Origin of the sequence: Actinomadura sp. NPDC048394 (assembly GCF_040651755.1) — a bacterium.
Classification (GTDB): Bacteria; Actinomycetota; Actinomycetes; order Streptosporangiales; family Streptosporangiaceae; genus Spirillospora; species Spirillospora montaniterrae.
The window spans coordinates 1-55883 of sequence record NZ_JBEZJL010000046.1; the positions used below are offsets into that span (position 1 = coordinate 1).

General features: G+C 73.7%; 54 protein-coding genes and 1 pseudogene (1 of these 55 running past the window's edge). 28 read left to right on the top strand and 27 right to left on the bottom strand.

The features are described 5' to 3' along the window. The first annotated feature begins 437 nt into the window (after positions 1 to 437). Complete coding sequence (locus tag AB0C78_RS30135) at positions 438 to 1094, top strand: maleylpyruvate isomerase N-terminal domain-containing protein (RefSeq protein ID WP_360754281.1); 657 nt, start codon at positions 438 to 440, stop codon at positions 1092 to 1094. A 13-nt stretch (positions 1095 to 1107) separates the two neighbouring features. Here the strand turns inward: AB0C78_RS30135 and AB0C78_RS30140 are convergent, their stop codons facing one another. The 3 genes from AB0C78_RS30140 to AB0C78_RS30150 form a co-directional block, all read right to left on the bottom strand. Continuing rightward, the gene (locus AB0C78_RS30140) at positions 1108 to 1764 is read right to left on the bottom strand and encodes an NAD(P)-binding domain-containing protein (RefSeq protein ID WP_360754284.1); all 657 of its coding nucleotides are present in this window, start codon (positions 1762 to 1764) and stop codon (positions 1108 to 1110) included. 68 nt (positions 1765 to 1832) lie between these two features. Next, entirely contained in the window at positions 1833 to 2177 is a 345-nt protein-coding gene (locus AB0C78_RS30145) for a helix-turn-helix domain-containing protein (protein ID WP_360754287.1), read from the bottom strand. A 10-nt stretch (positions 2178 to 2187) separates the two neighbouring features. Next, positions 2188 to 3096: a LysR family transcriptional regulator gene (locus AB0C78_RS30150; protein ID WP_360754290.1), complete on the bottom strand. Its 909-nt coding sequence runs from the start codon at positions 3094 to 3096 to the stop codon at positions 2188 to 2190. Positions 3097 to 3167: 71 nt separating this feature from the next. Here AB0C78_RS30150 and AB0C78_RS30155 point away from each other — a divergent pair, with 71 nt between their 5' ends. Next, positions 3168 to 4187, top strand: a complete 1020-nt coding sequence (locus AB0C78_RS30155) for a putative sulfate exporter family transporter (protein WP_360754293.1) — start codon at positions 3168 to 3170, stop codon at positions 4185 to 4187. A 10-nt stretch (positions 4188 to 4197) separates the two neighbouring features. On the opposite strand, the gene AB0C78_RS30160 is transcribed toward AB0C78_RS30155, so the two are convergent. The 7 genes from AB0C78_RS30160 to AB0C78_RS30190 form a co-directional block, all read right to left on the bottom strand. Beyond that, positions 4198 to 5283, bottom strand: a complete 1086-nt coding sequence (locus AB0C78_RS30160) for a DUF5937 family protein (RefSeq protein WP_360754296.1) — start codon at positions 5281 to 5283, stop codon at positions 4198 to 4200. Between the two features lie 10 nt (positions 5284 to 5293). Beyond that, positions 5294 to 7228, bottom strand: coding sequence for a CocE/NonD family hydrolase (locus AB0C78_RS30165; protein ID WP_360754299.1), 1935 nt, complete (start codon positions 7226 to 7228; stop codon positions 5294 to 5296). After that, positions 7225 to 8130, bottom strand: coding sequence for a transporter substrate-binding domain-containing protein (locus tag AB0C78_RS30170; protein ID WP_360754302.1), 906 nt, complete (start codon positions 8128 to 8130; stop codon positions 7225 to 7227). Before AB0C78_RS30170 ends, AB0C78_RS30165 begins: the two co-directional genes overlap by 4 nt. 28 nt (positions 8131 to 8158) lie before the next feature. Beyond that, complete coding sequence (locus AB0C78_RS30175; RefSeq protein ID WP_360754305.1) at positions 8159 to 8908, bottom strand: amino acid ABC transporter ATP-binding protein; 750 nt, start codon at positions 8906 to 8908, stop codon at positions 8159 to 8161. Then, complete coding sequence (locus tag AB0C78_RS30180) at positions 8905 to 9723, bottom strand: amino acid ABC transporter permease (protein ID WP_360754308.1); 819 nt, start codon at positions 9721 to 9723, stop codon at positions 8905 to 8907. Before AB0C78_RS30180 ends, AB0C78_RS30175 begins: the two co-directional genes overlap by 4 nt. Positions 9724 to 10033: 310 nt before the next feature. After that, positions 10034 to 11239 (bottom strand): serine hydrolase domain-containing protein, encoded by a 1206-nt coding sequence (locus AB0C78_RS30185; RefSeq protein ID WP_360754311.1) that lies wholly within the window; start codon positions 11237 to 11239, stop codon positions 10034 to 10036. Positions 11240 to 11374: 135 nt separating this feature from the next. Beyond that, on the bottom strand, positions 11375 to 13258 hold the full coding sequence (locus AB0C78_RS30190; RefSeq protein ID WP_360754314.1) for an ABC transporter ATP-binding protein: 1884 nt from the start codon (positions 13256 to 13258) through the stop codon (positions 11375 to 11377). Positions 13259 to 13418: 160 nt separating this feature from the next. On the opposite strand from AB0C78_RS30190, the gene AB0C78_RS30195 reads away from it, so the two are divergent. Next, positions 13419 to 14594, top strand: coding sequence for an aminotransferase class V-fold PLP-dependent enzyme (locus AB0C78_RS30195; RefSeq protein ID WP_360754317.1), 1176 nt, complete (start codon positions 13419 to 13421; stop codon positions 14592 to 14594). A gap of 16 nt (positions 14595 to 14610) precedes the next feature. Here AB0C78_RS30195 and AB0C78_RS30200 read toward each other — a convergent pair whose 3' ends face one another. From AB0C78_RS30200 to AB0C78_RS30210, 3 genes are all read right to left on the bottom strand, one after another. Next, entirely contained in the window at positions 14611 to 15030 is a 420-nt protein-coding gene (locus AB0C78_RS30200; RefSeq protein ID WP_151541065.1) for a CBS domain-containing protein, read from the bottom strand. 91 nt (positions 15031 to 15121) lie between these two features. After that, the gene (locus AB0C78_RS30205; protein ID WP_360754320.1) at positions 15122 to 16135 is read right to left on the bottom strand and encodes an LCP family protein; all 1014 of its coding nucleotides are present in this window, start codon (positions 16133 to 16135) and stop codon (positions 15122 to 15124) included. 2 nt (positions 16136 to 16137) lie between these two features. Continuing rightward, on the bottom strand, positions 16138 to 16719 hold the full coding sequence (locus AB0C78_RS30210; RefSeq protein ID WP_360754323.1) for an RNA polymerase sigma factor: 582 nt from the start codon (positions 16717 to 16719) through the stop codon (positions 16138 to 16140). 257 nt (positions 16720 to 16976) lie between these two features. Between AB0C78_RS30210 and AB0C78_RS30215 the strand changes: the two genes are divergently transcribed. After that, entirely contained in the window at positions 16977 to 19154 is a 2178-nt protein-coding gene (locus AB0C78_RS30215) for a hypothetical protein (RefSeq protein ID WP_360754326.1), read from the top strand. On the opposite strand, the gene AB0C78_RS30220 is transcribed toward AB0C78_RS30215, so the two are convergent. The 8 genes from AB0C78_RS30220 to AB0C78_RS30255 all read right to left on the bottom strand — a co-directional run bounded on the left by AB0C78_RS30220 (position 19151) and on the right by AB0C78_RS30255 (position 26883). Next, positions 19151 to 20578 carry an aminotransferase class V-fold PLP-dependent enzyme gene (locus AB0C78_RS30220; protein WP_360754328.1) on the bottom strand — a complete coding sequence of 476 codons (1428 nt, stop codon included), beginning with the start codon at positions 20576 to 20578 and terminating at the stop codon, positions 19151 to 19153. The two genes, AB0C78_RS30215 and AB0C78_RS30220, sit on opposite strands and share 4 nt — an antisense overlap. Beyond that, positions 20568 to 21935, bottom strand: a complete 1368-nt coding sequence (locus tag AB0C78_RS30225; RefSeq protein WP_360754331.1) for an MFS transporter — start codon at positions 21933 to 21935, stop codon at positions 20568 to 20570. Before AB0C78_RS30225 ends, AB0C78_RS30220 begins: the two co-directional genes overlap by 11 nt. Then, positions 21932 to 22537: a TetR/AcrR family transcriptional regulator gene (locus AB0C78_RS30230; protein ID WP_360754333.1), complete on the bottom strand. Its 606-nt coding sequence runs from the start codon at positions 22535 to 22537 to the stop codon at positions 21932 to 21934. The genes AB0C78_RS30225 and AB0C78_RS30230 overlap by 4 nt, the downstream gene beginning before the upstream one ends. Positions 22538 to 22627: 90 nt before the next feature. After that, positions 22628 to 23977 carry a helix-turn-helix domain-containing protein gene (locus AB0C78_RS30235; RefSeq protein WP_360754335.1) on the bottom strand — a complete coding sequence of 450 codons (1350 nt, stop codon included), beginning with the start codon at positions 23975 to 23977 and terminating at the stop codon, positions 22628 to 22630. 127 nt (positions 23978 to 24104) lie between these two features. Beyond that, on the bottom strand, positions 24105 to 24734 hold the full coding sequence (locus AB0C78_RS30240) for a LysE family translocator (protein ID WP_360754338.1): 630 nt from the start codon (positions 24732 to 24734) through the stop codon (positions 24105 to 24107). 77 nt (positions 24735 to 24811) lie between these two features. After that, the gene (locus AB0C78_RS30245; RefSeq protein ID WP_151541074.1) at positions 24812 to 25423 is read right to left on the bottom strand and encodes a TetR/AcrR family transcriptional regulator; all 612 of its coding nucleotides are present in this window, start codon (positions 25421 to 25423) and stop codon (positions 24812 to 24814) included. Between the two features lie 211 nt (positions 25424 to 25634). Continuing rightward, complete coding sequence (locus AB0C78_RS30250; protein ID WP_360754341.1) at positions 25635 to 26414, bottom strand: alpha/beta hydrolase; 780 nt, start codon at positions 26412 to 26414, stop codon at positions 25635 to 25637. Between the two features lie 7 nt (positions 26415 to 26421). Continuing rightward, positions 26422 to 26883 carry a cupin domain-containing protein gene (locus tag AB0C78_RS30255; RefSeq protein ID WP_360754344.1) on the bottom strand — a complete coding sequence of 154 codons (462 nt, stop codon included), beginning with the start codon at positions 26881 to 26883 and terminating at the stop codon, positions 26422 to 26424. A gap of 110 nt (positions 26884 to 26993) precedes the next feature. Between AB0C78_RS30255 and AB0C78_RS30260 the strand changes: the two genes are divergently transcribed. From AB0C78_RS30260 to AB0C78_RS30270, 3 genes are read left to right on the top strand one after another with little or no spacing between them, the layout of a single operon-like run. After that, a complete protein-coding gene (locus tag AB0C78_RS30260; protein WP_360754347.1) occupies positions 26994 to 27587 on the top strand; it encodes a TetR/AcrR family transcriptional regulator in 594 nt (197 codons plus the stop codon). Between the two features lie 36 nt (positions 27588 to 27623). Continuing rightward, on the top strand, positions 27624 to 28697 hold the full coding sequence (locus AB0C78_RS30265; protein WP_360754350.1) for a hypothetical protein: 1074 nt from the start codon (positions 27624 to 27626) through the stop codon (positions 28695 to 28697). Between the two features lie 57 nt (positions 28698 to 28754). Continuing rightward, positions 28755 to 29189, top strand: a complete 435-nt coding sequence (locus AB0C78_RS30270) for a hypothetical protein (protein ID WP_360754353.1) — start codon at positions 28755 to 28757, stop codon at positions 29187 to 29189. Between the two features lie 53 nt (positions 29190 to 29242). On the opposite strand, the gene AB0C78_RS30275 is transcribed toward AB0C78_RS30270, so the two are convergent. From AB0C78_RS30275 to AB0C78_RS30285, 3 genes are all read right to left on the bottom strand, one after another. Then, positions 29243 to 29428, bottom strand: coding sequence for a DUF397 domain-containing protein (locus AB0C78_RS30275; protein WP_360754356.1), 186 nt, complete (start codon positions 29426 to 29428; stop codon positions 29243 to 29245). 143 nt (positions 29429 to 29571) lie between these two features. Further along, positions 29572 to 29772 carry a DUF397 domain-containing protein gene (locus tag AB0C78_RS30280; RefSeq protein WP_360754358.1) on the bottom strand — a complete coding sequence of 67 codons (201 nt, stop codon included), beginning with the start codon at positions 29770 to 29772 and terminating at the stop codon, positions 29572 to 29574. Next, positions 29763 to 30572, bottom strand: coding sequence for a helix-turn-helix transcriptional regulator (locus tag AB0C78_RS30285; protein ID WP_360754360.1), 810 nt, complete (start codon positions 30570 to 30572; stop codon positions 29763 to 29765). Before AB0C78_RS30285 ends, AB0C78_RS30280 begins: the two co-directional genes overlap by 10 nt. A gap of 155 nt (positions 30573 to 30727) precedes the next feature. Here AB0C78_RS30285 and AB0C78_RS30290 point away from each other — a divergent pair, with 155 nt between their 5' ends. Further along, on the top strand, positions 30728 to 31150 hold the full coding sequence (locus AB0C78_RS30290; protein ID WP_360754363.1) for a hypothetical protein: 423 nt from the start codon (positions 30728 to 30730) through the stop codon (positions 31148 to 31150). 20 nt (positions 31151 to 31170) lie between these two features. Further along, complete coding sequence (locus tag AB0C78_RS30295; RefSeq protein WP_360754366.1) at positions 31171 to 31752, top strand: DUF2752 domain-containing protein; 582 nt, start codon at positions 31171 to 31173, stop codon at positions 31750 to 31752. A 131-nt stretch (positions 31753 to 31883) separates the two neighbouring features. Here the strand turns inward: AB0C78_RS30295 and galE are convergent, their stop codons facing one another. After that, positions 31884 to 32897, bottom strand: coding sequence for a UDP-glucose 4-epimerase GalE (gene galE / locus AB0C78_RS30300; protein WP_151541081.1), 1014 nt, complete (start codon positions 32895 to 32897; stop codon positions 31884 to 31886). Between the two features lie 293 nt (positions 32898 to 33190). On the opposite strand from galE, the gene AB0C78_RS30305 reads away from it, so the two are divergent. The 9 genes from AB0C78_RS30305 to AB0C78_RS30345 all read left to right on the top strand — a co-directional run bounded on the left by AB0C78_RS30305 (position 33191) and on the right by AB0C78_RS30345 (position 43523). Next, a complete protein-coding gene (locus AB0C78_RS30305) occupies positions 33191 to 33850 on the top strand; it encodes a response regulator transcription factor (protein ID WP_151541082.1) in 660 nt (219 codons plus the stop codon). Positions 33851 to 33973: 123 nt separating this feature from the next. Next, positions 33974 to 35413 (top strand): hypothetical protein, encoded by a 1440-nt coding sequence (locus AB0C78_RS30310; protein ID WP_360754369.1) that lies wholly within the window; start codon positions 33974 to 33976, stop codon positions 35411 to 35413. A 3-nt stretch (positions 35414 to 35416) separates the two neighbouring features. Then, the gene (locus AB0C78_RS30315; RefSeq protein WP_360754371.1) at positions 35417 to 36574 is read left to right on the top strand and encodes a DegT/DnrJ/EryC1/StrS aminotransferase family protein; all 1158 of its coding nucleotides are present in this window, start codon (positions 35417 to 35419) and stop codon (positions 36572 to 36574) included. 2 nt (positions 36575 to 36576) lie between these two features. After that, positions 36577 to 37773, top strand: coding sequence for an SDR family NAD(P)-dependent oxidoreductase (locus tag AB0C78_RS30320; RefSeq protein ID WP_360754373.1), 1197 nt, complete (start codon positions 36577 to 36579; stop codon positions 37771 to 37773). A gap of 8 nt (positions 37774 to 37781) precedes the next feature. Continuing rightward, positions 37782 to 39017 carry a glycosyltransferase gene (locus tag AB0C78_RS30325; protein ID WP_360754375.1) on the top strand — a complete coding sequence of 412 codons (1236 nt, stop codon included), beginning with the start codon at positions 37782 to 37784 and terminating at the stop codon, positions 39015 to 39017. Continuing rightward, entirely contained in the window at positions 39014 to 40408 is a 1395-nt protein-coding gene (locus AB0C78_RS30330; RefSeq protein WP_360754378.1) for an O-antigen ligase family protein, read from the top strand. The genes AB0C78_RS30325 and AB0C78_RS30330 overlap by 4 nt, the downstream gene beginning before the upstream one ends. Further along, positions 40405 to 41781, top strand: coding sequence for an oligosaccharide flippase family protein (locus AB0C78_RS30335; protein ID WP_360754380.1), 1377 nt, complete (start codon positions 40405 to 40407; stop codon positions 41779 to 41781). The genes AB0C78_RS30330 and AB0C78_RS30335 overlap by 4 nt, the downstream gene beginning before the upstream one ends. Before the next feature lie 2 nt (positions 41782 to 41783). Beyond that, a complete protein-coding gene (locus tag AB0C78_RS30340) occupies positions 41784 to 42557 on the top strand; it encodes a sugar transferase (RefSeq protein ID WP_360754382.1) in 774 nt (257 codons plus the stop codon). Positions 42558 to 42596: 39 nt separating this feature from the next. After that, the gene (locus tag AB0C78_RS30345) at positions 42597 to 43523 is read left to right on the top strand and encodes a hypothetical protein (RefSeq protein ID WP_360754384.1); all 927 of its coding nucleotides are present in this window, start codon (positions 42597 to 42599) and stop codon (positions 43521 to 43523) included. A 27-nt stretch (positions 43524 to 43550) separates the two neighbouring features. Here AB0C78_RS30345 and AB0C78_RS30350 read toward each other — a convergent pair whose 3' ends face one another. Both AB0C78_RS30350 and AB0C78_RS30355 read right to left on the bottom strand, forming a co-directional pair. After that, a complete protein-coding gene (locus AB0C78_RS30350; protein WP_360754386.1) occupies positions 43551 to 43760 on the bottom strand; it encodes a hypothetical protein in 210 nt (69 codons plus the stop codon). A gap of 116 nt (positions 43761 to 43876) precedes the next feature. Continuing rightward, on the bottom strand, positions 43877 to 45052 hold the full coding sequence (locus tag AB0C78_RS30355) for a Rieske 2Fe-2S domain-containing protein (protein ID WP_360754388.1): 1176 nt from the start codon (positions 45050 to 45052) through the stop codon (positions 43877 to 43879). A gap of 651 nt (positions 45053 to 45703) precedes the next feature. Between AB0C78_RS30355 and AB0C78_RS30360 the strand changes: the two genes are divergently transcribed. The 10 genes and pseudogenes from AB0C78_RS30360 to AB0C78_RS30405 all read left to right on the top strand — a co-directional run. Next, the gene (locus AB0C78_RS30360; protein WP_360754391.1) at positions 45704 to 46567 is read left to right on the top strand and encodes an ATP-binding protein; all 864 of its coding nucleotides are present in this window, start codon (positions 45704 to 45706) and stop codon (positions 46565 to 46567) included. Next, the gene (locus AB0C78_RS30365; RefSeq protein ID WP_151541094.1) at positions 46564 to 47211 is read left to right on the top strand and encodes a response regulator transcription factor; all 648 of its coding nucleotides are present in this window, start codon (positions 46564 to 46566) and stop codon (positions 47209 to 47211) included. Before AB0C78_RS30360 ends, AB0C78_RS30365 begins: the two co-directional genes overlap by 4 nt. A gap of 574 nt (positions 47212 to 47785) precedes the next feature. Further along, positions 47786 to 48259, top strand: a pseudogene (locus tag AB0C78_RS30370) (cytochrome P450); the annotation flags it as partial. Between the two features lie 244 nt (positions 48260 to 48503). Then, complete coding sequence (locus AB0C78_RS30375) at positions 48504 to 49646, top strand: alpha/beta hydrolase-fold protein (protein WP_360754393.1); 1143 nt, start codon at positions 48504 to 48506, stop codon at positions 49644 to 49646. Continuing rightward, complete coding sequence (locus AB0C78_RS30380) at positions 49646 to 50902, top strand: hypothetical protein (RefSeq protein ID WP_360754396.1); 1257 nt, start codon at positions 49646 to 49648, stop codon at positions 50900 to 50902. Before AB0C78_RS30375 ends, AB0C78_RS30380 begins: the two co-directional genes overlap by 1 nt. Positions 50903 to 51050: 148 nt before the next feature. Further along, a complete protein-coding gene (locus AB0C78_RS30385; protein WP_360754399.1) occupies positions 51051 to 52427 on the top strand; it encodes a sensor histidine kinase in 1377 nt (458 codons plus the stop codon). Then, a complete protein-coding gene (locus AB0C78_RS30390) occupies positions 52424 to 53089 on the top strand; it encodes a response regulator transcription factor (protein WP_151541099.1) in 666 nt (221 codons plus the stop codon). The genes AB0C78_RS30385 and AB0C78_RS30390 overlap by 4 nt, the downstream gene beginning before the upstream one ends. A gap of 139 nt (positions 53090 to 53228) precedes the next feature. Then, positions 53229 to 53852 carry a response regulator gene (locus AB0C78_RS30395; protein ID WP_360754402.1) on the top strand — a complete coding sequence of 208 codons (624 nt, stop codon included), beginning with the start codon at positions 53229 to 53231 and terminating at the stop codon, positions 53850 to 53852. A gap of 358 nt (positions 53853 to 54210) precedes the next feature. Continuing rightward, on the top strand, positions 54211 to 54813 hold the full coding sequence (locus AB0C78_RS30400; RefSeq protein ID WP_360754405.1) for a DUF6230 family protein: 603 nt from the start codon (positions 54211 to 54213) through the stop codon (positions 54811 to 54813). A 5-nt stretch (positions 54814 to 54818) separates the two neighbouring features. Next, on the top strand, positions 54819 to 55883 hold the 5' portion of the coding sequence (locus AB0C78_RS30405) for a DUF6114 domain-containing protein (protein WP_360754407.1). Its footprint extends 147 nt past the window's final position; 1065 of the gene's 1212 nt are visible here — the first part of the coding sequence; its start codon is at positions 54819 to 54821; its stop codon lies beyond the right edge, outside the window.

Sequence of the window (55883 nt, forward strand, 5' to 3'; positions counted from 1 at the left end):
GTCCATCGCGAAGCGACGCCGAAGGCGCCCTTGACTTTGGAGGGGCGGCCCCGTACGCAAGCGCCACCCCACCACCCGAACACCCCTCTTGTGATTCTCCCGGACACCACTCTTGGAGAACCCCGAACACTCCCGGGTGACGATCCCCCGAACACCCCCGGACGACGAACACCCGACACCACCCCCCGGATGACGAACACCCGGCCACCCCTCCACGCCGCCCCTCCACGCCAGCCCTCCACGCCAGCCCTCCACGCCAGCCCTCCACGCCAGCCCTCCACGCCAGCCCTCCACGCCAGCCCCCAAGGGACACCCAAGGGACACCACTAAAACTCCGGAATACCGCCCGACGCCCTGCGAGCGCTCGCGGAGCCATCGTCTCCGTCCTCTCGTTAAGGGGTTGGTCGGGGGTGGGGGGCGCGGCTAGCGTGCGGAGGGTGGATCTCTTCGAACGGTCGTGGGCGGCGTTGCTCGCCGCGGTCGCCGGTCTTTCCGACGAGGACTTCGAGCGGCCGTCCGGTTGCGCCGGGTGGCTCGTACGGGACCTCGCGTGCCACCTCGTCATCGACGCGCAGGACGTCCTGATCACCCTGGTGACGCCCGCCGCGACGGAGCCGACGGCGGACGCGGTGACCTACTGGGACGTCGCGGACGCGCCGCCGACCGGCGACGATCCGCTCGACGCGCTGATTCCGCGGCTCGCCGCGGCGTACGGGGAGCCGCGGTGGCTGAAGTTCCATCTCGACGACGTCGGGTCCGCGGCGGGGCGTGCGGCGGGGCTCGCGGATCGGGCGGCGCGGGTGAGCACGCAGGGCAAGGTGCTGACGGTGGCGGACTTCCTTTCGGCTTACGTCCTCGAATGGACGATGCATCACCTCGATCTGGTCGCGCATCTGCCGTCCGTCGCGGGGCCTTCGGTGGAGGCGCTCGCGGCGACGCGGGCGTTGCTGGAGGGGATCGCCGGGGCGGCTTTCCCCGCTTCGTTCTCCGACACGGACGCGCTGCTGGTCGGTACGGGTCGGCGGGCTGCGTCCGGTGCGGAGAAGGAGGCGCTGGGCGAGCTGGCCGCGAAGGTGCCGCTCATCCTCGGCTGAAGGAAACCGCGGCTCAGCGCGAGGTGAACGCTTCGGCGGTGCGGCCGGGGCTGGCGAAGGCGAAGACGGAGTGCGGGTCGTAGCCGGAGAACAGCAGCCGGATGACCACGATGGCCATGGCCTCCAGGTTGCGGGCCTGCCGGAGGTCGCCGGCGTCGAGGGGTTCGGCGCCGAGGTCGGTGATGAGGGTGCGGGCGGCGGGCTTGGCCTCCTCGTCGCCGGCGAACGGGACGGCGAGGGGGCGGCCGTCGAAGGCGGGCGGGGTCATCGCCCAGACGGACGCGTGGGCCTGGTTGAACGCCTTGACGACGTGGGCTCCGGGGGCGAGGCGGGCGATCTCCTCGGCCATGGACGTACCGTCCTGGTAGGTGACCTGGGAGAAGTCGCTGACGTCGACGGCGTTGCCGCAGTCGATCACGGGCTTGCCGGCGAGGGCGCCGCCGGCGGCGGCGAGGGTCTCCTCCAGGCCCTCGCGGCGGACGGCGACGAGGACGGCGTCACCGAACTCGGCGGCGTCGCGGAGGGTTCCGGCGCGGGCGCCGATGCGCTTGGCGAGCGCCTCGGCCTTCTCGGGCGTGCGGCCGCCGATCAGGACGTCGTGTCCGGCGCGGATCCAGCCGGCGGCGAGGGACTCGGTCATCATTCCCGCTCCGAGCACACCGATCTTCATGAGGGCCTCCCATGGACCTGTCGGGTTCTGCGAAGGAATGTAGGAGCCCGTGGGGAACCGGTCGGTTCCTAGGCGGGGCGGGCGGCGAGGAGCGCGTCGGTGTTCTCCTCCGCCCAGCGGGACAGGGCGCAGACGGGGACGAGGAGGCTGCGGCCGAGGGCGGTGAGGCGGTACTCGGTGCCGGGCGGGGCGGTGCGCAGCTCGCGGCGCTCGACGAGGCCGTTGTCGGCGAGGCGGCGCAGCGTCTGGGTGAGCATCTTGTTGCTGATCCCGCCGATCTTCGCGCGGAGCTCGCCGTACCGGGCGGGGCCGCGGCCGAGGGCGGTGATCACGACGACGGACCAGGTGTCGGAGATCAGCGCGAGGGTGGTGCGGGCGGGACAGTCGGCGAGGAACACGTCGTAGGCGACCACGTCCGGCAGATTACGCCTCTCCGGCGGGACGGCGGGCCCGGGCGAGGAGCGCGGCGGCGGGGCCGGTGGGGTCGGCGCCGGTGCGCCAGACGGCGCGCAGGGACCGTTCCACCGTCATGCCGGCGATCTCGATCCCGGTGAGGGTGCCGGCGGCGAGGTCGGCTGCGACGACGAGCTCGCTGATCAGGGCGGGTCCGGCGCCGGCGACGACCGCGTTGCGGACGGCGGTGCTCGACCCGAGTTCGAGCAGCGGCGGGACGGGTTCCAGACCGTGCGCGGCGAACGCCTGCGCGGCGGCCTGCCGGGTGCCGGAGCCGGCCTCCCGGGTGATCAGCGGGGTGGCGGCGACCTCGGCCGGGTCGACGGGGCGGCGGCGCCGCGTCCAGCGGTGGCCGGGCGGGGCGACGAGGACGAGCCGGTCCCCGGCGACGGCGCGGGAGCGGAGCCCGGACGGTCGGCCGGGCGACTCGATGAAGCCGAGGTCGATCTCGCCGTGCCGGGCGAGTTCGCAGACCCGGGAGGAGTTGGTGACCTGGAGGCCGACGTGCAGGCCGGGGTCGGCGCGGCGGAGGTCGCCGATCCAGGCGGGCAGCAGGTACTCGGCGACGGTGAGGCTGGCCGCGACGGACAGCTGCGCGGTGCGGGCGCGGTGCAGGGCGGCGGCGCCGTCGGTGAGGGCGGTGAGGTCGTCGAGGACGCGGCGGGCCCATCCGGTGACGAGGGTCCCGTCGGCGGTGAGGGCGGAGCCGCGGCGGGTGCGGTCGAGGAGGCGCAGCCCGAGCCGGCGCTCCAGCCGGGACAGCCGCTTGCTGGCCGAGGGCTGGCTGATGCCGAGCTCGGCGGCCGCGGCGGTGAGGCTGCCCTGGTCGGCGACGTGCACGAGCAGCTGGAGCGATTCCAGGTCCGGGGGTTGTGCCATGCCCTCAGGTTATGACGTGAGGCCGAATCGCCCGCTTCCGGCGCGGCCGGGGGTGCCGGAGGGTCGGACGCATGAGCACAACGGTGGAGGCGGTGCGGCCGGAGCGGGTGCGGTCGTGGACGAGGCGGACGGGGCCGGGGGTCGCGGTGGCGGCGGCGGGCGCGGCGGCGGCGATGGTGATCAACGGGTGGGTGCCGGCGCTGAGCGCGCTGACGGTGGCGGTGCTGCTCGGCGTGCTGGTCGGCGGGGCGCTGCCGGAGACCACGGCGTGCGGGTTGCAGTGGGCGACGCGCAAGTTCCTGCGGGTCGGTGTGGTGCTGCTGGGCCTGCAGCTCAGCGTGGGCGAGGTGCTGCGGCTCGGCCCGGGGATGCTGGCGGTGGTGCTGGTCACGGTCCTGGCGGGGTTCGCCGGGACGCTGCTGCTCGGCCGGCTGGTCGGGGTGCCGAAGGGGCTGGCGCTGATGGTGGCGACCGGGTTCTCGATCTGCGGGGCGTCGGCGATCGTGGCGATGGACAGCGTCGCGCGCAGCCGCAAGGAGGACGTCGCGACCGGCGTGACGCTCGTGACGATCTACGGCAGCGCGGCGATCGCGGTCGTCCCGTTCCTCGGGACGCACGTGTTCGGGCTGAGCCGCGAGTCGCTCGGCATGTGGGCGGGGCTGAGCGTCCACGAGGTCGCGCAGGTGGTGGCGGCGGCGTCGCCGGCCGGTACCGCGGCGGTCGGGACGGCGGTGGTCGTGAAGCTGACCCGAGTGGTGCTGCTCGCGCCGATGGTCGCGGGGATGGGCGTGGTCGAGCGGCGCGGCGGCGTCCACGCGGAGGGGAAGCGGCCGCCGGTCGTACCGCTGTTCGTCGTCGGGTTCCTGGTGATGCTGGCGCTGCGCAGCACCGGCATGGTCCCGGGGCCGGTGCTGGCGGGCGCCAAGGACGTCTCGACGGTGCTGCTGGCCGCCGCGATGTTCGGCCTGGGGTCGGCGGTGCGCGTCAAGGAGCTGGTGCGGACGGGACGGCGCGGGCTCGTCCTCGGCGCGCTGTCGACCCTGCTGGTCGGAACGGTCGCGCTGACCGCCCTCACCCTGATCCCGCGCTGAACCGAGGGCCTCAGCGCATGACGGTGGTCAGCACGTCGGAGCCGAGCGACAGCAGGAGCTGCGCGTGCAGCCGGTGGTAGATCATGCGGCCTTCGCGGCGGGACGTGATGAGCCCGACCTCGCGCAGCCGCCGCAGGTGCCGGGACACCTGCGGCTCGGAGATGCCGGTCCGCTGCGCCAGCTCGGAGGTGGTGATCGGCTCGCCGAGCAGGTGCCGGCACATCTCGAACCGGCCCGGCTCGGAGATCGCGGCGAGCCGGTCGCGGATGAGGGACTGGCGGGCGGACGGGCGCTGCTCCCAGTCCCCGGCGATGAAGTGGACGACGAGCGGCAGCCCGTCGTCCCCGGTCTTGAGGATGAGGTGCGGCCAGCCGTGCAGGGTCGGGACGAGGAAGCAGCCCCGCTCGGCGACCTTGCCCGTCGCCGACTGGAGCTTGTCGTAGTGGACGCGGGCGGGCCGCTCGGTGACGGTGGCGGTCGGGCTGACCGAGGTGAGCACGGTCAGCGCGGACTCCTTGCGCAGCTGCTCCCGGACGGGCGCGGCGGTGTCCTTCAGGCGCGGCCCGATGCGGCGCCATTCGGCGTCGAAGAACGCGGCGGCGCAGCGTTCGAGGGTGTCGGCGAGGTGCTCGCGGAAGCCGTCCGGGTCCTCGACCAGGGCGCGGGCGAGCTCGCCGCGGGAGAACGAGCGGCGCTCGCTGGCCTTGACGAACGCGCGCCGCACGTCCGCGTCCCGCAGCTTGTCCGCGCCCGGGAACGTCAGCCCCCGGATCGCGAACGCCGCGAGCCGGGTGAACTCGTCCGCGTCGAGGCGGGCGAGGCCGTCCAGCTCGGCGGACAGTTCGAGGTCGAGGGGCTTGCGCATCGGCAGGAACAGCCGGCAGCGGTACCGGGCCCACAGCGGCGCGAACCGGTTCAGCTCCTGGACGAGCGGCTCCGGCAGCGCCTCACGGGTGCGCGCGAGCCACGCCCGCGACTCGGGATGGTGCTCGGGTTCGGCGAGGGTGTGCAGGCATGCCATCAGCTCCGCCAACGGCGACGTCCCCACCGCGAAGTGCGATGCCTGCGCCCCGTCCACGTCGAGCGTGACGACCATGGCCCGAATCCTAACCGCGGCCGGGGCCGCGCCCGGACCCGTCGTCCAGGACGTGCACCGACAACCACGACGGGTGCTCCGGCGACAGGTGCACCTCGTTGACGGCCACGACGCGCCGCCGCGCCGCCGCTTCCGGGCCGCCGGTGTTGGGGTTGACGTCGAAGCGCGGGAAGTTGCTCGACGACACGTCCAGCCGGATGCGGTGGCCCTTGGCGAACAGGTTCGCGGTGTCGGGCGCGGTCACGGTGATCTCGTAGACGGTGCCGGGCCGCATCGGCTCCGGGTTCGCGAACGAGTTCCGGTACCGGCAGCGCAGGATCCCGTCGGTGAGGTTCATCGCGTAGCCGTTGGGATAGTCGGCGTTCGGCGGGTGGACGTCGATGAGCCGGACGGTGAAGTCGGTGTCCGGCGCGCTCGACGCCACCGACAGCCGCACCCGGACCGGACCGGCGATCGCGACGTCCCGCTCCAGCGGCTCGGTCTCGAAGACCAGCACGTCGGGACGGGACGCCAGCGGCAGGTACGGCGGTTCGCAGCCGAACGTGCCGTCGGTCGGGCACTGGTCGAACGCGCCGCCGTGCATGACGGGCTCGCCGGAGGTGATCTGCCCGCCGATCGTCGGGACGGGGTTCGCCGGGTCGAAGTCGTATTCGAGCCGGTCGTCGGCGCCGTCCTGCGGCGGGCTCGCGGTGAGGGAGCCGTCCTGCCGCAGGTAGAGCCGGACGGGGGTCGCCTCCTGCGGCGGCCAGGTGGCGGCGGTGCGCCACTCGCCGCCGTGGTCCAGCCGTCCCTCCGCGTTGCGGCGGCCGCTGCCGCCGCCCATGAGGAAGTACTGGACGCGCGGGAAGTCCTCCCCGGCGCCGTCTCCCGGCGCGTCGCCGCCGCCGAGGTGGCGGGCGAACCAGCGGGCGCGGAACTCCCAGTAGTCGGGGGCGAGGTTGCCGTCCAGGACGGCGCGGGGCCCGAAGTCCACGTCACCGGAGTACCGGACGCTGCGCGCCCCGTGCGTCCACGGCCCGACGACCAGGTACGCCGGGCTCGACTTCGCCTCGGTCAGCGCGCGGAAGTTCTCCACCGCGGTCAGGACGTACGGGTCGTACCAGCTGACCATGTGCAGGCTCGGCACGTCCGGGAACCGGTCGTAGGAGCCGCGCCCGAACAGCCCGAGCCGCTGCCAGAACTCGCCGAACGCGCCGTGCTCCCACTGTTCGAGCAGGTACTCCTCGTACTCGGGGACGGCGCGCAGCGGGGACGCGCCGCGCCGCCACGGCATCGCGCGGAACCAGGCGGGCAGGTCCTGCGACTGCAGCGACGCCCGGACGACGGGGTCGCGGTGCGCGGCGGGGCTGTTCAGCGCGTGCCGGTACGCCCACGTCGCCTGCTTCAGCTCGAACGCGCCGCCCATCCGGATGCCCGCCTCGTATGCGCTGGCGAACCCGCCGGAGTCGACGAACATCGCGGCGAGGTGGCGCGGCGACAGCGCCGCCAGCGCGGTCTGCACGTGCGCGGAGTACGAGACGCCGGTGGTGGCGACGCGGCCGTCGCACCAGGGCTGCGCGCCGATCCACTCGACGGTGTCGTAGCCGTCCTCGGCCTCGCCGAGGTACTTGACGAACTGGCCCTCGGAGTCGCCCCTGCCCCGGCAGTCCTGGCGGACGACGTTGTACCCGCGGCCGACGAAGATCGCCGCGGACCGGTCCGGGAACACCGGCTCGCCGTGCCGGTCCAGACCGTCGGACTCGCGCCGCGCCCGCCGCCCGTACGGCGTGCGTTCCAGCAGGACGGGCCGCGCCGTCAGCTCGCGGCCGGCGCTGTACAGGTCCGCCACCAGGACGGCGCCGTCGCGCATGGCGGTGCGCACGACGCGCCGCCACACCGAGCCGCCGTCCGGCAGCGCGATCTCCTCCGCCTCCTCGGCGACGGCCCCCGATTCCATCACCGTCATGAAGAGGAGCCGCCCTGCGTGCCCTCGGCGCCCTGCCCGTTCCCGCCGGCCTGCCCGTTCCCGCCGTCCTGGCCGACCTGCGAGCCGAGCGCGGGCCAGATCTTCACCAGCTCGGGACGCGGCGCTTCCACGAACCACTTCTTGTAGATCTTCAGGAAGGTGCCGTCCTGCACCATCGCGCCGAGCTGCCCGTCGACGGCCTGCTGGAACTTGGTGTTCTTCTTCTGGACGGCCATCGCGGTGGCGTGGTCGACGGGCGCCGACACCGCGGGCTTGAGCGCGCTGTACTTCTTCAGGTAGGCGTCGGCGTCCGGGCCGCCGACGACGAACGCGTCCAGGTTCCCGGACAGCAGCTGCGACACCGCGGAGTTCTGGTTCTGGAACTGGACCTGCTTCGCGCCCGGCATCTTCGACTTCACGAACTCCTGCTGGACGGCGCCGGTGATGTCGCCGACCCGCTTGCCGGAGAAGTCCGTCAGCTTGGTCGCGGTGGAGTTCTTGCGGGTCAGGACGGTCGTGGTGCTCCAGTACACGCCCTTGGTGAACGACACCTGCTTCTGCCGCTCCGCCGTGACGCCGAGCCCGCTCGCCGCCAGGTCGTACTGGCCGGACGACAGGCCCTGCAGCGCCGCCGGGACCGCGCTCGCCTTGTACTCCACCTTCAGCTTCAGCCGCTTGGCGACCTCGTCGGTGAGGTCGACGATGAAGCCCTGCGGCTTGCCGCCCTTGTCGGCGGTCGCGAACGGCGGCTGGTCGGTGGAGACCGCCGCGAGGACGGTGCCGGCCTCCTCCAGCCCGTACGGGTTGTCCTTGCCGGAGCCGCCACCGCAGCCGGCGAGCGTCAGGGCCGCCGCGGCGACCGCGCCGCCCGCCGCGAAGCGGACGCCGAAAGCCTTGTTCATGTGCTTGTCCTGCCTTTTCGTGGGGGTGTCAGAGGACCTTGGAGAGGAACTCGCGGAACCGCGGGCTGGACGGGGCGTCGAGCACCGCGCGGGCCTCGCCCTCCTCGGCGATCAGCCCGTCGTCCATGAACATCACGCGGTCGGCGGCCTCGCGGGCGAACCCGATCTCGTGCGTGACGACGACCATGGTCATCCCGGTGCCGGCCAGCTCCCGCATCACCGCGAGGACGTCGCCGACCAGCTCCGGGTCGAGCGCGGAGGTCGCCTCGTCGAAGAGCATCACCTCGGGGCTCATCGCGAGGCTCCGGGCGATCGCGACGCGCTGCTGCTGCCCGCCGGACAGGTTCCCCGGCCGCTGCCGGGCCAGATGCCCGAGCCCGAGCCGGGCGAGCTGAGCGTGCCCGATCTCCTCCGCCTCCGCCTTGCCCATCCCGCGGACGTGCCGCAGCGCGAGCGTGACGTTGTCCAGCACGTTCAGGTGCCCGAACAGGTTGAAGTGCTGGAAGACCATGCCGATCTTCGCGCGGGCGGCGTCGACGTCGACCTTCGGGTCGGTGAGCGTCGTCCCGGACACGACCACGCTGCCGGACGTGGGCTGCTCCAGCAGGTTCAGGCACTTCAGCATCGTCGACTTGCCGGACCCGGACCGTCCGAGCACGCACAGCACCTCGCTCGGCGCCACGTCGAAGCTCACCCCGCGCAGGATCTCGGTGTCGCCGTAGGACTTGCGCAGGTCCCGGACGCTGATCGCCGTCTGCGTCTGCGTCGCCGTCGTCATGCCCGCTCCTTCACCGCGGTGCCCGCGGTCAGCTCGCCCGTGGTCGTTACGCCCGCGGCGCCCGCGGCGCCGGTCCCGTCCTCCTGCGTGAGGGCCGCCGCCGGCCGCCGCGCGCCGCGCCCGCCGCCCTCCCGCATCCGCCGGTCCAGCCAGTTGACGAGGTACGTCAGCGGGATCGTGATCACGAGGTAGCAGAGCCCGGCCGCGACCAGCGCCGACGCGTTGTAGCTCGCGGCCTGCCGCTCCTGCGCGATGAAGTACAGCTCCCGCTGCCCGACGCCGAGGCCGAGCAGGTAGACCAGCGAGCTCTCCTTGATGTCGACGATGAACTGCCCGGCGAGGGCGGGCAGCACGTTCCGGATCCCCTGCGGGACCACGACCAGCCGCATCGTCTTCAGGTACGACATCCCGAGGCTGCGGCCCGCCTGCAGCTGCCCGGGCGGCACCGCCTGGATCCCGGACCGGAAGATCTCCGCGCAGTACGCCGCGGAGATCAGCCCGACCGCGATCACCGCGTAGCCGAGCGGGTTGCGGCCGAACGGCCGGACCCCCGCCGCGGGCAGCCCGAGCCCGATCAGGCTGACCGTCACGATCGCCGGCAGCCCCCGGAAGACGTCCACGTAGAGCCGGGCGGGCAGCCGCACCAGCCGCCGGCGCGACAGCAGCAGCACCGCCAGCAGCACGCCGACGACCAGGCCGAACAGGATGGCCAGCACCGCGATCAGCAGCGTGTTGCGCAGCCCCTCGGTCAGCAGCGTCGGGAGTGCGCCACGGATCTCCGACCAGTCGAAGAACGTATGCAGGAAGTCGCTCACACTCGCTCCGATCTCACGGCGTCCACCGGCGGCCCGGCGCACCGGCCGGCCGCCCGGCGGCCCTCGGCCGACCCCGCGTCCACCGCGGACGGGCGTCGCCGGTGCGCTCACACTAGGCGCAGGGTAGGCGACTGAACAGGATCGTTGCGCCAACGCGTTAATCATTGGCCGCACCCTCACATCGGCCGCGCGGACGCTCCGGCCGGCGGCGCGGCCGGGGGCACGGGTGGGGCACGGCCTGGGAAGAACGAAGGGACCGGCCGTGACCTGGGCGGGGTCACGGACGGTCCCTGGGACGGGCCGGCGCGGTCTAGTCGTCGATGGCGGCGTAGGCGGTGGTCCAGAAGTCCTGGAAGTGGTGCGGCGGCTCCGGGGAGGTCATGGCGCGCTGGGTGAAGACCATCCCGATCATGTCCTCGCCGGGGTCGGCGTAGGCGGACGTGCCGAGCCCGCCCGTCCAGCCGAACCGGCCCGGCCGGACGAACAGGTCGTCGCGGCGGCCGTCGACGGCGAGGCCGAAGCCCCAGCCGCCGGAGCCGAGGAACATGCCGTTGCCCGCCTTCTGCTCCGGGGTCAGCCGGTCGGTCGTCATCAGCTCGACGGACGGCCGGGACAGCAGCCGCCCGCCCGGGTAGCGGCCGCCGTCCAGCAGCATCCGCAGGAACGCGCAGTAGTCGTCGACGGTGGAGAGCAGGCCCGGGCCGCCGCTGCCGCCGGGGAAGACCGGCGGGCGGTCGTAGGCGCCCTCGCGGGGGTCGGGGCGGCAGACGAGCGCGCCGGTGCCGGGGTCGGTGGTGTAGGACGCGGCGATCCTGCCGGTGTCGGCGGCCGGCACGGTGTAGCCGGTGTCGCGCATCCCGAGCGGCTCGAAGATCCGCTCGCGGAAGAAGTCCTCCAGCGGGCGGCCGGCGGCGCGGGCGATCAGCACGCCGGCCACGTCCGCGCCGGTGTTGTAGAGCCAGCCGGCGCCCGGCTGGTGCGCGAGCGGCAGCGCGCCGAGCCGCTTCAGCCACTCGTCGGGGCCGCAGGGCGGGCCGTCCGGGCCGTTGTCGACGCCGGTGTCGAGCATCGCCCGCGTGATCGGCGGCAGGCCCTCCGGGAGGAACGAGACGCCGTAGCCGAGCGTGAACGTGAGCGCGTCGCGCAGGGTGATCGGACGCTCCGCGGGGACGGTGTCGTCGAGCGGGCCGTCGAGGCGGCGCAGGACGCGGCGGTCGGCGAGCTCGGGCAGCAGGTGGTGCAGCGGGTCGTCGAGGCGGAGCCGGCACTCCTCGACCAGGATCATCGCGGCGGCGGCGGTGACCGCCTTGGTGAGCGACGCGATCCGGAAGAGGGTGTCGCGCCGCATCGGGGCGTCGCCGCCCGCTTCGAGGGCGCCCGCCTCGATCACGTGCGTGTGCCCGCGCCGGTGGACGAGCGCGACGAATCCGGGCAGCTCGCCGCAGTCGACGAAACCGGTCATCACCCGGCGCATCCGGTCCAGCCCCGTCGCGGAGAACCCGCCGTTGTCGCTCATCGTCGCTCCTCGCGTCGGCTCTTGCAGGTGGATCGGCTCTTGCGGTTATGACCGTCCTGCGGCCCTGAACTCATCGGCACGGAACCCATCGGCCCGGAACCCATCGGCACGGAACCCATCGGCGCGGGGCCGGGTTCAGGCGACGGGTTCCAGGGGCGGGCGGGTGTCGAACTGGGTCTCGTACAGGTCGGCGTAGCGGCCGCCGGCGGCGAGGAGCTCGTCGTGGGTGCCGCGCTCGACGATCCGGCCCTCCTCCACCACCAGGATCAGGTCGGCGGCGCGGACGGTGGACAGCCGGTGCGCGATCACCACGGCGGTGCGCCCGTCGAAGGCCTCGGCGAGGGCCTCCTGAACGGCGGCCTCGGACGTGGAGTCCAGGTGCGCGGTGGCCTCGTCGAGGATGACGACGCGCTGGCGGGCCAGCAGCAGCCGGGCGATGGTGAGCCGCTGCCGCTCGCCGCCCGACAGCCGGTAGCCGCGCTCGCCGACGATCGTGTCGAGGCCGTCCGGCAGGCCCTCGATCAGCGCGTCGAGGCGGGCGCGGCGCAGCACGTCCCACAGCTCGTCCTCGGTCGCCTCGGGGCGGGCCAGCAGCAGGTTGGCGCGGATCGACTCGTGGAACAGGTGGCCGTCCTGGGTGACCATGCCGAGCGTCGCGCGGATCGAGGCGAACGACAGGTCGCGGACGTCGACGCCGCCGAGCCGGACGGTGCCGGAGTCGGCGTCGTACAGCCGCGGCAGCAGCTGCGCGATCGTGGACTTGCCGGCGCCGGACGAGCCGACGAGCGCGACCACCTGCCCGGGTTCGGCGCGGAACGACACGTCGTGCAGGACGTCGACGCCGCCGCGGGTGTCGAGCGTCGCGACCTCCTCCAGCGAGGCGAGGGAGACCTTGTCGGCGGCGGGGTAGGCGAAGGTGACGCCGTCGAACTCGACCGCGACGGGGCCGTCCGGGACCTCGCGCGGCTCGGGCTTCTCGGCGACGAGCGGGCGCAGGTCGAGCACCTCGAAGACGCGCTCGAAGCTGACCAGCGCGCTCATCACCTCGACGCGGGCGCTGGCGAGCGCGGTCAGCGGCGCGTACAGCCGGGTGAGCAGCAGCGCGAGGGCGACGACGGCGCCGGCGTCGAGGTGGCCGCGCAGCGACAGCCAGCCGCCGAGGCCGTAGACGAGGGCGAGGGCCAGGGCGGACACCATCGTCAGCGCGGTGATGAACACGTGCTGCACCATCGCGGTGCGGACGCCGATGTCGCGGACGCGGCGGGCGCGCGCGGCGAACTCGGCGGACTCGCTGTCGGGCCGGCCGAACAGCTTGACCAGGGTGGCGCCGGGCGCGGAGAACCGCTCGGTCATCTGGGTGCTCATCGCGGCGTCGTGCCGGGCGGCCTCGCGCTCCAGCCCGGCGAGGCGGGTGCCCATCCGGCGGGCGGGCAGCACGAAGACCGGCAGCAGCACCAGCGCGAGCAGCGTGACCTGCCAGGAGATGCCGACCATGACGGCGAACGTCAGCAGCAGCGTCACGAGGTTGCTGACCACGCCGGACAGCGTGTCGCTGAACGCGCGCTGCGCGCCGATCACGTCGTTGTTGAGCCGGCTGACGAGCGCGCCGGTGCGGGTGCGGGTGAAGAACGCGACCGGCATCCGCTGGACGTGGTCGAACACGGCGGTGCGCAGGTCGAGGATGAGGCCCTCGCCGATGCGGGCCGACAGCCACCGGTTGGCGAGGCCGAGCCCGCCCTCGGCGACCGCCAGCACCGCGATCAGCACCGCCAGCCCGACCACGGTGGACGTCGCGGACCGGTCGACGATCGCGTTCACCACCCGTCCGGCGAGCACGGGCGTCGCGACGGCGAGCACCGCCATCACCACGCTGAGCAGCAGGAACGCGTACAGGGGCCGGCGGTGGGGGCGGGCGAAGGCGGCGATCCGGCGCAGCGTCGCCTTCGAGAACGGCCGGCGGTCGTCCTGCGCGTTCATGGCGTGGTGCAGCGACATCCACGCGGTGACTTCCATGTCCATGTCGGGCGGTCCTCAGTCGTCGTCGGCTCGGGAGCCCCATCCTGGAACCTCAACGAATGTTGAGGTCAAGTCGTCGGCGAGGCCATCGTCGCGCGCGGGTACGACAATCCGGCGTTGATCACCGATAATCCGGAGTGATCGACGACAGAGGGGGGCGACCGTGGGGACCGGCACCGGTATCGACGTGGAGAAGGCCCGGGCGGACACGCCGGGCTGCGCGCGGGTGGCGCACCTGAACAACGCGGGCGCGGCGCTGCCGCCCGCACCCGTGATCGAGGCGGTCGCGGAGCACTTCGCGCTGGAGACGACGATCGGCGGCTACGAGGCGGCGGAGCAGAACGCGGACGCCGTCGAGCACTTCTACGGCGCGGTCGCAGGGCTGATCGGCGCGCGCGCGGACGAGATCGCCTACGTGGAGAACGCGACGCGTGCCTGGGACATGGCCTTCTACGCGATCCCGTTCGCCGAAGGCGACCGCATCCTCACCACCACCAGCGAGTACTCCAGCAACGCGATCGCCTACCAGCAGGTCGCCGCTGCCAAGGGCGCCCGGGTCGAGGTGATCCCCGACGACGCGAACGGCACGCTCGCCCTGGACGCGCTCGAGACCGAACTGGCCAAGGGCGGCGTCCGGCTCGTCTCGCTCAACCACATCCCGACCTACAACGGGCTCGTCAACCCGGTCGCGGAGGTCGGGCGGCTCTGCCGCGAGCACGGCGTCCTCTACCTGCTGGACGCGTGCCAGTCCGTCGGGCACCTCGCCCTGGACGTCGCCGAGATCGGCTGCGACATGCTGTCCGCGACGGGCCGCAAGTACCTGCGCGGGCCGCGCGGCACCGGGTTCCTGTACGTGCGGCGGGAGATCGTCCGGACGCTGGAACCGCCGTTCCTCGACCTGACCGCCGCCGAATGGAAGGCGCCGAACGGCTTCGAGATCCGGGACGACGCGCGCCGCTTCGAGACCTGGGAGCGGTACGTCGCCGGGCAGATCGGGCTCGCCGCCGCCGCCGACTACGCGTCCGCGCTCGGCGTCGCCGCCATCGAGGAGCGCGTCACCGGCCTCGCGGCGTCACTGCGCCGGATGCTGGCCGGCCGGCCCGGCGTCACCGTCCTCGACCGCGGGGAGCACCCGTCCGGCATCGTCACGTTCACCGTGGACGGCCATACCGCCGAGGCGATCAAGGCGGCGGCGCGGGCCCGCGACGTCAACGTCAGCGTGGCGGAGCCGAGGACCCACGGGTACGACCCGCACGGCCTCGACGCGGCCGTGCGGGCCTCCGTGCACTACTACAACACCGAAGAGGACCTGGAGCGCCTGCTCGCGGCCCTCCCCTAGCGCCGGCGCGCCGCCGTCAGGTGTTGGGGCGGGCGGCGCTGATGTCGGCGAGGGCCGACGCGGAGTCCCTCTCGATCGCCAGGTCGCCGATGGAGACGATGCCGACGGGGCGCCCGTCCTCCAGGACGGGCAGCCGCCGCACGGACCGCTCCCGCATGATCTGCGCGGCCTTGTCGAGCGAGTCGTCCGGCCCGACCGTCGCGGTGACGCTGCTGGCGAGCCCGCCGATCGTGGCCTGGGCCGGGTCGCCGCCCGCGGCGAGCCCGCGCACCACCAGGTCGCGGTCGGTGACGACGCCCAGCAGGTCGTCGCCCTCGGCGACCAGCACCGTGCCGATGTCCTCGTCGCGCATCGCCCGCGCCACCGTGACGATGTCGAGCTCCGGGGACACCGACGTCGGCGAACCGGTCATGATGTCGCGGATCTTCGTGGCCATTGCACACACCCCTCGTGGTCGTCCTGCCGGGAGTTGCGGCCCTACCCGGCAGGACGGCCCCCACTCATCGAGGCCCCGGCGCGGCCGGGGATCACCTCCTGAACGGCGCGAACACCGCCCGCGCCCGCGCCTCGTCGAAGACGAGGCGGTTCGGATCCTCCGGCGCCGGGCGCACCGGCACCGTCACGAACCGGACGGCCCCCGGATCCAGCTTCCGCAGGCTCCCGGCGAAGGCCTCCAGCTCCCCCGGCCCCATCCGCGGGTACGTCCGCACCGCACCCGTCACCGCGGTCAGGAACCGCGCCAACCGCACCGGGTCGGCCAGCACCCCGCTCTTCGCCTTGCGGGCCACGGCGGCCATGAACTGCTGCTGCCGCTTGATCCGGTCCAGGTCCGAGCCGTCGCCCAGCCCGTGCCGGGCCCGCACGAACGCCAGCGCCCCCTCCCCGTTCACGGTCTGCCGCCCCGCCCGCAGCAGCGGCCGCCCCTGCGGATCGAGGATCGTCTTCGGGACGGTGACGGGCACGCCGCCCAGCGCGTCGACGATGCCCTTGAACCCGCGGAAGTCCACCTCCACCGCCGTGTCGACGGGCACGAGCGTCGCCTTCTCGACGGCCTTGAGCAGGCACGGCACCCCGCCGACGCCGTACGCCCCGTTGATCAGCCCCCGGTACGCCGGGATCGTCTTGCCCTTGGCGGACTTGCACGCCGGGACGTCCACCAGCGAATCGCGCGGGATGCTCACCGCCTCGGCGCGCGCGCGGTCGGCCGGTAGGTGCACCAGCACGATCGTGTCCGACCTCGCCGGGCCGCCGCCCCTCGCGTCCGACCCCACCAGCAGGACGTTCATCGCCTTCGCGGCGGCCGGGGTCTTCGCCGCCACCGGCGGCGCGCCGCGCCCGTGCAGCAGGAACGCCGGCACCAGGATCGCCGCCGCCGTCACCACCGCGACCACGCCGAGCAGCGTCCAGCGCCCCCCGGGCGGCCGGAACCCCCGGCGGGCCCGCGCCGCGTCCAGCAGCCGTCCCCGCTGCCGCGCCAGCGTCGCCGGCGGCTCATCGCTCAGCTCGCGGCCGAGGTCGCGGAGCAGTTCCAGATCGTCCACGGTCACTCCTCCTCGTCCATCGGGTTGGTGTCGCCGAGCGCCGCGCGCACCTTGCGCCGCGCCCGGTTCAGGCGGGACCGGACCGTGCCGACCGGTATCCCGAGGGCCCGCGCGACCTCCTCGTACGCCAGGTCGCCCCACGCCACGAGCAGCAGGACGTCCAGGTCCCGGCGCGGCAGCCCGGCCAGCGCCTCGGCCAGGGCGGGACGCGACGCCCACGCCGTCACCCCGGCCGCGACCCGCTCCGCCGGGCCCTCGGCCGGACCGTCCACCGGGCTGCGGCGCAGCGCCCGGTACCGCGCCGCCTCCGACCGGTGGTGGCGGGCGACGAGCTTCGTCGCGATCCCGAACAGCCACGGCCGCGCGTCGCGCTGCGCCAGGTCGTAGCGGTGCCGCTTGCTGAAGGCGGCGAGGAACGTCTCACCGACGACGTCCTCGGCCGCCTCCGGCCCCAGCCGGCGCGACACGTACCGGTAGAGCATGGCGGAGTAACGGTCGAACAACGCGGCGAACGCCTCGGGCTCGTCGAACGACCGCCCGATCAGATCGGCATCGCAGTCCGGAACCGTAGAGGGTGCGGTCATCGCGGACACCATGGCATGCGGACCCGGCCTTCTTGTGGGGGACAGTGTCAGCGGTGTATCTCCGCAACCGCGGCCCCGGGTTCACGGGGGTTTCGGGGCGTGCGGCGGGGGCGCGCCATGCCGCTGCAGATCACTGATGCATAACAGAGCGAACCTCGCCGCTAAAGTGGACATCTTTCAATGTGCACGGGGGATCCACGCCGAAGGACCACCCTCGTCCGCATGCGTGATCACCGAGCCTATGAGGGGGCAGGCCCGTGAACGACGTCCCGAAGGAACCGGAGCCGGCCGACCGCCCGGAGGACGCCGAACACGAGCCCGGCCGGACCGCCACCGCCGAGTTCCGCATCCCCGCGCCCGCCCCGGCCAAGAACGCCTCGCTGACCAGGCCCGACATCCGGCGCCCGGCCGAACCCGCGGAGGACGACGCCGAGCCGGCGGACGAGGAGGAGCCGGACGCGCCCGCCCTGGAGGAGGACGAGGGTCCCGGGGAGGCGTCCGATCAAGGCGCGCCGTCTGAGGCCGAGAGTACGGACGAAGAAGAAAGTCCCGAAGAGGCGCCGGAAATCGCGGACGCGGAAGAAGAGCCGGAAACGGAAGCCGCGAAGGGTGCCCCGGAGGAGCGCGCCGAGGCGGCCGGGGCCGGGCATGTGCCGGGGCCGTCTCCTGCTCCGGCGGACGGCGCCGAGGCCGCGCGGGACACCGTCGACGAGCCGGAGGCGCTGCCGGAAGCTTTGCCGGAGGACGAGCCGGACGGCAGCGCGGCATCCGAGGAGGACGAGCCGGAAAGCGCCGTCGCGTCCGGTGAGGCGTCGGACGCGGAGGACGAGCGGCCCGGCGAGCCGCAGAGCACCGCGGAGGCGCCCGCGCCCGAGCCGTGGACGGGGCCGCCGGCCGCGGTGACGCGGGTCGAGCGGCTGCCCGTCTCCTGGGAGGCGCCCGCGCCGGGAAGCAACGCCGAGCAGGGGCCGGCGGCGCCGGCGCGGCCGGGCGGGCAGGAGTGGTGGGAGACGCCGCACCAGGCGCCCGCATCGGGGGCGTGGGAGGCGCGGCGGCAGGCGCCTGCGGGCGAGTTCAGGCCCGAGTCCGTCCGCTGGGACGCGCCGCCGCAGAGCGCGCCGCCGCAGAGCGCGGGGCAGCAGGGCGCGGGGGTGCCGGTGCGGCCCGGGCAGAGCGGCCCTTGGGAGGTCGCGGCGCCGCAGGCGCCCGCGCCGCCGCAGCCGATCGCCGAGGCGGAGAGGCGGCCGAAGCGGCGGCGCCTGGCCATCGTGCTCGTCGCGGCGCTGGTGCTGATCGTGGGCGTGGCGGCCGGGCAGCTGATCCGGCCCGTCCCGGATCCGACGGTGAAGCTGAGCCTGGCGTCCAGCCACGTGTTCCAGGGCGCGGCGCCTTCGCTGCCGTGGCCGGCGGTGGGCCAGTCGACGGTGTACGTGGACGGGCTGGGGACGATGGGGTCGTCCGGCGGGTCCGCGCCGACGCCGACGGCGAGCGTCGCGAAGGTGATGACGGCGTACGTGTACCTGCGCGACCATCCGCTGAAGTCGGGCGAGGCGGGGCCGGTGCTGGCGGTGTCGCCGCAGGGCGTGGCGGAGATCCCGGCGCGCAAGAAGCGCGGGGAGTCGCTGCTCGGCATCACGGCGGGGCAGCGGCTGACCGAGCGCAAGGCACTGGAGGCGCTGCTGATCATCTCGGCGAACGACCTGGCGCACGAGCTGGCGCGCTGGGACTCGGGCGGCGACCAGCCGTTCGTCGCGAAGATGAACGCGGCGGCGCGGGAGCTCGGGATGACGAGCACCCGCTACACCGATCCGAGCGGCTACGACTCGGGGACGGTCAGCACCGCGGCGGACCAGGTGAAGCTGCTGCGGGCGGCGATGAAGGTGCCGGCGTTCACCGAGATCGTGAACCGGCGGGCGTACGTGCCGGACGACGGGAGCCCGGCGCGGCCGGGCGGGAACGTCCTGGTCGGGCAGTACGGGGTGGTCGGCGGGAAGACCGGCTACACCGACGCGGCCGGCGGGAACTTCGTGTTCGCGGCGCGCAAGAGGGTCGGCGGCGTGCCGACGCTGATCCTGGGCGCGGTGATGGCGCAGAAGTCGCCGAGTGCGCAGGGCGCCGTGGAGGCGGCCGGGCAGCTGATCCAGGCGGTGGAGGGCGCGATGACGGCGGCGACCCTGGCGCCGAAGGGCGCCAGGGTCGGGACGGTCGACGACGGGCTCGGCGGGACGACGCCGCTGCGCGCCGCGTCCCCGGTGACGGTCGTGGGGTGGCCGGGCCTGCGGGTTCCGGTCGGGATCCAGGGCGACCCGCCGCACCAGGGCGGTGCCGGTGAGCGGGTCGGCGAGGTGACGGCGGGTGCCGCGACGGTGCCGCTGGTGCTCGGCGCGGAGCTGGACGAGCCGTCGTACCTGAAGCGGCTGATCCGGGTGAACTAGCCGGCGTAGAGGGCGGACAGGAACCGGAGGAGGAGGGCCTCGCGGGTGGCCGGGGGCAGCCCGTTGAGGACGGTGTTGACGACGGCCATCTCGGGGCCGCCGCCGTCGAGGTCGACGCCGACGGCGGCGAGGAGGCCGGTGAATCCGGCGTCGTCGAGGGAGTCGAGGTCGAGCCCGGCGAGGGCGTCGAGGAGGTCGGCCGGCACGTCGGGCGGTCCGGCGGCGCGGGCGGCCTTGGCGGCGTCGGCGAGCGCGGACAGCAGCGCGTCGACGTCGCTGACGCCGGTGAGGGTGAAGTGCAGGTTCGGCGGGATGCCCTGGTAGGCGAGCTGCGGCTGGAAGAACCAGCCGCGGGCGCGGGCCTCGTCGGCGATGGTGAAGACGTCGAGGGCGGGGTCGTCGGACGCGACGGCGACGAGGGGGACGGCCGGGTCGCCGAGCACGCGGAGGCCGGGGATCCCGGCGACGCCCGCGATGAACCGTTCGGCGGTGTCCATGGCGGTGGCGGCGAGGTCGCGGTAGCCCTGCGCGCCGACGGCGTTGAGGGTGGCCCAGGCGGCGCCGAGCGGGCCGGCGCTCTTGCTGCTCTGGACGCCGGCGTTGATGACGGTGTACCCGGGCCATTCGGCGGACGCGAAGTACGCGGCGCGGCGGACGGACTCGTCGGCGAACAGCACGACGGACGCGCCCTTGGGCGCGTACCCGTACTTGTGCAGGTCGCAGGAGATGGATGTGACGCCGGGGACGGACAGGTCGAACGGCGGGACGGGGCGTCCGAGGTCGCGGAGCCACGGCAGCACCCAGCCGCCGACGCAGGCGTCGACGTGGCAGAGCACCCCGGCGGACGCGGCGATGGCGGCGATCTCCTCGACCGGATCCATGACGCCCTGCGGGTAGGACGGCGCGGACGCGACGACGAGGACGGTGTCGGGCGTGATCGCGGCGGCGACGGCGGCCGGGTCGGCGCGGAAGGCGGCGTCCACCGGGATGTGGTCGACGTCGAGGCCGAGGTAGTGCGCGGCCTTGTGGAACGCGGGGTGCGCGGTGGCCGGCAGGACGATCCGGGGGCGTCCGGCGACGGGCCGGGCGTCGCGGGCGCCCTTCACCGCGAGCATGATCGATTCGGTGCCGCCGCTGGTGAAGATGCCGGTGCCGCCGCCGAGCCTGTCCGCGACGGCGGCGACGATGCGGCGCTCCAGCGCGACGATGCTGGGGAACGCGGTCGGGTCGAGGCAGTTGACCTCGAGCATCTCCTGGAAGGCGGTGGCGGCGAGGTCGTGCACGGCCGCGCGTCCGGTGTCGTAGACGTAGGCGGTGACGTGGCCGCCGCGCACGGGCAGGTCGGCGTCGCGGAGCCGGGCGAGCTCGGCGAGCAGGTCGGCGGCCGGGCGGCCGTGCTCGGGCAGGGCGGTCTCAGACGGCATGGGGCTGCGCTTCCTCGGTGGTTCGGTGGGCGGCGGCGAGCCGGCGGTAGGCCAGCAGGAGCGGGACGGCCAGCAGGAACAGCAGGGCCGGGACGATCGTGAACCCGAAGGTCAGCCCGGTGAGGGCGGAGCCGGTCTGGTGGACGGGCTCGTCCAGGTCGGACGACCGGAACGACGACACCGACAGCACCAGCGCGAACACGCCGGGGCCGAGGGCGAGGGCGCCGGTCTCGGCGGCCGTCCACAGCCCGGTGAACGCGCCGGCCTGGGCCTGCCCGGTGCGTCCCTTGTCGGCGTGGACGGTCTCGGGCAGCAGCGACAGCGGGAACAGCTGGACGGCGGCGTAGCAGACGCCGGTCAGCGCGGCGAGGAGCAGCACGCCGGGCCGGGAGCCGGCGGAGATCGCCGGGTAGGACGCGAAGCCGGTGGCGGCGAACATCGCGAGCGCCGTGACGTAGCAGGGGACGATCCCGTACCGGACGGACATCTTCCGCCACAGCGGGACGGCGAACGCGCTCGGCCCGACCATGCAGACGAACATCGCGGAGGTGAGGCCGTAGTCGTCGAGCCGGTAGGTCGCGACGTAGGGGGCGCCCGCCAGCATGATGGCGACGGCGAGGGTGTGCGCGACGTAGCCGCCGAGCAGCGCGAAGAACGGGCGGTTGCCGCGGGCGGCGCGCAGCGCGGCGGCCAGGCCGAGGGGGCGCGGGCCGGGGGTGGACGGGATCCACCGGTTGGCCAGCGCGCTGGTGATCAGCGCGGCGCCCATGACGGCCCCGATGACGGCGCCCATCAGCGCGTATCCGCCACGTCCTCCGCCGGCGGAGTCCGACAGGGCGGGCGCGAGGCCGCCGGCGACGAGGATGCCGAGGGTCAGGCAGACGACCCGCCACGCCATCGCCCGGCCGCGTTCGGACGGCTCGTCGGAGATCTCGGCGGGCAGCGCCACGTACGGCACCTGGAAGCAGGCGAAGGCACTCGCCGCCAGCAGGAACGCGACCGCCGCCCAGCCGGCGCCGAAGCCCGGCGAGTCGACCGGGACGGCGAACATGGCGGCGAACAGGAACGGCAGCGTCGCGCCGCCGATCAGCAGCAGCCGGGTGCGGCGGCCGGTCCGGACGGCCTCGCGGTCGCTGGCGGCGCCGACGATCGGGTTGAGCACCACGTCCCACGCCTTCGGGACGACCAGCACGGCGCCGGCGATCGCGGCGGAGACGCCGAGGACGTCGGTCAGGTAGTACAGGAGCAGTAGGCCGGGCACCGCGGAGAACACGCCGGTGCCGACGGATCCGACGCCGTAGCCGAGGAGCCGCCGCCGCGGTAGCGCCGCGCTCGCGGTCGCGGTGCGCGCCGTCACAGCGCGGCCCGGGCGTCGAGGTTCAGTCCGGCGAGGACGAGCCGGTGCAGGTTGGCGCGGAAGCGGGCGAGCGCCGCCGGGTCCTCCATGCGGTGCCGCCGGCCGTCGCCGCGCAGGACGCCGCCCTGGGCGAACCCGTGGGTGCACCAGATGACGCTCCAGGTGACGTACTCGACGTCGGCGTCGTCGCCCACGATCCCGCCGACCTCGCGGACGACCGCCTCCATCAGCGGTTCGACGTAGCGGGCCTCCAGGTCCGCGATGTCGGAGGCGTCCGACAGCCAGCGGTGCATCCACAGGGCGGGGATCTCGGGGTGGGCGGCGCAGAAGTCGACGTAGCGGTCGACGAGGGCGAGGATCCCGGCGGCGTCGGGGGTGAGGTCGGCGAGGGCGGTCTCGAGGGCGGCGCGTTCGGCCCGGTGGGCGCGTTCCATCACGGCGAGGTAGAGGTCGCGCTTGCCGCCGGTGTGGTAGGCGACGGTGGCGATGTTGAGGCCGGCCGCGTCGGCGATCTGGCGGGTGGAGGTGCCGTCATAGCCGAGTTCGGCGAACAGCCGGGTCGCGACGTCGAGGATGCGCTCCCGGCCGGAGTCGCTGGTCATGGGCAGCAACCGTAGGGTCCCGCCCGGCGCTTGGTCAATCGCTTGATGGAAAAGGCCGCCGGCGGTGCCGGAACGCGCGACCGCTCGCCGCTATTCGGCGGTGGCGGTGTCCTGCCCGCGGCGGCGCGGGCCGTCCAGCGGGATGACGTCCGCGCCCGGCCGGTCCTCCGGCGGGCCGGTGAGCCAGACGGTCAGCACCATCTCCATCTCCAGCCGCGTCTCCGGGTCGTACAGCCGCTCCCCGAACAGCTCCTCGAGCTGGTGCAGCCGGTACCGGACGGTCTGCGGGTGGACGTGCAGCCGGGTCGCGACCTCGGTGGCGTTGAACCCGTTCTGCAGGCACGACAGCAGCGTCCGCATGAGCCGCTCGCGGTGCCGCGGCCGGACGGTCTTCAGCGGCGCGAGCCGCAGGTCGGCGACGGCGCGCACCAGCTCCTCGTCCTTGAACACCACCAGCGCCGGCATGTGGTCGGCGCAGCGGATCAGCCGGTCGGACGCGAGGATGCCGCGGCGCGCGAGCGGCAGCGCCTCGCGGGCCCAGCGCAGCGACTTCGCGGCGTCCTCGGTGCGGACGGTCGGGCCGAGCGCGGCGACCCAGTTGCGCAGCGCCGACTCCAGCATCCGGCCGCGGCCGGGGCCCTCCGGGTCCGGGACGAGCAGGCACGGCTCGCGCCGGTTGACGTCGGCGAGGACGTCGGGCGGCAGCGACGGGTGCGAGAACGGCTGCTGCCCCCGCTCGTACAGGACGACCGCGGCGACCGTCCGGGGGACGCGCCACTGGGCGAGGCGGGCGAGGTCGGCGACGGCCTGCGGCGCGGCGGGCGGCTCGGCGAGCAGCATGTCCAGCAGCCGGCGGCGGCGGTGCTCCAGCTCGCCGGCCTCCTGCTCGCGGGCCTTGGTGTACCCCTCGGTGGCGGCGCGGGCGATCTCGTCGAGGAACGCGAAGATCGCCTCGGCGATGCTGGCGAGGGTGCGGCGGGAGATGTTGTACCGCTCGGACTCCGACGCGAGCCGCCGCCAGGCGACGCGTGCGCCGAGCCGCAGCGAGGTCTGCAGGATGTCGAGGTTGCGGCCCTCGCGGGCCTCCGCCCAGCCGATCTCCCGGTAGACGGCGGCGACGGCCTCCCAGGAGCTCTCCGGGTCCATGATCAGGTCGACGAACTGCCGCAGCGCGCCCTCGACGGCGAGCCGGACGAGCCGGGCGTACTCCTCGTCCTGCGGGCGCGAGTACTCCGGGATCCCGGCGAGGATCTCCTCGATCATCTCCTCGGCGAGGGCCTCCAGGTGCGGCCGGAACATCTCCGACAGCTCGCTCGGCACCCCCGCCCACGGCTTCAGCGGCGAGCGGTCGCCGCCGCCCGCGGCGGGCTCCCCGCCCGTCCCCCCGGGCCCTCCGGACGCCCCCGCCCCGCCGGCGAAAGCCTTCAGGCTCGTCGTCACCTTCGCACCTCCCGCCCCCGATGGGTCGTTCCGGAAGTTACCGAGCCGGCGGGTGGCGGGCTGCACGATCGGGGACGCATTGCGGTCGGCCGCTTATAAGGCGACTGACAAAGCGTTCATCGGAAACCTATGCACGCCGGGCGCCCGGCCCGGCGAGGACGGCGGCGGCGCCGAGGCCGAGGTAGACGAGCCCGGTCGCGTACCGCTGCCGGCGGCGGAACCCGGGCCGGGCCCGCAGCCATCCGCCGAGGGACCCGGCGGCGACCGCGTAGACGAGGTCGGCGGACAGCCCGATCAGTGCGGTGACCAGGCCCATCACGGCGATCTGCAGCGGGACGGCGCCGGCCCGCTGGTCGACGAACTGCGGCAGGAACGCCAGGAAGAACAGCACGACCTTCGGGTTCAGCACGTTCACCAGCACGCCGTCGAGGTAGACGCGGGGCAGTGGCCGCGGGCGCAGGAGCGGCGCGTCGTGGGCGTCGCGGGCGCGGAGCGTCCGCCACGCGAGGAGGACGAGGTAGGCGGCGCCCGCGTAGCGCAGGACGCCGAACGCGGTGGCGGACGCGGCGACGAGCGCGGACAGCCCGGCCGCCGCGGCGCCGATGTGCACCAGCATGCCGGACTCGACGCCGAGCGCGGACACGACGCCCGCGCGGCGCCCCTCCCCGATGCTGCGCGCGGTGATGTACAGGTGGTTGGGCCCGGGGATCGCGACGAGCGTGAGCGCGGCGAGCAGGAACAGCGGTGGGTTCGTCACCCGTCGAACGCTACGAGCCCGATGGTCCCCGCCATAGAGCCAATGAGCCGCGCCGAATATGGACCAATATGGCCCGATCAGGCCGTCGTCGCGCCCGCCAGCGCCCCGGCCAGCACGAGCCGTCCGGACGTGCGGACCATGTCCGCGATCTCCTCCGTGGGCCGGCGCAGCGAGGCCAGGCTGACGAGGGCGGCGAGCAGGATGTGCCCGAGCACGACCTCCACGTCGTCGCGCGCGGGCACCGGCTCGCCGATCGCGGCCGACAGCCGGTCGCGGACGAACAGGAACAGCACCGTGCGCGCGTCGTCCACGCTGGAGTCGTCCGAGGTCACCGCCTGGATGATGGCCGAGGTCAGGGTCCGCTCCTGCGCCGCCACCTCGACGATCCGCTCCAGCAGCGCGGTGAGCCGCTCGACCGGCGTGTCGCCGACCGCGAGCGCGTCGATGTCGCCGGTGATGCGGTGCGCCCAGGTCGCGGCGACCTCGGTGAGCAGGTGGTCCTTGGTGGCGAAGTAGCGGTACACGGTCGCGCGGGCCACCCCGGCGCGGTCCGCCACGTCGTGCATGGTGACGGCCGGGTAGCCGCCCTCGCGCGCGAGATCGCGCGCCGCGTCGATCAGCCGCTCGCGCCTGGCCTGCTGGTCCTTGGTCAGCGTCCGCGTGACGGTGAACCGCACATCGCCGCTCAAAGCGCCTCCTCGCTGTGACCGTCCCCCATTCTCCCGCACGTTCGGCCTTTTCGCGCCGCCGGGCCGCCCGCGGGCGGCCCGGCGGCGGCCGGGTGCGGCCGGTCCTCCGCCTCTGTCACCTATCGCTTGCTTGGTGGTGACGTCAGTTTAGACAGCAGTCTCACGCCTTGCCCACCGCGGCCTTCCGGGCCTCCCCGGCCTCTTCGGTTGCTTAGGCCTCTGCGGACTCTGCGAACTCCTCGAACACCGCCAGCAGCGCGTCCGGCGCCTCGATCTGCGGCAGGTGCCCGGCGCGCTCGATGACGCGGAAACCGGCCCCGGGAATCGCGTCCGCGTACTCCCGGCCGTACGCGGGCGTCACCATCCGGTCGGCCTCTCCCCACACGACCAGCGTCGGCGTGGAGACGGCCGCGAGCCGTCCCTTCAGGCTCGGGTCGGCCATCGACTCGCCGCCGTAGACGCGCAGCGCGTCCCGATTGCCGGCCGCGATGCGCTTCTGCTCGTCCGGAAGCGCCGAAAGGTCGATCCGGTACGCGTCCGGGTCGGCATAGCTCAGGTCGACGACCTGGTCGAACGTCAGCGAGAAGAAATCCGCGACCGGGTGCTCGGCGCTTTCCAGGCCGACCGCGTCCAGCAGCACCAGCCCTGCGAGGCGTTCTGGCGCGGCGAGAGCGAGTTCCGCCGCCACCCACCCGCCGACGGAACTGCCGATGACGGTCGCGTTCTCGATTTCCCATTCCTCCAGCAGCCGCGCATAGACCTCGGCGAGCCCCCGGACCGAATCGAGTTTCTCCGGACGCGCCGTACCGCCGAACCCGGGATGGACGGGCGTGAGGACACGATTGCCCCGGCGGGCAAGCAGTTCGGCGAACCCGCTCACCGAAACGGGCCCGGCTCCCCCGTGCAGCAGCAGGACGGGCCTCCCCTCCCCGCTCTCGTCAATGGTCAGCGAAACGTCCCCGAAGGGCGTGGACAGCACGTGCTCGGACATCGGACTCCTACTTCTCGTATTCGGTCGCCAGCTCGGTGGCATAGCGCTTCATGACCTCGATGCTCGCCTCCGGCGTGAACTCCACGCCCGACTCGATCATCGCCTTCAGGTCGCGGAAGTACTGGACGTACAGGTCGGGGGTGAAGGTGTTCAGCAGCACCAGCGGCTCGTCCCCGGGATTGGCGAACGTGTGCGGCGCGCCCGGCGGGATCATCGCGAGCGTCCCCGCCGGCACGTCGTAACTGGTCTCGCCGACCGTGAACCGGGCGGTGCCCGAGACCACGTAGAACCCCTCGTCGTGCCGCGCGTGCCGGTGCTGCGGCGGCCCCGCCGTGTGCGGGGCGACGGTGATCTCGCCGATCCCCAGGCGATGGCCGGTCGTGGTGCCGTCCTCGAGGATCCGCATCGTGGTCGTCCCCAGCCGGACGCTCTCCCCTTCGTCCGGCCGGACGATCGCGGCTCCGCTCATGACGATCCCTTCCCTCGTGAGAGTGAACTCTCATGACGATAGGCTGCCCGCATCGATTCATGCAAGTACACTCTCACGAAGAAAGCCGCCTCTCGGGAAGGAGCCGGACGATGGAGGCCGAGACCGCCACCGGGCGCGCGAACCAGAAGGCCCGGACGCGCAGGGCGATCGTCGACGCCTGCCGCGACCTCGCCCGGTCCGGGGCCGAGGTGACGATGCCGCGGGTGGCGAAGGCGGCCCTCGTCTCCGAGGCCACCGCCTACCGCTACTTCCCCGACCTGACCTCGCTCCTGCAGGAGGCCCTCGTGGCCGTCTGGCCCGGCCCGGAAGAGGCCCTCGCCCCCGTCGCCGCCTCGGTCGACCCCGCCGAGCGGGTCGCCTTCGCCACCGGCTACCTGCTCCGCCACGTCCACGCCCACCAGGGCGCCGTCCGGGCGATGATCTCCACCACGATCACCGCGCCGGCCCGCTCCGGTGCCCGCCCCGGCATGCGCTTCGCGCTGATCGACCACGCCCTGGCGCCCTTCGCGGACCCGTCCCCCGGCGCCCTCGCCCGCCTCAAGAGCTCCCTCGCCCTGGCCTGCGGCGCCGAAGCGTTCTTCGTCCTCACCGACCTGTGCGGCCTCTCCCCCGACGACGCGATCGCCACCGCCGTCGACACCGCCGCGACCCTCACCAGAGCGGCCTTCGCCTCCGAGACGTAGAGTCGCCGCAAGTGATCCGCTCATCCGGGGGCCGCCGTGGCGTTCGTCATCGCCTACCTGCTCGGAGCCGCCAGCGCCCTGCTCGCCGCCCGCGCCGTGCGGCGGCGCCGCCCCGGACCGCCCGCCCTCGCCGGGCGCGACCAGCGCCTGGCCGAGCTGGACGGGTTCACCACCGAGCTCGGCGAGGAACTCGCCGCGCTCGCGTTCGACCCGTCGGCACCGGGCGTCCCCGCCGAATCCGTGGCCGACTACCGCCGCGCGCTCGACGCCTACGGCGAGGCGACGGAGGCCCTCACCGCCGGGGACACCGAGCGCGCGAACCTTGCTCTGGCCACCGCCAGGAACGCGCTGACCAGGCTCGACGCCCGCACCAACGGCCTCCCGGTGCCCATCGACGTCTCGCGGGCCGCCCGCAGCCGCGGCGAGCCCGCCCCGGACCCGCGCCTGGACGGCCGCTTCTCCTACTCGGGCGCCCTCACCCGCTCCTACCTCTTCCCGATCGACTGGCCGCGCCCCGGCGGGCCCGCGATCCTGGAGGCGACCAGGAACGGAACCGGCAGCACCGAGTTCAAGGCCGTGTCCATCACCTCCACGGAAACGCCGGACGATCCCCTTTACAGCTTCGTCCTGTACGACATCTCGCGGAAGCGGTCCTATCTCCCCGCGCCGTCCGAGACCGGACGCCGCCCGACGCACTTCAAGGTCGGCCCGTGGTCACTCCAGTCGGGAAAGGGTTCGTGGTCGCTGCGGATACGGCCGATCGACGACGCGATCGAACTGTTCCGGGAATACCCGGGAACCGGCTCGGAAGTGCTCGTCCACCACGCGGACTCGCCGGCCACGCTGGGCATCCACATCGACACCGAACGGACGTGGGCCGTCCACTACCGCTGCCTGAAGAGGCACCGCTGCAGGGATTACTGCCCCTACAAGACCATGAGCCAGATCATGTGGGGAACGTCCGACGCGCTCAAAAGCGCTCCCATCTGCGGCCCCGGATACATCATGGTCGACGCCCACGGGCACGCGAAATGGTCCCTGTCCGTATCCCCCGCGAAACCCGCCCCGCCCAGCCCGCTCGCGGGGTTGCTGAAGCGCCTCGGCCTCTGACCCGTCATTCCCTCCAGGGAATCGCATCCCCGCACGCGGGACCGCAGACTGCTCTCCATGAACGAAACGCTCGAACTCAAGCAGTGGACCGACCGATACATGGCGCAGTGGAACGAGCCCGACCCCGAAGCGCGGTGGGCCCTCATCCGGGAACTGTGGGCGCCCGACGGCCTCCAGGTCCTCGTCAACCCGCCGGAGGCGGCCCGGGACGCCGCCGCGAACCTGGGCATCCCGCACCCGTCGCTCGAGGTCCGCGGCCACGACGCCATGAACGCGCGGGTGTCCCGCGCCTACGAGATGTTCATCGAGCCCGGCGAGCACATCTTCCAGCCCGCCGAAGAACCCGCCGTCCTCATGCCCAACATCATCGCGTTCCGCTGGTCAATGGTCGTGATAGCGACCGGCGAGACCGTCGGCGGCGGCCTCGAGATCATCACCCTCGACGAGAACCACCGCATCCGCACCGACCACCAATTCGTCGGCCTGAGCTGACCCCCGCGAGGCCGGACCCCCCGTCCGGCCTCGCCCCTCATGCCGCGACCGCACTACAGCTTCTTGATGGCCTGAGCGAGCCCCCGGAAATCCGCACGGGTCATGAAGATCTTCGGACCGGCGGGGTCCTTGCTGTCGCGGACGGCGACGCCTCCGGAAAGGTGCGCAAGTTCCACACACGCGCCGCCGTTCTCCCCGCTCCTCTTGGTCTTCCGCCAGACGACGCCGCTCACGTCCATCTTTCCTCCGCAATCGGATCTCGTGGGCCAGGTTCCTTCTCGCCTGGAGGACCGTTTCACCGACTATATCGAGGCGCAGGGCAAGGATTTGCACTTCCCTATGCAGGAGTGGAAGACCTTCGACTGGTGAGGGCCGAAGGATCTCATGCGCGGGCGTCCTGCAGCTTCTTGATGACCTCGGTCAGCCCCCGGAAATCCGCGCGGCTCAGGAGCAACTTCATCCCGTCCGGGTCCTTGCTGTCACGGACGGCGACGGCCTCGGGCACGGCAGCGACTTCAACGCAGTCCCCGCCGTTCTCCGTACTCTTTGCCGCCTTACGCCACGCGACATTTTTCAGGTCCATTTTTCTTCGATCACCTTTCCAATGAGATCGCGCGACATAGTCACAGGCAGCGCGTTCCTCCTCAATCTATCAAGCGTGTGCGCGAGTGCCACCAGATCCTCCGAGTCGTCCGTGGTGATACCCCGCACGGCGGTCTCCAGGTAAGCCACCTCGCTTCGGTCTTTCATCGTCGCCAGGACGAAGGAGCCGCCGTTCCCGGCAGGATCACCATCGTCGTTCACGACGATCTGAATGGTCACGTTGGGTAGCCGGCTCATGGTGAGCAGATACTCGAGTTGCTCACGCATGGTCTCCCGCGAGTCCACGAAATGCTCGAGGACGTGATCGCTCAACAGGACGATCAGGTTGACCGGAGCGGGCACGTCCCGGCGGAGGATCTCCTGCCGCGCCATACGAGCGAGAAGCGCCTCGTCGTTTCCGAGCAGCTTGCGGGCATACCTTTCGCTCTGCAGCAAGCCCGGGACGACCCTGTGCTGCCAGGTCGTCAGCACGTCGGCTTCGGCCTCGACGTCGGGCCAGTCGAACCAGCTCGGGAAGCCGAGCTGCTGGTCGCTGTTCAGGTCGTCGTAGAGGCCGAGGAGGACGCCGTTCGCCTTGAAGACGGGGTCCATGATCTCGACGAAGGTGCGTTTGCACCGCTTCTTGCCGCTCTCGACCTGCGAGACGAACGACGCGGTCTTGTTCGTGCGCTCGCCGACGCGGGCCTGACTCAACCCGGAGCGCTCCCGGTAGCGCCGGAACTGGCGTCCGAACGCCGCGAGCGCGGGGGACGTCTTCGCACGTCGGCGGGGTGCAACCATGATCAGCGCTCCCTAACTCCGCATGACCGGCCGTAACTCGCCGGGAGTGATCGACATCGGGTTGTGCTCACTTTCCGTAGGTTAACAGTCACTTTGCGTTCGCGGGTGCCTTACTTGACGAGGGAGCATCGGAGACTCACTCGGAGGGACACGTGATGGGGGCAGGGGATTTCGCGTCGGGGGCGCCGGCGCTGGTGGTGGGCCCCAGCGATCAGGCGCCCGGGCGGGCGAGGCGCTTCCTGGTGGAGCGGTTCCGCGAGCTGGGGCTCGGCGACGACTACGTCGGCCGGCTGGTGGTTACAGAACTGGTTACCAATGCTTACAAACACGTTGGTTTCGGACGCATCGTCGTGCGGGTGGCGCCGGAGCGCCAGGTCAGGGTCGCGGTCGGTGTTTGTTCGCGTGGCGACACCTGGTGTTACCACCTGGTCGGTAACGGGTGCGAAAGCCATCTCGGGGACGCGCGGCGGGTGGCGGAGCGGGACGACGCGTTGCTCCGGGGCCGGATGTTCCCGGCCGCGTGCGAGGAGAGGGCGGGACGCCGGGAGGGGCTCGGGCAGGGTAGAACGAAGGGATGACGGGCCGAGGACGTGAGGGCATGCGGGAGCGCGGGGGCGGGTGGGTGCCCGTGCGGTTCAGCTGGGACCGGGACGACCGGCATCGGCGGCTTCGCGCGGTGGCGGTGGCGGGGCTGGTGGCCGGGGCGCTGATGGCGGTGTTCGGGCTGCCGCCGATCGCCCTCCACAGCCCGCTCCGGCTGATCGGCATGGTGTGCCCGCTGTGCGGCGGGACACGGGCGGTGCAGGCGTTGATGCGCGGGGACGTCGCGACCGCGTGGCACTACAACCCGCTCGCGTTCGCGGTGGTGCCGGGAGCGCTGCTCGTCCTGGTCAGGTGGGGTGCGGGGCTGGCAACCGGACGCTGGGTGAACGTGCGGGTGCTGCGTCCGGTCGCCGTCTGGGTCCTCGCCGCGCTGGCCGTCGCGGCGCTGTGGGCCTACCAGGCGTCGCACGCGTCGATGCTGCGCCACGGTGACGGGAGCTTCCGGCACCAGGTGACGGGCATGGGCCTGGCGATGGTCGTCGTCGCGGCGGCCGCGGTGGTCCAGATGCTCGTCGTGCTGCCGCTCGCCCGCCGGTTCCGCGCGGGGCGCGCCGGCACGGAGCAGCCCCGCGGCTGACGCCGGCGGCCCGCGGGCACGCCCCGGCTCGTCCGGTCCCTCCGGCGGAAGGTGTGGAGGGACCGGACGAGCCCCGGGCGGGCGGGCCCCATCGCCCGAGGTCCCCGCGGCCCCGGGCGGCTTCCGGGCGATCAGGCGACGTCGAGCTCCCGCCGCCGCTCGGCCCACTGCAGCGAGTGCCGGATGGCGTCCTCGATCGTGTACTCGGGCTTCCAGCGCAGCAGCTCCCACGCCTTGTCGGGCCGGACGAACGCGCCGACGACGTCGCCGGGACGCGCCGGCGCCTCCTCCGCGACGAACGCCTCGCCGACGACCTCGCGGAACGCGTCGACCAGCTCCCGTACGGTGGTCCCGTCGCCGGTGCCGAGGTTGATCACCTCGTAGCCGGAGCCCTCCCCGGCCGGGCGCAGCGGCGGGACGATCGCGTCGAACCGGTCCGCCGCCGCGCAGAACGCGCGGGCGATGTCCCAGACGTGGATGTAGTCGCGGATCGCGGTGCCGTCGCGGGTGTCCCAGTCCACCCCGGTGATCTTGAACGGGACGCCCAGCTCGTACGACTCGATCATCTTGCCGAGCGCGTGCGTCGGCTTGCTGCTCTGCAGGCCGGTGCGCAGCTGCGGGTCCGCGCCGATCGGGTTGAGGTAGCGCAGCGAGACGACCCGCAGCGAGGTCGCGCGGCAGACGTCCTCCAGCATCAGCTCGGCCATCATCTTGGAGCGGGTGTACGGGTTCTGCGGCTCCAGCGCCGAGGTCTCCGTCACCGACAGGTCGGCCTCCGGCCGGTACATGCCCGCGGTCGACGCGAAGATCATCCGGTCGCAGCCGTTGCGGACCAGGTGCTCGGCGAAGTCGCGGGTGCGCCCGAGGTTGACCCGGTAGTAGCGCAGCGGGTCCTTCATCGAGTCGGGCACCACGATCAGCGCCGCGCAGTGCACCGCGACGCCGATCTCCGGATGCTCCCGGAAGATCGCGTCGACGAGCTCACCGTCCCCGATGTCGCCCTGGTAGAAGATCTTCCCGTCGGTGAACTCCTGCCGGCCGGTGATGAGGCTGTCGAGCACCACCGGCGTGATCCCGCGTTCGGCGAACGCGGACGCGATCGTGCTGCCGATGAACCCGGCTCCCCCTGTGATCAGGACTTTCATATGGCATCCCCTGCGCCAGTGCGTCCCTGCTCGGTCACGCACAGGATCAGCAGGCGGTCGCGGATGGTCAACGGACCGCCCTGCAGGTGTCCGGGTCCGGACGGCGGTCAACCGGCGCCCGGTGCGGGGCGTCCGCGCACGGTCCCTCCCGCGCGCGCCCGCCACCTGCGGAGATCCCCGGGCGGGCGCGCGGGCCGGGTTCGGTGCCCGGTGCGCCGCCCGCCGCGGCATGTCCGAAACGACTACAGCGTTTGCAGGATCCGGATCGCGTCCGCACCGGTCATCGTCGGTGGATGCAACCGATCCGGGTCCTGATCGTGGACGACCACGCGCTGTTCGCCGAGGCGCTCGCCGCCCGGCTGGCCCGCGAGCCCGATCTGGTGATCCTGCCGATCGCCGCGGACGTGCGGCGCGCGCTGGCGCTCGCCGGCACCGAGCGCCCGCAGGTGGTCGTGCTGGACATGACGCTGGGCGCGGAGAGCGGCCTGGACGTCCTGGACCGCGTCCGCGAGGACCACCCGGACGTGCGGGTGGTGGTGCTGACCGCGATGAGCGACCTCGACACGCTGGTGCAGGCGGTGCGGCGCGGCGCGGTCGGCTGGCTGTCGAAGACCGAGGGCGCCGACCTCGTCGCGCGGGTGATCCGGTCGGCGGCGCGGCAGGGCGGCTGGATCCCGCCGGACGTGCTCGGCGAGGTGCTGCGCCGGCTCGTCGCGGGCGACCCGCGGGACGCCGGCGGCGCGCGGCTGCTGGCGGAGCTGACGCCCCGCGAGCGCGAGGTGCTGCAGTGCATGGTCGACGGCCTGGGCCGCGCGGAGATCGCCGAGCGGCTGGGGCTGTCGGCCAACACCGTCCGCACGCACACGCAGAACCTGCTGGCGAAGCTCGACATGCACTCGGCGCTGGAGGCGATCACCCTCGCGATGCGCGCCGGCATGCGCCCCGGCGCCTGACCTCCGCCGACGCGGGAGGCCTGGTGCAAACGGCGTAGTGGGGGGTCGTCGTTTGGGCGATTCGGGCGGCATCGGGCCTTCCTACGCTCGGCCGTACGAAGCCGGAGGCCGGAGGGGAGACCCGTGGAGATCGATGAGGTCGCGGCGCGCGTCGCCCGCAGCTACTGGGCGCTCCTGCTGCTCATGACGGTCGTCCCGCTCGTGCTGGTGGGCGGCGTGATGAGCCGGCAGGACCCGCCCGCGGTCGCGAAGACGCGCCTGCAGGCCACCGCGAAGGCCGCGGACGCGGCGGCCGGGGACGCGGGCGTCAGCACCGAGGTCAGCCAGGTGAAGGCGTTCGCGACCAGCGACAACCTGCTCGCCGGGGTGCTGGGGCAGCTGCACCTGCACCGGTCCACCACCAAGCTCGCCAAGGACATCGGGGTCGCCGGGCTCGGCACCTCGACGGTCGTCGAGCTGTCGGTGAAGGACAAGGACCCGCAGGCCGCGCGGAAGCTGACCGACGCGATCGGCGCCGCCGTGGTGAAGGAGATCAACGACTCCAACCAGGGCGCGATCAACCAGCAGCTCGCCTCCATCGACAAGCGGGTGCGGGACCTGGAGAAGAAGCTCGGGCCGCTGTCGCGGCGGGCGGGCGCGCAGCCGAACCCCGACATCGGCGCCGCGAACGAGCGGGAGCGGGTGCAGGCGGAGCTGACCGACCTGCGGTCGAACCGGTCGGACCTGCAGGCGCAGCTGCTGACGGCGGGCAACGCCTCGGTGGTGCAGCCGGCGGTGATCGCGCCGAAGAGCGACCCGGCGGTCATGATGGCGGTCGTCGCGGGCCTGGTCGGGCTGGTCGCCGGGATCCTGATCGCGGTGGTGAACGAGATGGCCCGCCCGACGATCCCCGGGCAGCGGCGGGTCGCGCGGCGGCTCGGCGTCCCGCTGCTCGGCTGGGCGGACAAGGGCCCGGCGGAGCTCGCCGACCTCGGCCGGCGGGTCCGGCTCGCCGCCCGCAAGGAGGAGGTCGGGCAGGTCACGCTGGTCGGCGCGCCCGGGCCGCTGCCTGCCGACCTCGTGTCGTCGGTGGCGTCGGCGGTGTACGGGGACCGGACGAAGGTGGTCGGCGCCCGCCCGGTCCGGCAGCGTCCGGGCGAGGGCGACGGCGGTGACGGCACCGTCACGAGCGCCGCGAAGGCCAAGCCGGGCCGGCCGAAGAAGGACGACGGGTCCGGCGACGAGCCGGGCGACGGCCCGTCGCTGAACAGCTCCGGTCCCGGCACGGGGAAGAGCACGTCGGTGGTCCGCGCCGGGGGCGGCACCGCCGTGATGACGAAGAAGTCCGGCGAGGCGGTCTCCCCCTCGGAGATCACCCAGCCGGTCCCGGTGCCCGTGCGCGCGGTGTGCCACGTGCACGCGTTCGAGGACATCGATCCGGGCTCCGACGACGAGGTCGGGGTGGTCGTGGTGGTCGGTCCGGTGACGCGGGTGTCGGGACTGGAGACGGTCCGGGACCTGGTCGCCGCGTCCGGCTGGCCGCTCCTCGGTGTCATCGCCACGTCCCGCAAGATCAAGGGGTAGCAGATGAGTTCAGCCGGTCAGTCCACCGTTCCGTTCACGATCCCGTCGGTGTCCGGCGAGGTGTCGGACGCCGTGGTGAAGGTGCTCGACTCGGGGTGGATCACCACGGGGCCGCAGACGGCGGCGTTCGAGCAGGAGTTCGCCGACTATCTGGGCGCCGCGCACGTCGTCGCGGTCGCCTCCTGCACGACCGCGCTGGAGCTGTGCCTGCGCGGGCTGGAGCTGCCGCCGGGGTCGGCGGTGCTGACGCCGAGCCTGACGTTCTGCGGCGCGATCAACGCGATCCTGCACGCGGGGCACCGGCCGGTGCTGGTGGACATCGACGAGGACACGCTGGTGCCGAGCCCGGAGACGGTCGCCGCGGCGGCCGCGCGGGTGCGGCCGGCGGCGATGATCGTCCAGAACCAGGGCGGCTACCCGGTGGACGTGGCGGCGCTGGCGGAGGCGGCCGGGCTCGACCGGACGCGGGTCGTCGAGGACGCGGCGCACGGCCCGGGCGCGGCGCGCGGCGGCAAGCCCGTCGGGGCGGAGTCGTTCGCGGCGTGCTTCTCCTTCTACGCCACCAAGAACATGCCGATCGGCGAGGGCGGCGCCATCGCGACGAGCGACGAGGGGCTGCAGGAGAAGGTCCGCGCGATGCGGCTGCACGGGATGAGCAAGGACTCGTGGAAGCGGTACCTGCCGGGCGGGAGCTGGCGGTACGACGTGAAGCAGGTCGGCCTGAAGGCGAACATGACGGACGTGCAGGCGTCGATCGGGCGGGCGCAGCTCGCCGCACTGCCCGAGTGGCAGCGGCGCCGCGCCGAGATCGTCGCCGCCTACGACGAGGCGTTCCGCGACCTGCCCGGCCTGACGCTGCCGCAGCGGAACCTCGGCGGCATCCAGCACGCGTGGCATCTCTACCAGGTGCGGGTCCCGGACCGGGACGCGATCAGCGCGGAGCTGGAGGCGGCGGGCGTGTCGACGTCCGTCCACTTCATCCCCGCCAACCAGATGACGTCGTACCGGGACATCCTCGGCGCCGACGAGTGCGCGCGGGTGCCGGTGACCGACCGGGTCGGCGAGGAACTGCTGTCCCTCCCCCTCTACCCGGGGCTGACGCCCGACGGCCAGGACCGCGTCATCGCCGCACTCACCGAGGCGCTGCGGACCCGGAGCTGACCGTGCGATGGTTCCCGCCGCGCCCGAACCGCCGGGCCGCGCCGCCCCCGCCCGTCCCCGTCAGCCCGCTCGCGCTGCTGATGGGGCGGGACGAGGTGGCGCTGGCCGGGCTGCGCGGGCGGCGCCTCGTCCGGGGCCGGCGCGTGCTGGTCACCGGCGCCTGCGGGACGGTCGGGTCGGCGCTGTGTCGGCAGGTCCGGCGGCTGGAGCCGGAGGCGCTGTGCCTGGTCGACAAGGACGCGGCCGGGCTCGCCCGGCTCGGCCGGGAGCTCGCCGCGGAGGCGGGCGGGGACGCCGGCGTCACGCTCGCCGAGGTCGACGTGCGCGACCGCGACGGGGTCGACCGGGCGGTCCGGGACGCGCGGCCCGACCTGCTGTTCCACACCGCGGGCCAGAACGAGCTGGCGAAGGTGGAGCAGGACCCGTGCCGGGGCGTCGCCGACAACGTCGGCGGCACCCGGCACGCGGTCGACAGCGCGGTCCGGCACGACGTGCAGCGGATGGTGTTCGTCTCCTCCGACAAGGCCGCCGAGCCGACCTCGGTGTTCGGCGCGACGATGCGGCTCGGCGAGCTGCTGCTGCAGACCGCGACGGGCGGCCCGACGTGCTTCGCGGCGGTCCGCGTCGGCAACGTCATCGGCGAGGCGGGCGCGCTGCTCAGCCTGCTCGCGCACCGCATCTCCTCCGGCGAGGTCGTGACGATCACGCATCCGGAGGTGGCGCGGCACTTCATGACGGTGGCGGAGGCGGCGGGGCTGCTGATCGAGGCGGCGGCGCTGGCGGAGGAGGCGGAGACGTTCGTGCTGGACATGGGCCGTCCCGTCCCGGTGGTGGAGCTGGTGCACCGGTACGCCGAGCAGCTGCGGCTGCCGGAGGTGACGATCCGGTTCAGCGGGCTCGGGCCCGGCGAGAAGCTCGCGGAGAAGGCGTTCGCCGACTCCGAGCGGCGGATCCGCACCGCGCATCCGAAGATCTGGGCGACCCGCCCGGCGCCGCCGCCCGCCGGGCTGCCGCAGCTGCTGGACGAGCTGGCCGCGGCGGCCGGGGACGGCGACGACGGCCGGGTCCGGCTGCTGCTGCGCCGGCTGCTCCCGGAGTACCACCCGGTGCGGCGCCCGCTGCCGGCCGGCGACCCGCCGCCGCCCGGACCTTCTTGTCTATGTGACGCGGGGTGCAGCCCCGACCCTCCCGGCCTGTGAGGTGCGCGTTGAGTACGAGCAGGAAGCTCCGAGTCGCCACGGTGATCACCCGGTTCAACGGCGGCGCCGGTCAGGTGGCGCTGAACGGCGCGCTGGCGCTGCCGGACGGGGAGTACGAGCGCGCGATCGTCACCGGCGGCGTCGGCATGGACAGTGTCGGCTCGAACGGGGAGGCGCGCGCCGCCCGCGACACCGTCCTGTACGGCGACGAGGCGGTGGCGAACGCGGCGGCGGGCGACCTGACGCCCCGCGCGCACGCCGCCGGGATGGAGATCGTGCAGGTGGGGCCGCTGGTCCCGCAGATCTCGCCGCGCGACGACCTCGCCGCGCTGCGGACGCTGACGCGGGTGCTCGCCGAGGGGCGCTACGACGTCGTCCACACGCACAGCGCGAAGGGCGGCGTGATCGGGCGGGTCGCGGCGGCGCGCGCGGGCGTCCCGCGGATCGTGCACACCTGGCACGGGTTCCCGTTCAACGAGTTCCAGTCGTGGGCGCGGCGCGCCGTCTACATCCGGCTCGAGCGGATCGCCGCCAAGCGCACCGACGCGTTCCTCGCGATCGGGTCGGAGACGGTGACGACGGCGCTGCGGCTCGGGCTCACGACGCCGGAACGGGTCCGGCTGTCGTGGCCCGCCGTGGACGTCGAGAGATACGCGGCGGCTGCCGGGTCCCGCGCGCAGGCCCGCCGCCGCCTCGACCTGCCGCTCGGCGTGAAGGTGGCCGGCGCGATCGGCCGGCTGACGTTCCAGAAGGGCCCGGAGATCTTCGCGAAGGCGCTCGCGCGGCTGCCCGACGACGTGTTCGGGCTGTGGGTCGGCGGCGGCCCGATGGCGGACGAGCTGGCCGCGCTGACGGCCAAGCTCGGCATCGGGGAGCGGATGCGCTGGCTCGGGCACCGCGACGACGTCGCCGAGGTGCTGCCCGCGTTCGACCTGATGGCGATGCCGTCCCGCTGGGAGGGCCTGCCGTGCGTGCTGGTCGAGGCGATCGGCGCGGGGATCCCGCTGGTCGCGACGGCCGTCCCGTCCAACCAGGACCTGGTGCTGGCCGGGGAGACCGGGATGCTCGTCCCGCCGGAGGACCCCGAGCAGCTCGCCGCCGCGATCGGCGCGCTGCTCGACGACCCGGCCGCCGCCGCGCGGATGGCCGAGCGGGCCCGCGGCCGGATCGGCGACTGGTTCTCCCCGGCGCATCTCGGGACCGTCCTGGACGAGACCTACCGAGGAAGCTCCAAGCGCCCATGACCGCACTGACGAAGGCGCCACCGGACGCACCGCGGGCCGAGACGGCGCAGGACGCGCCGCCGGACGCCGGAGCGGCCGCGGAGCCGGAGCTCCCGGCGCTCCGGCGGCGGTGGCCGCTGACGTCGGTGGCGCTGGTGGCGGGCATCGCGTCGCTGCCGATGCTGATGCCGGCGGGCCTGCCACCGGGCCCCGGCAACACCGGGCTGCCCGACCTCGCGCTCATCGCGCTGTCCGCGGTGACGCTACTGTGGGCGGGCACCCGGAGGCTGCCGGTGCGGTGGCCGTTCCTGATCCCCACCCTGATGACGATCATCGCCGGCGGGGTCGCCGCGGTCGTCAACGACGCGGGCACGCTCACCCTGGTCAAGGACCTGTTCGTGCTGATGTGGGCGGTGTGCATCGCCAACCTCGGCCGCGAGCCGGGGATGCTGCGGCTCGCGCTGCGCGCGTTCATCGTGATCGGCACGCTCTACGCGGTCATCGAGATCCTCGGGATGATCCTCGGGATCGAGGCGATGTCCGGCAAGCAGCTGGACGGCGAGCGCGCCATGTTCACCTTCGGCGACGCCAACTACGCCTCCAACTGGTTCATCTGCATCTTCTTCATCACGCGCGCGGCCCGGTACCCGCGCAAGACCTGGCACCGCTGGACGGTCTGCGCCGTCCTGCTCACCGCCGAGGGGCTGACCGGCTCCAACGGCGGGCTCCTCGCGCTGTGCGTCGCGCTGCTGCTCGGCTACCTGTTCGGCCTGGTCCGCAGGGGCAGGGCGCACCACGCGATCGCGGTCGCCTCGCTGGCGTTCTTCGTCGCGGGCGCGGGCGTCGCCGTCGTCACCACCGTCGACATCCAGCCCTACCTGGACCAGGCGAGCCAGATGTCGCCGGTGCTGCGCGACTCGATCGGGCGCACCACCGGGGAGAGCACCGAGTCGCGCAGCTCGGTGAACGCCGCGACGATCCAGATGCTGGAGGAGCAGACGCATCCGTGGGGCATCGGCCCCAACCAGACGCGCCCGCAGATGCTCGCGCGGCAGTACGGGTACGTCCGCGAGGCGCACAACGACTACATCGCGGCCGTGCTGGAGCGCGGGTTCCTCGGCGGGATCGCGCTGGTCACGCTGCTGTTCGTGCTGATCATGCGGTGCGTGCGGATCGCCCGCCGCGGCGCCCTCACCGCCGAGTACGCCGCGCTCGTCCCGCGCCCGGAGATGTTCGGCGCGCTCCTCGCGGTGTTCCTGGTGTCCGCGCTCTTCTACCAGACGCTGCACTACCGGCACGGCTGGGCCTTCTTCGGCCTGGTCGCCGCCCTCGACCTCTTCGGAAGGCGCACCGCCGCCGGGCGGCGGCCCCCAGGAACCCCGGACGACCCCGCCGCGGAGGGAGCCCGATGACCGACACTCAGCAGCCGACGGTGGCGCCGGCCGCCGAAGCCGACGCCGGACGGCTGCGGCGGCGGCTCCTCGCCCTCGTCGCGGGGAACATGGCGGGACGGATCGGCGCGCTCGGCTCGCTCGGCATCGCCACGATCCTCGTCGCGCGGATCGGCGGGCCGAAGCTCGTCGGCGCGTTCACGCTCGTGCGGATCCTGCCGGGGCTGCTGTGCCAGCTGTCCAGCGCCGGGCTCCCCGGCGCCGCACCCTACTTCCTGGCCCGCGACTCCTACGACCAGAGCCGGGTGCGGCCCACGCTGGCGTGGCTGACCGTCATCGGCGCGGTGCTCGGCGGGGTCGGCTGGCTCGCCCTCAGCCCGCTCGCCTACCTGGTGTTCTTCAAGTCGTTCGGGATCTGGATCACCATCGCCGCGGCGGCCCCGTCGTTCACGCAGGGGTTCGTGTCGGTCGGCAAGGGCCTGCTGCAGGGCACCGACGACCAGCCCGGCGCGAGCCTCGCCATCGCGGTCGAGGAGTTCGTGTTCGTGCCGATCTACCTGGTGCTGCTCACCGGCTGGTACGGGCCGGGCGCGCTGATCGCCGGGCTCGTGCTCGCCGACGTCGCGGCGGCCGCGTGGATCGCGCGGCGCCTCGCCACCCGCGGGTTCTTCCGCGGCTGGGGACGGCCCGACCGGCGTCTCGGCCGCACGATCGCCGGGTACGGGGTGCGCGGCTACGTCGGGCAGCTCATCGACCTGCTCCAGCTGCGGTTCGACATGGCGCTGCTCGGCGCGCTCGCCGGCCCGAAGGTCCTCGGCGTCTACACGGTCGCGAGCAAGTTCGCCGAGCTGGTGCAGCTGCCCGGCCTCGCCGTGAACTACGTGCTGTACCCCGACTTCGCCAAGGAGGACCGGGCGAAGGCGACCCGCCGCACCGCCCGCCTCATCCTGCCCGCGCTCGGTGTGTCGGCGCTCGCCGCGGTCCCGCTCGCGCTCATCGCCGGGACGGCGCTGCCGTGGATCTTCGGGGACGTGTTCGACGACGCGGTCGTGCCGACCTACATCCGGCTCGCCGGCGTCGTCACGTTCGGCGTCACCGGGCTCATCATGGCGTACCTGTACGGGGTCGGGCGGCCCGGCGCCGCGTCCACCGGGCAGGGCCTCGGCCTGCTGGTCGTCGTCGTGCTCGGCGCGATCCTCATCCCCCGGCACGGCGCGGTCGGCGCGGCGATCGCCACGTCCGTCTCGTTCGTCGCGACCACCGCCGCGCTGCTCGCCTGGTTCCAGCACGTCCGCAAGACCGCCGCCCGCGAACCCGCGGCCGGGCCCGTGCCGGACGCGCCCGGCGCGGGCCTCGCCGCGGCCGACGACCCTGCTCCGCACAGCAAGGGGTGACCATGTCCGAGGACCACACCGAACTCGCCACCCGGCCCGTCGACCCGTCCGACGGCGTCGCGCCGTCGGCGGCGCGCCGCGCCCTGGACATCGCCGGCGCGGTCACCGGGCTGCTGCTGCTCAGCGTCCCGCTCGCGCTCATCTACCTGCTCGTCCGGCTGTCCAGCCCGGGCCCCGGGGTGTTCCGGCAGACCCGCGTCGGGCAGGGCGGCCGGCCGTTCACCATGTACAAGTTCCGGACGATGCGGCAGGGCGTCGGCGGGCTCACCGTCACCGCCAACTGCGACCCGCGGCTCACCCGGATCGGCAAGCTGCTGCGGCAGTGGTCGCTGGACGAGCTGCCGCAGCTGGTGAACGTGCTGCGCGGGCAGATGACGCTGGTCGGGCCGCGCCCGGAGACCTACGACCTCGCCGTGCACTACGACGCGGACTCGCGGTGGATCTTCGACCACCGGCCGGGGCTGACCGGGGTGTCGGAGGTCCGGTTCCGCGACTTCGACGTGCTCGGCCCCGGCGAGGAGGTCGACCTCGTCAACTACATCGAGCGGATCGTCCCGGCGCGGGTCGCGGTGGACGCGGTCTACCTGCGCGACCCGTCGATGCGGCAGACGCTGCGCGCGCTCTGGGACACCGTCAAGCACATCCTCGGGTTCACGATCCCGCCGCTGCAGGTCGCGTCGGACGGGACCGTCGAGGAGGCGCCCGGCGCGACGGCCGCGCCGGCGCCGGACACCGCCGCACGCACGCCCGCCGAGGAGCCCGGTTCCGCGGCGTAGCCGTCCGCGTCGGGAGACTCCGCGTCAGGAAAGGCAGACATGGACATCCGGGACGTCCGGTTCAAGGTCTCGGCCGTCGCGGCCGCGGTGGTGCTGGTGGCCGGGTTCCTCCTCTACCTGCAGCACAGGTCGTCGTCCGGCGGGGACGAGCCCTACACCGGCCCGCCCGCGACGCCCGGCAGCCCCGCCGCGCGGCCGGGCCAGACCCGCCGCATCGCGCTGAACACCCAGCCGTCGGACTACCCGCGGCTGAAGGAGCTCGGCTACAACCTGGTGGACGCCAAGCCGGACGACGCGCTCGTCGCGGGCGTCCCCGAGGGGATGCAGGCGCTGCTGTGGGTCGGCAACTTCACCTGCGGCGACTTCGACCTGGACTACGACGCGTTCACCCGGGCCGTGCAGCGGTACGGGCACAACCCGAAGGTGTACGGCTGGTACCTGTCGGACGAGCCGGACACCGGGCGCTGCCCGAAGGTCGCCGGCGAGATCCGGCGCCGCGCCGACTACATCCGGCAGAACGCGCCCGGCCAGGTCTCGTTCATCTCGCTGACCGACTGGCCGATGAAGCAGCTCGCGCCGAAGCGGGTCGGCGTCGACCTCTACGGCCTCGACCCCTACCCCTGCAAGGGCTCGTCGGACGTGCAGGAGTCCTGCAACATCGGGGCGATCGACCGGATGGTCCGGATGGCCGACGACGCCGGCATCCCGCGCGCGCGGGTCGTACCCGTCCTGCAGGCGTTCGGGCAGAGCTGCACCAAGGGCGACAAGCAGTACTGGCTGCCGACGCAGGCGCAGTTCCGGAAGATCCTCGCCCGCTGGGACAAGCTCGCGCCGCGTCCCCCGCTGGAGATCTCCTACTCGTGGGGCCACCAGTCCGAGTGGGCGTGCCCGTCGCTCGCGGACGCGTCCGGCGGCGACCATCCCGACCTGCAGAGCATCATGAAGGCCCGCAACACCGCGAAGTGAGACCCGCGCCGGCGGCCCCCGGAGGCGTCAGTGCTTGGGGTGGTCGGCGACCGCGGGATGCGCGTCGGAGCCCAGCGGCACGTTGAACGCCCCCATCTTCAGGGCCAGGACCTCGCCGCCCGCGACGAGCAGGACGAACACCACCGCCATCAGGCCGAGCTGCGCCCGGTTCGGTTTCTTGAACGTCGGCCTGCCGCCCAGTTTTCCACTGAAAGCCGCCCGACCACCGCGGTTCACGCGCACCTCTTCAACCCCCCAGTTACCGCAAGAAACCTAACACAACACCGCACAACACCCGGGCCGGACACGCCCCTGTCGGCGTGGTCCGGCCCGGGCCCGGGACGGCCGTCCGGTCAGGAGACCCGGCGGCTCGTCAGGTTCGCGGCGCGGGCGTTCACGCACGCGCCCGTCGCCAGGTCGAACGCAAAGTTGTGCGCCAGGCAGTGCACCTGGCCCTCGCGGATGACGGCGCCGACCGACAGGTCCTCGCCGGCGTGCGGGCAGTACCGGGGGATGTCGTAGCACCCGCCGGCCCACTCCACGGTGATCCGCTCGCTCTCGTCCCGCCCCGTCTCGTAGGCCTCGACGGCGTTCAGCGCGGGCGCGTTCGCGTGCTTGAGCAGCCCCACCAGGTAGTCGTTGTAGACGTCCGGGTCCCGGTAGAGGCTGAGCCGGAAGGAGATGAGCAGGTCCTCCCAGGCCATCCGGCCGGTCAGCACGGAGTCCAGCCAGCGGCCGGCCGTGGTGATCCGGTAGTGCGGGCGGGCGTCCGGGGACGCCTTCCCGGCCGTCAGCCCCTCCGGCGAGAAGTCCACGTCCCAGACCCCGCCGTTCGGGCCGGTGATCTCGAACCGGACCAGCATCGCGATCTGCCGGAGGAAGTAGTCGCTGAGCGTGCCGAGGTGCGCGAAGTGGGCGACGAACCGGTCGTACAGGTCGGGGCCGGGCTCCGGGTACTCGGCGAGGACGCCCTCGATCAGCTCCTTGCGGTCCTCGGCGTACTGCTTGAGGTAGGCGGGACGCTCGTCGTCGGCGAAGGAGAACTCCGCCGAGACGGGGTCCCGGACGACCTCGCCGGTGTCGAGGTCGACGGTGTCGCCGGGCTTGAAGAAGTCCCAGCGCTGCTGCGGCAGGTGCTCGCGCAGCCACTCGGTGGACACCTCGGGGTCGCAGAACGCGCCGTCGCGCTGGCCGAGCACCCAGTTGAGGTGGTCGACCTCGCCGTCCAGGAAGCACGGCGGCCCGGCGAACGGGACGGCGAGCTCCGGCTGCGTCTGCCGGACGAGGCGCTGCGCGGCGCGCAGCTTCGACACCCGCTTGTCCATCGAGACCTTGGCCATCTCCTCGGGCGGGTACTCGTAGCAGATCGGGTGCCAGGACGCGCCGGAGGTCTGCAGCGCCATCAGGTCGAGCCGGCCGCCGGCGAGGTGCTTGGCGCGGCGGGCCTGCGCGGCGGTGAGCCGGGCGTCGTTGCAGTGCAGGATCCCGCGCCCGTCCGCGACGATGAGAAAGGCCGCGTCATGGCACATAGGGGAGAGTTCCGGAATGACCGTTATCCAGGAGCCCCGATTGTCGAGCGGGAATTTCTCCCAGGGCTCTATCTCGATTACCTGGCGGGAACCCGCGGCTTCCGCCATCCGTTCCCGGAAGGCCGGGCCCGGATAGCGCGGAATGAGGATCCGGGTCCGCCGCGGAAGCCGGCCGATGACCCAGGGGTCGAAATGATCAAGGTGCTCGTGCGAGACCGCCACCCAGTCCGCGGCGAGCAACCGATCGACGTCGAGGTGATCGTTTCTGGGGTACTGGTGCCAGGCCCCGATAAAGGCCCCCGTCGGAGCGAGCCACGGGTCTGCGAGCAGGTGGAACGCCCGGGCGTGCACCGACACCCCCGCGTGTCCGGTAAATGTGACCGTCGGCATACCGAGACTGTCCCTCGCCGGCCCCGCGGGCGCACCCGCCCGAATGCGCAAAGCGGCTACGCCGTAGGCATGAAGGAAATGCCACAAGGCGAACTGACAATCCTGACTTAGACGCTCGGAGAAAGACCCGAGTTTACCCGGATCGAGGCATGTCCACTTCCGGTCAGGCACCGGTCTGTTGCGGTCAATTGACTGGACACGACCCGGCACGGGGGGTGACCGTCGAAGGCGGTGCTGGTAAATACGGACGGGGGTCCATTCATGATCAACGGGCGGTCACGTTCCTCCCCCGGTGCCGGCGCGGGCGTGGGGACGCTCGCCGCCGCCCCGGTGCGCGAGGACGGGCGGACGGCCGCGCGCGAACCCGTGCGGCCGGATCCGCCGGCCGTGCCGGAGACGGCTGGCGAGCACGCCCTGTGGAAGCGGCGGCTGCGGCACGACATCCGGCACGAGCTCGGCACGATCATCATGCTGGCGTCGGCGGTCGTGGTCGCCGAGGACGTCGGCGACGGCAGCCGCGCGCGGATCGAGCAGCTGCTCGGCGAGACCCGGTGGCTCGACCACCTGCTCCGCCGGCTCGACGAGGACGACGACGACCAGCCGATGCCGAGCCCCGAGCGGATCCGGGTCGACGAGCTGACCGCCGAGGTCGTGACCGGCATGCGGCTCGCCACCCCGCACGAGGTCTGCTTCGCCGGCGGCGAGGCGTGGGCGCACATGGACCCGGTCGCGCTGTGGCGGGCCGTCCGCAACGTGCTCGACAACGCGTGCCGCGTCGCCGAGGGCCGCGTCAACGTCCACGTCGAGGCCGACCAGGGCTGGGTCGTCATCCAGGTCGACGACGACGGCCCCGGTTTCGGCGCGGGCCCGGGCGGCTCCGGGGCGCGGCGCGGGCTGGCCTCGCTCGGCCTCGGCATCGTCCACGACCTCATCTCCGGCTACGGCGGCAGCCTGGAGATCCGCACCTGCGAGATGGGCGGGGCGCGGGTGCGGATGCTGCTGCCGTCGGCGCCGCCGCTGCGCGACCCGGCGCCCCTGGAGCAGGCGCCCCTCGAGCAGGCATCGCACGAGCAGGCATCGCACGACCCGGCGCCCCACGCCGACGACTGGCGGCCGCACCCATGAGAGTGATCATCTGCGACGACCACGCCGTCTTCGCCGACTCGCTGTCGCTGGTGCTGTCGGACGCCGGGCACGTGGTGGTCGGCGTCGCCTACTCGCCGGAGGAGGCGCTGCCGGTGCTGCGCGGCCGGCAGGCCGACGTCTGCCTGATCGACCTGCAGTTCCCGTCCGGCACCGCGCTGGACTGGATGCCGCGGCTGCGCACCGCCGCGCCGCAGACCCGCTTCGTGGTGCTGACCGGGTTCCTGGAGCAGCACGTGCTGGAGGCGGGCGTCGCGGCGGGCGTGCGCGGGTTCGCGCACAAGGGCCAGCAGGCCGGCGACATCCTCACCGTGCTGCGCCGGGTCGCGGCCGGCGAGGTCGTCGTCGACCAGGCCGCGCGGGCCGACGCCGTCCGGCCGCGCACCCAGGCGCAGCGGGTGGCGCGGTTCCTCACCCCGCGCGAGCGGGAGGTGCTGACGCGGCTCGCGCGCGGCGAGTCCACCCAGGCGCTGGCGAAGGCGATGGGCGTCACCCGCAGCACGGCGCGCAGCCACGTGCAGAGCGTGCTGAGCAAGCTCGGCGTGCACTCGCAGCGGGAGGCGGTCATCGAGGCGGCCCGGCACGGGCTGGTCAGCGTCGAGACGGGTGAGTGGCTGGCGGGCTGACACGTGGCGGGGGACGGCCGAATCCGGACAGAGCGGGCGCGGCCGGGACGCGTTAGCGTCCACCTGGGAGGGAGGGGTTCCCATGCCTCGACGGGGAGGCGCGCTGCCCGTCTCGGACGCGGCGGTCCTCGGCTGCGCGGACGCGTTCGCGCGCGGCGTGCCGCACGACCGGCTCGACCGGCTGCGCTCGCGGACGCCGGTCGTCTGGCAGGACGCGGACGCGGCGGAGCGGCCGGGCGCCTGGGCGGTGCTGCGGTACGCCGACGTCCAGCACGCCCTCACGCGCCCGCAGCTGTTCCCGCCGGAGGACGACGGCGTCCTGCACGGCCCGCGGACGCGCGAGGCCTACGGCGCCGAACGGCTCGCGGCGGAACCACCCGGCGCGGGACGGCGCGGTGGCCGGCAGGCGGGCCGCGGCGACCCGGACGCGATCCCGGACGACGCGCCGGGCCGCGCGCCGATCGACATGGACCCGCCCATGGCCGCGATGCTGGACCGGATCCCGCGCGGCGACGCGGTGGACTTCGTCCGGCAGGTCGCGCACGACCTCCCGGGGACGCTGCGCAACACCCTCGCGGGCGGCCTGCACGCGCTGCTGCGCCACCCGGACCAGTACGCCCGGCTCCGCGCGGACCGCGCCGACGAGCGGCTGATCGACAGCGCCGTCGAGGAGATGCTGCGCTGGTGGACGCCGGTGCTGCAGGTGCGGCGGCGGGTGCGGCGCGCGACGGAGGTCGGCGGGGTGCCGCTGCTGCCGGGCGAGCGGGTGGCGCTGTGGCTGGTGTCGGCCAACCACGACGAGGACGTCTTCGCCGACCCCGGCCGGTTCGTGCCCGAGCGGTTCGCGCAGGGCGGCCGGCCGCACCTGTGCTTCGGCACCGGCCGGCGCGCCTGCCTGGGGGCGCGCCTCGCCCGGGTGCACCTGCGGGCGTTCCTGGTCGCGCTGCTGGAGCGGCCGGCGGTCGCGCAACCGGCGGGGGAACCGGTAATGTCGCGGTCGAGTGCCCGTCACGGTTTCGAGCGGCTGCCGATCCGCTGGAACGGCTGAGGGCGGGCCCGAGCGCCCTGTGCGCCATCTCACCGGATCGCGGCGACATCCCGCCGCCTCCTCAGCGACCCCCGAACCGGCCCCGGACCGCCGACCCGCGGTCCCGCGCCCCGCCGGCGGTCGCACCGGAACGGTCCACCGCCGGTGGCCGTGCGCTGAACTTCGACCGGAGCTCCGCCGTACGTCGGCAGAGCGACCCGCTGCGCGCCCGCACCCCCGGGCGCGGAACCGGAGGGGGCTGGTTGTGGGGCTGACGAGTTCGGGCCTGCTCGCCGTGCTGTCGCTGCTCACGGCGGCGTGCCTGGGAGCGACGGTGTGGCTGTGGCCGCGCGCCGCGGGCGGCGGCGTCCGCGCCGTCGCGAGCCGCGCGGCGCTGCTGCTCGGCTGCCAGGTCGCCGTCCTGCTGACGCTGCTGGCGTCGGTGAACACCTACTACCTGTTCTACGGCTCGTGGCGCGACCTGCTGAGCGCCGCGGGCGGCGCGTCGACGGAGATGCCGCATCCGCCGCCCGCGGGCACCGGGGCCGTGGCCGCGAGCCAGGCCGTCCGGAAGGTGCGGGCCGACCTCGACCCGGGCGGGAAGGGCAAGCACGCGGCGGCGCGGGACGGGCAGGTCGAGCATCTCGACATCCGCGGCATCCGCACCGGGATCTCCGCCGAGGCCTACGTCTACCTCCCGCCGCAGTACTTCCAGCCCGCCTACGCGGCGCGCCGCTTCCCCGTCGTCCTGCTCATCGCCGGGTACCCGGCCGCCGACCGGATGGTGTGGATCGACAAGGGCCACATCCCCGAGGACGCCGCGAAGGCGCTCGCCGCCGGCCGGATCCAGCCGATGATCTACGTGATGATGCGGCCGACCGTCGAGGAGGGCTGGGACACCGAGTGCGCCGACGTGCCCGGCGGCCCGCAGGTCGAGACGTTCTTCGCGCAGGACGTCCCGGAGGCGGTCTCCGGCGCGTACCGGACGGCGCGGGCCCGCACCGGCTGGGGCCTCGCCGGCTACTCGACCGGCGGGTTCTGCGCGGCCAAGCTCCTGCTGCTGCACTCCGACCGGTTCTCCGCCGCCGCGAGCATGGCCGGGCACTTCGACGCGCTGCTCGACCGCACCACCCGCGAGCTGTACGGCGGCAGCAAGGCGATCCGGCGCGGCAACGACCTCGTCTGGCGGCTGCGGAACCTGCCGCAGCCGCCGGTGTCGGTGCTGGTGGCGTCCGCGGACGTCGGCGAGAAGACGTTCCCGTCGGCGCAGCGGTTCATGAAGGCGGCGCGGCCGCCGCTGGTCGTCGACAAGCTGCTGCTGCCGACGGGCGGCCACAACTTCAAGACCTTCCGCAGGTACATCCCGCCGTCGATCGCGTGGCTGAGCGCGCACCTGAAGGGGGAATGATGGAGCCGGTCAGTGCGGCGTTCCTCGCCCTGGTGTGCGTGCCCGCCGGCGCCTGCGTCGTCGCCGCGGTGGTGCTGTGGCCGCGGTTCGCCGGGCGCGGCGCCCGCCCGGTGGCGGCCCGGACGGGGCTGCTGCTCGGCTCGCAGGCGCTGCTGACCGCGTCGGTCGTGCTGCTGGTCAACCGGTACTTCGTGTTCTACGCGACCTGGGACGACCTGCTCGGCGGCACCACCACGAACGCGACGGTGAAGCAGGTGCAGCCGAGCCGCGGCGCGGAGTCGGCCCCGGCGGGGCTCGCGCACCGGGTGACGACGGAGCTCGGCCCGAAGCGGCGCGGGCACCAGCGCGACCCGGCCGAGGACGGGCGGGTCGACCGGCTGGACGTCGAGGGCGCGCGCAGCGGCCTCGGCGCGCAGGCGTACGTGTACCTCCCGCCGCAGTACTTCCAGCCCCGGTACGCGAACCGGCGGCTCCCGGTCGTGGTCTCCATCGCCGGCGACGGGTCCGGCACCGGGACGGTGTGGCTGCGGCAGGCGCGGCTGGCCGACGCGGCCGTCGCCGCGGTCCGGGCGGGCCGCGCCCAGCCGATGATCTACGCGGCGGTCGGTGCGGTGCGCCGGTTCGCGCCCGGTCCGGCGGCGCGCGGCGTCCGCCCGGCCGGGTGCCTGGACCTGCCGGGCGTCGCGGGCGGGCAGGCCGAGACGTTCCTCGCGCAGGACCTGCCGCTCGCGCTGGCCGGCACGTACCGGCTGCCGGAGGCGCGCGCGGGCTGGGGCGTCACCGGCATCGGCACAGGCGGGCAGTGCGCCGCGAGGCTGGCGATGCTGCACTCCGACCGGTTCACCGCCGCCGCGGCTCTGAACGGCCGGTTCGGGCAGCCCGCCGGCGGCTCCCCCGCCGACGCCCGGACGGTCGTGAAGCTCAAGGCCGGGACGGGGAAGGCGCCGCACGGCCGGACGGGCCCCGCGCCCAAGCCGCGGCCGGACGACCCGTACGGCGGCAGCGAGGCCTACCGGCTGGAGCAGGACCTGACGTGGCGGCTCCAGCACCTCCCGCCGCCGCCCGTCTCGGTGCTGGCCGCCGCCCCGGCGACGGGGCCCGACGCGGAGGCGGCCGGGCGGTTCGCGGCGCTCGCGAAACCGCCGATGCGCGTGGACACGATGCCGGTGCCCGGCGCCCCGGCGACGCTGAGGCAGTGGCGCGACCGGCTGCCGGCCGTCCTGGAGTGGCTCAGCGCCCGCCTGCGAGGCGAATGACCGGCGGGCGCCGCTTCTGGGCGCCCGCGAGCGCTGCCTCTGGGCCCGCGGGCGCCGCCTCTGCCAGCGGGCGCTACCTCCCGGGGAGTAGGCGCGCTGCCTCCTCCCGGCCGACGTGCCGCCGCGCGCGGGTGGCTAACGTGCAGGAATGAGCACTTCGCCGCCGCCGGGGGCGGTCCGGCCGCACTGGCCGCGGCCGTCCTCGTGGCCCGTCTGGGTCGTCCCGCTGCTCGTGCTGTTCGTCGAGTTCTTCGGGACGATGGCGGCGCAGCACGGCGCGACCCGGGACCGGCCGTGGAACCGCGGCGACGGCTGGGGGCACGGGCCCGGCTGGGGCGACGGCTCCTCCGGCTACGGCACCACGCACCTGGACGCGCTCGGCTTCGCGATCGTCGTCGCGGGCCCGGCGCTGCTGCTGCTGCGCCGCCGGTACCCGGTGCCGACGCTCGCGGCGACGGGCCTGCTCACCGGGCTGTACTTCCTGCGCGCCTACCCGTACGGGCCGGCGTTCGCGGCCGTCGGCGTCGCGATGCTGGGCGCGATCGTCGCCGGCCACCGGCTCGTGACCTGGGCCGGGACGGCGGTGTCGGTCGCGGTGTACTTCGGGATCACCGCGCTGATCGGCCTGCCGTTCGGGGAGCGCGGCGCGTCCGGCCGGGCGTTCCCGGTGGAGGAGCCGAGCGTCGGCGGCGTCAGCGTGGTCGTCGGCTGGTCCCTCGCGGTGCTGGTCACCGCCGAGCTCGTCCGGATGACGGGGCAGCGGGCCGCCGAGCGGGCCCGCACCCGGGCCGAGGAGGAGCGCCGGCAGGCCAGCGAGGAGCGGCTGCGGATGGCGCGCGAGCTGCACGACGTGCTGGCGCACAACATCTCGATGATCAACGTGCAGGCGGGCGTCGCGCTGCACCTGATGGACGGCGACCCCGAGCAGGCCCGCACCGCGCTCGCCGCGATCAAGGAGGCGAGCAAGGAGGCGCTGACCGAGATGCGGTCGGTGATCGGGGCGCTGCGGGCGCAGGGCGAGACCGCGCCGCGCTCCCCCACCGCCGGGCTCGGCCGGCTGGACGACCTGCTCGCCCGCGCCCGCTCCGCCGGGCTCGCGGTGGACGCCGAGACCACCGGGGAGCGGCGGCCGCTGCCCGCGGGCGCCGACCTCGCCGCGTTCCGGATCGTCCAGGAGTCGCTGACCAACGTGACCCGGCACGCCGGGCCGGGCCCGGTGACGGCCCGGGTCCGCATCGCCTACCGTGAGCGGGAGATCGAGGTGCGGGTCGAGGACGACGGCCGGGGCGTGTCCCTGCTCGACGACCATCCGGGCGGCAGCGGCATCCGCGGCATGCGGGAGCGGGCCGCCGCGCTCGGCGGGACGTTCGACGCGGGCCCGCGGCCGGGCGGCGGCTTCGCCGTCCGGGCGACGCTGCCGCTCACCGGCGACGCCGAGCCCGGGGACGAAGGAGCCGACGACGCGGCGGACGGCTCCGGCGGCGGCGCCGGCGAGGGGACTCCCGCGGAGAGGGGCGGTCAATGATCAAGGTGCTGCTCGCCGACGACCAGGTGCTGGTCCGGGCCGGGTTCCGGGCGCTGCTCGACGCCCAGGACGACATCGAGGTGGCCGGCGAGGCGAGCGACGGCGAGGAGGCCGTGGCGCAGGCGCGCCGGCTGCGCCCGGACGTGATCCTGATGGACATCCGGATGCCGGGCCTGGACGGGCTCGCCGCGACCCGCCGGATCGCCTCCGACGAGCGGCTCGGCGACGTCAAGATCGTGATCTTGACCACGTTCGAGCTGGACGAGTACGTGTTCGAGGCGCTGCGCGGCGGGGCGAGCGGGTTCCTGGTCAAGGACACCGAGCCGGTCGAGCTGATCCACGCCGTGCGGGCGGTCGCGGCGGGGGACGCGCTGCTGTCACCGGGAGTGACGCGGCGGCTGATCGCCGAGTTCGCGGCGCGGGCGAAGGAGCCGGCCCCGTCGCCGCGGCTGAACGCGCTGACCGACCGGGAGCGCGAGGTGATGGCGCTGGTCGGCGAGGGGTTGTCGAACGAGGAGATCGCGGCCCGCCTCGTGGTGAGCCCGGCGACGGCGAAGACGCACGTCAGCCGGACGATGGTGAAGCTCGGCGCGCGGGACCGGGCGCAGCTCGTGGTGTTCGCCTACGAGTCGGGACTGGTCAAGCCGGGCTGGCTGCCCTAGAAAGGACGGGCGGGCGCCCGGCGTCCCCCCGGGGAGCCCCCTGCCCTGGAAATTCACACTCTGTCGCGATTCACTGTTCCCGTCCGTGGTGACATGACAAGGTGGAACGCACAGGCTGTCACCGAAGCGAAGGAGTCCGGTGCCGCACGACACGAGGATCCTCGCCGTCGACGACCGCGAGGAGAACCTCACCGCCCTCGCGGCGGTGCTCGACGCGCTACCGGTCGAGGTGGTGCCCGCCTCGTCCGGGCAGGCGGCCCTCAAGGAGCTGCTGAGCGACGACTTCGCGCTGATCCTGCTGGACGTCGTGATGCCGGGGATGGACGGTTTCGAGACCGCCCAGCACATCAAGGCCCGGCCGCGCACCCGGGACATCCCGATCATCTTCCTGACCGCGGCGGGCGGGGAGAGCGAGCAGGCGTACCGCGGCTACGCGGCGGGCGCGGTGGACTTCCTGACCAAGCCGTTCGACCCGTGGCTGCTGCGCGCGAAGGTGTCGGTCTTCGTGGACCTGCACCGCAGCAACCTGGAGCTGCGGCGGCAGGCGGCGCTGCTGCGCCGCACCCTCGCCGAGAACGGCGCCGGGCCGGGCGAGGCGCCGGACGCGGCGAGCTGCGGCGGGCTGCTGCCCGCGCTGGACGAGCGGCTGTCCCGGGTCGAGGACGCGCTGGCCCGGATGCGGTCCGGGGAGCCGGCCGACGAGCTGGAGGCGCTCGTCGCCGACCTGCGGCTCGCCCTCGACGCGTTCTCCGCCGGAACCTGACCCGCAGCGCCCTGACCCCGCCGGAACCTGACCCGCAGCGCCCTGACCCCGCCGTGACCTGACTCGGCCGGGGGCCTGAACCCGCTGCGCCCGAGGCCTCGCGAACCCTTTCCCTGACGGGCTTCCGGACGCCCGTCAGTAGTTACTTACAGTAGTGGGTTTCGGCCTGTCCCCAGACGGCGATGCCAGCGTCCACTGTGATCGATTCCGCAGGTCACCGGCCCGGTTTCTTTACCTTCGAGTTCTCTGTACCGGTTTGCCGCAAGTAAGTACTTGAGGGTAACTTGCACTCACCGTCACGCACGTGACCCGCATCACCGGGCGCCCCCGCCCGGACCCCCGACCCCCAGGAGCCCCCATGACCGACTCCGCCGAGCCCGCCGACGCCCGCCTCGGCCGCGTCCGCTGGAAGCGTTTCGCCGCCATCGCCGCCCCCGCCGCGGTCGGCGCCGGCGCCCTGGTCTTCATGACCGCGCAGGGCGCCATCGCCTCCTCGTTCGCCGTCTCCGGCAGCAGCTTCAAGGTCAGCGCCGACTCGCTCAACGGGACGGGCTTCGTCCAGTACGGCGACGTCGACGCCAGCAAGGACGGCACGAAGCACCCGGTGCAGGTCTCCGGGATCAAGAACGCGACGATCACCAACATGTGCCAGTCGGTCAAGGTCGGGCCGTTCACGCTGCGGCTCACCGCGGGCGACAAGGGCACCCCCGTCCAGGCGTCCGACCTCGTCCTGGACGTCGAGCAGCTGAACGCGAACGCCGAGTTCTCCAACATCGAGATCGGCCGCGACGCCAGCACCCTCGACAAGGGCCCGAACGGCGCGAAGGGCGCCGCCGGGATGTTCGGCCAGCAGGCCGACTCGATCAAGCTGACCGGCGTCAAGCAGGTCGCGTGGGCGACCACCGCCGGCACCTTCAAGCTGAGCGACCTCAGCATGAAGCTCGGCAAGGAGTGCTTCTAAAGGCCATGACGGACACGACACCCCACGGGTTCCGCCGCTGGCGGCGGACGCGCCCCTTCTGGGGCGGCGCGTTCGCCGTCCTCGGCGGTGCGGAGCTCATCGCGATCCCCCTCGCCCCGATGCCGCTGGTCGTGCACCAGGGCATCGCCGGAGTGGCGAGCTGGCTGATCGGCGCGCTGCTGGTCGCCGCCGGCGCGCTGATGTGGTTCCAGCCCGCGCAGCGCAGCTTCTTCGGCATCCTCGCCGTGCTGCTGTCGCTGGCGTCGTTCCTCACCTCGAACTTCGGCGGCTTCCTCGTCGGGATGCTGCTCGGCGTGCTCGGCGGGGCGCTCGGCTTCGCCTGGTCGCCGGCGCGCCCCCGCGGCCCCGGCGGGCCGGACGGGCCGGAGCCCGCGCGGCCCCGCACCGGCGGGCACGGGATCGGCGCGCACGCGGCGCCGCGCGGCGGCCGGTTCACCGCCCTCGCGCTGCCGCTGGCGCTGCCCGGCGCCCTCGGCCTGCACCTGCTGGGCGCGGCGCCGTCCCCGAGCCCGTCGGCGAGCACGTCCGCGGCCCCCACGGCCGCGCAGGCGCCCGCGCCGACCGCGAGCGCCACCCCCTCCCCCAGCACGACGCCGTCCGCCGGCGCGACCCCCGCGCCGTCGGCCACACCGTCGGCCACGCCCTCGGCCACGCCGTCGTGCCCGGACGTCCCGGCGAGCAGCTCAGGGCTGTCCCAGGACCAGGCGCGCAAGCTGCTCCAGGAGATCCAGTCCGCCAAGGACCCGTCCGCGTGCCTGAAGGCCGGCGGGCAGGCCTCCGCCAAGGCCGCCGCGCCCGGCTCCCGCGTCTACAGCGACGCCGGGACGCTCCGGGCGAGCTCGCTGACGATGTCGGGCCTCAGCTACGACGGCGTCGCGTCGCTGCCCTCGGCGTCCGGCACCGTCAAGGCGCTGAAGTTCAGCATGTCCAAGGCCGTCCTGAAGGACGTCGACCAGACCGCCGTGCACGGCGGCGTCACCAACCGGATCAAGACCGGCTCCCTCACCCTCACCGGCGACGTCGTCATGTACACGACGAAGATGTCGTCG

Excerpts from the sequence above, each read along its gene's own strand:
- AB0C78_RS30175 (WP_360754305.1), bottom strand. The coding sequence starts at position 8,908 with ATGACGACGGCGACGCAGACGCAGACGGCGATCAGCGTCCGGGACCTG.
- AB0C78_RS30360 (WP_360754391.1), top strand. The coding sequence starts at position 45,704 with ATGATCAACGGGCGGTCACGTTCCTCCCCCGGTGCCGGCGCGGGCGTG.
- galE (WP_151541081.1), bottom strand. The coding sequence starts at position 32,897 with ATGAAAGTCCTGATCACAGGGGGAGCCGGGTTCATCGGCAGCACGATC.
- AB0C78_RS30340 (WP_360754382.1), top strand. The coding sequence starts at position 41,784 with ATGTCCGAGGACCACACCGAACTCGCCACCCGGCCCGTCGACCCGTCC.
- AB0C78_RS30210 (WP_360754323.1), bottom strand. The coding sequence starts at position 16,719 with ATGACCGCACCCTCTACGGTTCCGGACTGCGATGCCGATCTGATCGGG.
- AB0C78_RS30155 (WP_360754293.1), top strand. The coding sequence starts at position 3,168 with ATGAGCACAACGGTGGAGGCGGTGCGGCCGGAGCGGGTGCGGTCGTGG.
- AB0C78_RS30150 (WP_360754290.1), bottom strand. The coding sequence starts at position 3,096 with ATGGCACAACCCCCGGACCTGGAATCGCTCCAGCTGCTCGTGCACGTC.
- AB0C78_RS30280 (WP_360754358.1), bottom strand. The coding sequence starts at position 29,772 with ATGGACCTGAAAAATGTCGCGTGGCGTAAGGCGGCAAAGAGTACGGAG.
- AB0C78_RS30290 (WP_360754363.1), top strand. The coding sequence starts at position 30,728 with ATGGGGGCAGGGGATTTCGCGTCGGGGGCGCCGGCGCTGGTGGTGGGC.
- AB0C78_RS30190 (WP_360754314.1), bottom strand. The coding sequence starts at position 13,258 with ATGGACATGGAAGTCACCGCGTGGATGTCGCTGCACCACGCCATGAAC.
- AB0C78_RS30220 (WP_360754328.1), bottom strand. The coding sequence starts at position 20,578 with ATGCCGTCTGAGACCGCCCTGCCCGAGCACGGCCGCCCGGCCGCCGAC.
- AB0C78_RS30185 (WP_360754311.1), bottom strand. The coding sequence starts at position 11,239 with ATGAGCGACAACGGCGGGTTCTCCGCGACGGGGCTGGACCGGATGCGC.
- AB0C78_RS30295 (WP_360754366.1), top strand. The coding sequence starts at position 31,171 with ATGCGGGAGCGCGGGGGCGGGTGGGTGCCCGTGCGGTTCAGCTGGGAC.
- AB0C78_RS30140 (WP_360754284.1), bottom strand. The coding sequence starts at position 1,764 with ATGAAGATCGGTGTGCTCGGAGCGGGAATGATGACCGAGTCCCTCGCC.
- AB0C78_RS30380 (WP_360754396.1), top strand. The coding sequence starts at position 49,646 with ATGGAGCCGGTCAGTGCGGCGTTCCTCGCCCTGGTGTGCGTGCCCGCC.
- AB0C78_RS30285 (WP_360754360.1), bottom strand. The coding sequence starts at position 30,572 with ATGGTTGCACCCCGCCGACGTGCGAAGACGTCCCCCGCGCTCGCGGCG.
- AB0C78_RS30335 (WP_360754380.1), top strand. The coding sequence starts at position 40,405 with ATGACCGACACTCAGCAGCCGACGGTGGCGCCGGCCGCCGAAGCCGAC.
- AB0C78_RS30400 (WP_360754405.1), top strand. The coding sequence starts at position 54,211 with ATGACCGACTCCGCCGAGCCCGCCGACGCCCGCCTCGGCCGCGTCCGC.
- AB0C78_RS30170 (WP_360754302.1), bottom strand. The coding sequence starts at position 8,130 with ATGAACAAGGCTTTCGGCGTCCGCTTCGCGGCGGGCGGCGCGGTCGCC.
- AB0C78_RS30275 (WP_360754356.1), bottom strand. The coding sequence starts at position 29,428 with ATGGACGTGAGCGGCGTCGTCTGGCGGAAGACCAAGAGGAGCGGGGAG.
- AB0C78_RS30270 (WP_360754353.1), top strand. The coding sequence starts at position 28,755 with ATGAACGAAACGCTCGAACTCAAGCAGTGGACCGACCGATACATGGCG.
- AB0C78_RS30160 (WP_360754296.1), bottom strand. The coding sequence starts at position 5,283 with ATGGTCGTCACGCTCGACGTGGACGGGGCGCAGGCATCGCACTTCGCG.
- AB0C78_RS30385 (WP_360754399.1), top strand. The coding sequence starts at position 51,051 with ATGAGCACTTCGCCGCCGCCGGGGGCGGTCCGGCCGCACTGGCCGCGG.
- AB0C78_RS30355 (WP_360754388.1), bottom strand. The coding sequence starts at position 45,052 with ATGTGCCATGACGCGGCCTTTCTCATCGTCGCGGACGGGCGCGGGATC.
- AB0C78_RS30200 (WP_151541065.1), bottom strand. The coding sequence starts at position 15,030 with ATGGCCACGAAGATCCGCGACATCATGACCGGTTCGCCGACGTCGGTG.
- AB0C78_RS30165 (WP_360754299.1), bottom strand. The coding sequence starts at position 7,228 with ATGACGGTGATGGAATCGGGGGCCGTCGCCGAGGAGGCGGAGGAGATC.
- AB0C78_RS30330 (WP_360754378.1), top strand. The coding sequence starts at position 39,014 with ATGACCGCACTGACGAAGGCGCCACCGGACGCACCGCGGGCCGAGACG.
- AB0C78_RS30230 (WP_360754333.1), bottom strand. The coding sequence starts at position 22,537 with ATGACCAGCGACTCCGGCCGGGAGCGCATCCTCGACGTCGCGACCCGG.
- AB0C78_RS30250 (WP_360754341.1), bottom strand. The coding sequence starts at position 26,414 with ATGTCCGAGCACGTGCTGTCCACGCCCTTCGGGGACGTTTCGCTGACC.
- AB0C78_RS30260 (WP_360754347.1), top strand. The coding sequence starts at position 26,994 with ATGGAGGCCGAGACCGCCACCGGGCGCGCGAACCAGAAGGCCCGGACG.
- AB0C78_RS30305 (WP_151541082.1), top strand. The coding sequence starts at position 33,191 with ATGCAACCGATCCGGGTCCTGATCGTGGACGACCACGCGCTGTTCGCC.
- AB0C78_RS30255 (WP_360754344.1), bottom strand. The coding sequence starts at position 26,883 with ATGAGCGGAGCCGCGATCGTCCGGCCGGACGAAGGGGAGAGCGTCCGG.
- AB0C78_RS30345 (WP_360754384.1), top strand. The coding sequence starts at position 42,597 with ATGGACATCCGGGACGTCCGGTTCAAGGTCTCGGCCGTCGCGGCCGCG.
- AB0C78_RS30315 (WP_360754371.1), top strand. The coding sequence starts at position 35,417 with ATGAGTTCAGCCGGTCAGTCCACCGTTCCGTTCACGATCCCGTCGGTG.
- AB0C78_RS30365 (WP_151541094.1), top strand. The coding sequence starts at position 46,564 with ATGAGAGTGATCATCTGCGACGACCACGCCGTCTTCGCCGACTCGCTG.
- AB0C78_RS30390 (WP_151541099.1), top strand. The coding sequence starts at position 52,424 with ATGATCAAGGTGCTGCTCGCCGACGACCAGGTGCTGGTCCGGGCCGGG.